The sequence below is a fragment of the Candidatus Photobacterium acropomis genome (assembly GCF_030685555.1).
Classification (GTDB): Bacteria; Pseudomonadota; Gammaproteobacteria; order Enterobacterales; family Vibrionaceae; genus Photobacterium; species Photobacterium lucens.
Window position 1 is genome coordinate 692,058 of sequence record NZ_CP131609.1, and the last position, 55,169, is coordinate 747,226.

Consider the following 55,169-nt stretch of genomic DNA (forward strand, 5'->3'; position numbering starts at 1 on the left):
TGGAATTGCGGTGAGCTGCTTGGGTCATTGCCATCCAATCATGGTGAACGCATTAAAAGCGCAAGCCGATAAGTTATGGCATTTAAGTAATGTATTAACCAATGAACCCGCGTTGCGTTTAGCAAAAAAATTAACGGATTTATGTTTTGCGGAAAAAGTCTTCTTTGCCAACTCAGGTGCTGAAGCTAACGAGGCAGCACTTAAGCTTGCACGTCGTTATGCAGTCGATAAATTTGGTGCTGAAAAAGATCAAATTATCGCTTTTCATCAAGGCTTTCATGGCCGTACTTTCTTCACCGTTACCGTTGGGGGACAAGAAGCCTATTCCGATGGTTTCGGCCCAAAACCTCAAGCGGTCACCCATATTCCTTATAACGACTTATCCGCTTTAGCTGAGATCATGTCGGAGAAAACCTGTGCGGTGATGATGGAGCCATTGCAAGGTGAAGGTGGCTTAGTCAGCCCAAGCGTTGAGTTTGTCCAAGGTGTGCGTGAGTTGTGTGATAAACACCAAGCACTGCTGATTTTTGATGAAGTCCAAACAGGTAATGGCCGTACAGGGGATTTTTACGCTTACCAAGGTTTAGGTGTTACGCCTGATATCTTAACCACGGCTAAGTCGCTCGGTGGCGGCTTTCCTATCGGTGCTATGCTGACAACAACTGAGCTTGCTGCGCATTTGAAAGTGGGTACTCATGGCTCGACGTATGGTGGTAATCCATTGGCATGTGCCGTTGCAGAAGCAGTGATTGACGAAGTGAGTAAACCTGAAGTGCTAGCTGGGGTTAAACAACGCGAGCAGTGGTTCCGTGAAGGGCTGACAGCTATCAATGCTAAATACCCAATCTTTGCTGAGCTCCGTGGTAAAGGGTTATTACTTGGCGCTTCTCTAACTGACGAGTGGCAAGGTCGTGCTCGTGACATTCTTGTTGAAGCCGGAAAAGAAGGCTTAATGATGTTAGTGGCAGGCACCAACGTGGTACGTTTTACTCCATCACTGGTGATTGAAAAAGCAGACATCGATGAAGGGATGGTGCGTTTAGAACGTGCTATTGCCACGCTTTACAACGCAGAGTAAGTCTGCCGTTTCTCTTTACTGGCAGTCATTGGATTGACTGCCATTTCCTCTTAGGAACACATTGTTATCCATCTCGTGAGTTGTCGATATCACGAATAACATCAGGAGGGAATTTGATGCTAGTTATTCGTCCTATTATGGCTCGTGATTATTCTGCGCTGATGCAGTGCGCTGAAGAGTCTGGTCATGGTTTTACCTCACTTCCTGTTAACGAAGAAATGCTCCGTAATCGGATTTCACATTCAGAAAAAAGCTTTGCCAAAGATGTTACTAGTCCTGGTGATGAAGGCTATCTCATGGTGGCGGAAGATACCGAAACGGGTGAGATCGCAGGTACAACAGCTATAGAAGCTGCTATTGGTTTAGATGCGCCTTTCTATAATTATCATTTAAGTACAGTGGTCCATGCTTCACGTCGTTTAGGGGTGCATAACACGGTGCAAATTCTAACGCTGGGTAATCACTATACGGGTGATACTGAGCTCTGTACTCTTTTCTTACGTCCACCTTGGCGTGAAGGGCTAAATGGTCGCTTGTTGTCAAAAGCTCGCTTCTTAATGATGGCTGAGCACCGTCATCGTTTTTCTGATGTAGTGTTTGCAGAAATGCGTGGCGTATCAGATGAAGAGGGTAATTCACCATTTTGGCACTGGCTTAAAAAGAACTTTTTCTCGATTGATTTCATTCACGCCGATTACTTAACGGGCATTGGTGCTAAAGGTTTTATTGCCGATTTGATGCCTAAATTACCTATCTACGTCAACTTACTCAGCGAAGAAGCGCAAGCTGTGATAGGGAAAGTGCATGACAATACGCGCCCTGCGTTACGTTTATTGGAGAATGAAGGTTTCTCATGCCGAGGCTATGTCGATATTTTTGATGCAGGTCCGACAGTGGAATGTGATGTCCGTAATGTTGAGACAGTGCGTCATTCCAAGCGTTATCAAGTCGAAGTAGGCGAGCATGAGAGTGAGCAACAATGCTTAGTGGCTAATACATCATTTAGTGATTTTAGAGCTGTGGCAGCACCGCTAGATATTGATGATAAAGCGCAGCGTGTGGTGTTAAGTCAACAAGTGGCAGATGCATTAGCAGTAACAGACGGTGACTTTGTTCGTTTTATCGAGCAATAACAAATGTATTAATCGATGTGTAGGAGACGAGTATGAGCCAATGGATTGCAGGTCAATGGATAGCAGGTGCTGGTGAAGCCATGTCATCACTTAACCCGTTTACGGATGAAGTCATTTGGCAAGGTAAAGCCGCAACGGATGAGCAAGTTACCGATGCTGTTGATGCTGCACGTCACGCATTACTCCAATGGCGAAATGCGACCTTGGTAGAGCGTCAAGCCGTTGTTGAACAATTTGCAGAGCTCGTAAAAGCTAATAGTGAAACTATCGCCGTAACCATTGCTGAAGAAACTGGAAAGCCGCTATGGGAAACCCGCACTGAAGCGGCGGCAATGGTCGGCAAAGTGGCTATCTCGTTAAGGGCTTATCATGAGCGAACGGGGCAGCGAGAAAAAGATATTTCTGGCACAACAGCGGTAGTGCGTCACAGGCCGCTTGGGGTAATGGCGGTATTTGGTCCTTACAATTTCCCCGGTCATCTACCTAATGGTCATATCGTCCCTGCACTGCTGGCAGGTAATACGGTGGTGTTTAAACCGTCTGAATTAACGCCAAAGACGGCAGAAGTGGTGATGAAACTGTGGCAACAAGCAGGGCTGCCTGATGGGGTAATTAATCTAGTGCAAGGTGGGCGTGCAACAGGAGAAGCTTTAGCATCTTCACCACAAATAGATGGTTTGTTATTTACGGGTAGTGCCAATACTGGGCATTTATTGCATCGTCAATTTGCAGGTCAGCCAGGCAAGATGCTAGCCCTTGAAATGGGTGGTAATAACCCGATGGTCATTTCCAAAGCTTATGGCGATCTTGATGCAACGGTCTACACTATTTTGCAATCAGCCTTTATTAGTGCAGGGCAACGTTGTACTTGTGCTCGACGTCTATACTTACCTCTGGGTAGTAAAGGGGATGCATTGCTGGCAGCGTTAGTTGAAGCAACAAAAGCGATTGTCGTCGATGGACCATTTGCCGAGCCAGCGCCGTTTATGGGGCCGCAGATCTCCCGTCAAGCCGCCGATAATATTGTGCAAACGCAACAGCAATTAGCGTCGCTCGGTGGGGTAATATTGGTTGAAGCCAAGCGTTGTCAAGGGGCGGTGGTAACCCCTGCGATTATCGATGTCACTAAGATCGAAAAATTACCTGACGAAGAATACTTTGGTCCATTATTACAGGTGATCCGCTATCAAGATCTTGCGCAAGCTGTCACGTTGGCGAATAACACCCGCTATGGTTTATCCGCTGGATTAGTTTCTACCGATGATAATGAATGGCAATATTTTATCGATCATATTCGAGCAGGTATTGTTAATCGAAATCGTCAGTTAACGGGAGCCAGTGGTGATGCGCCATTTGGTGGTCCGGGAGCGTCAGGTAATTTACGTCCAAGTGCTTACTATGCAGCGGATTATTGTGCCTATCCAATGGCATCAATGGAAGGTGAATCAACAGTGTTACCTGAGCAATTATCACCGGGTATTCGTTTGAGATAGCTTCATCATTAACTGTAAGGATTGTCTAGCATGGAACAATTATTTACTGAGTTATGGAAAGATTATACCCAGCGTTTATGTCCTTCTGCGTCGAGTGTTAGGCAGTTACTCACAGAAGATGAGCCACTAATCAATGATCATATTGCGTTACGCACCTTTGGTTTACCTAAGTGTGGCCTGGCAAGGTTAGCTGCACCTTTTATTGCGGTAGGCTATAAGCCAAAAGGACGCTACCATTTTAAAGAGAAAAAGCTCTACGCTGAGCATTTTGAGCATCCTGATCCGAATGCGCCTAAGGTTTTCATTAGTGAGTTGCAATTGGGCTTGTGCTCAACAGAATTGCAAACCGAAGTTCGCAAACTGGTTGATCAAGTTGATGATGGCTACTTTGCTGATCCAGCTTTTTTGTATCAAGGTAAACCATGGCAACTGAGTAGTGAGGTGTATCATTTTCTTAATGCAGAAAGTGAATATGCAGGTTGGGTGGCAGCTCACGGTTATGGAGCGAATCACTTCACCATTGATATTAACCAGCTAGAACAATTTGTCGAAATTGCCGAAGTGAATCATTTTCTCGAATGCAGTGGTTTCGCCATTAACCAAGCTGGAGGGGCGGTAAAAGGCAATCCTAAAGTGATGTTAGAGCAATCAGCGACCATGGCAGATAAAGTGTCTGTTACCTTTAGTGATGGTGATATGCAGGTACCTGGTGGCTTCTATGAGTTTGCTAAACGCTACTTACAACCGGATGGGGAGATCTATACCGGTTTTGTTGAGGCTTCAGCAGATAAGATCTTTGAAAGTACCTATAACTCCTAACCACAACGACGTATTAATAAAAAAGCAGCCATTTGGCTGCTTTTTTTGAATCTGTTAATTATCGAGGGGGGATCCCCAAATACCACTGTCTTCAACAGGGCAGCGACGTAAACCTGTTTGCTGCTCTAAGTAACAGCGACGGTCACTAAAGCCTGTCATCTCAATCGTTGTAGGTTGAGGAGCGATAGCGCCAGGTACTGTGGTATAGCTATTCGGGGCAAAACGTTCGATATCCATATTCCATTACCGCGAGAAAAAGAAAGTCCATTAATACGCAGAATGTAGCACTTAATTTAGACAATACAAATTAATTGTTCTCATAAAAGACACAAAGTTTGAATGGGATTGATGAAATATTTATGGCTGCCCTTGCTATTCCTTTTGGGTATTTTATTTTGCGTCTAATTGCCAATTTGTGATCTTATCGGCACGTTAAAAATGTCACATTGCTTTATTATCTAATGTTTTATTTTAGTTAGAAAGTTATCAATAAGTATTTCTTTCTTCAGTGCTTTTTTGTTAGGTGGAAGTAATATGACTCTTAGAAAGAACACAATAATAGGGCTGTTATTATCATTATTGACTGGATGTAGCTCTTTATCTTCAGTGGATAACAATATACCCAAGGTGACGATTTCAGAAGCTGGTGTGATCAGCCAAATTGGGGCTGTTTATACAGTAAAGGCGAGCAATAAATTAGTGATCCCGAAACTTGGGCAATATATCGGGTTTCGTTATGCAGTAGAGATCCCTGATGGTGCCAGTGATGAGCTGAAAGGAAAAACGGCATTTCCTATTACAGCGCGTATGACGCATCCTAAATTGGTCAACCCTGCAACGGAGCAAGCAACGACGGTATCAACATGGTCCGATACCATGTATAAACACGATAAAAACTTGGCGCTTTGGCAGTTTTCAGAACCTTATGAGTTAGTCAGTGGTTCTTGGGTATTTGAATTGCTTTATAAAGATCGCGTTGTTGCTAAGCGTGAGTTTACACTAGCTAATAATGAGCAGTTAAATCAATCTTTTAAAAACACTTTTGAAACTGCATTTATGCTCAATAGTACTCGTTCATGGTTAACTCAAAATGGTGATGCACTGGTTTGTGATAAAGCGAAGTCGAAGCGTTGCTTGCAGTTTAGCTCTACCGAGGAATGTAACCAAACCTTGAGTCGTTACAACAGCATGTGTCAGCAGATAGCACTTAAACAAATGGGGCGTGGTGATGAAATTACCTCTGCGAAAGAAGAGATGAAAAAGTATGTTAGCTACTTTTTTTACTGCATGCATAGTGCCAGAATTAACGAAGCAAAGCTTGATAAAAAACAGGTTCATGCTTGTTTGAAAAGTTAAAAAGACATTAAAAAAGCCGCAACAGTGTGCGGCTTTTTTCATACGATGACAGCGTTAAATTAACGTGTACCGTAAACAACGATAGTCTTACCGTGAGCAGAGATAAGGTTCTGCTCTTCAAGCATCTTCAGAATACGACCTACTGTCTCACGAGAACAGCCAACGATTTGACCGATTTCTTGACGAGTGATCTTGATCTGCATGCCGTCTGGGTGCGTCATTGCATCTGGCTGTTTAGCTAGGTTTAGCAATGTTTGTGCGATACGACCAGTAACGTCTAGGAATGCTAAATCACCTACTTTTTGGCTCGTCACTTGTAGACGACTAGCCATTTGAGCAGATAGACGCATTAGAATGTCAGGGTTAACTTGGATTAACTGACGGAATTTTTTAAACGAAATTTCTGCTACTTCACAAGGAGTCTTAGCGCGAACCCAAGCAGTACGCTCTTGATCTTCTTCGAATAAGCCAAGCTCACCAATAAAGTCACCTTGGTTTAGGTAAGAAAGGATCATTTCCTTACCTTCTTCATCCTTGATTAGTACAGCAACAGAACCCTTCACAATGTAGTACAAAGTTTCCGCTTTCTCACCTGCGTGGATCAGCGTACTTTTTGATGGGTACTTGTGAATATGACAATGGGAAAGAAACCACTCTAAAGTTGGATCTGTTTGCGGTTTACCTGGAACCATATTACTAACTTCCTCTGCATTTGTTGCCCAACAGCATTCATTTTCTCTTCGAGCACCATGCTGGAAAAAAAACTGTCTGCTGACAGGGTATCCATTCAGCCGCTGGGCTGCAAGCTAACTTGAATAAGTTAGAGTGTATCCTTTTTCTACGCCTTTTTCTTGATATTGATCTAGTAGAATCGCTCATTTGATATGGATAACTGTGCACAGGATCACAACGTGGTGAGATAGTTGCTATTAGTGGTATTTGACCACGAATAACAGGTCAGCTTTTGCAAGTAAAAATGAGTCTGTAGCACGAAGAGGACGGGATACCAAAATCGATTTACATTATTAGATTTATCAATAAGACTAGTCGTTATCTTTGGGCATCTAAATAAGGATTAAGCGATGCAATCCCGAGTCAAATGGGTAGAAGATATGACTTTCTTAGGTCAATCAAACTCAGGTCATAGTGTGGTAATGGATGGCAACGGTGGCGATAAAGCCCCAAGTCCAATGGAGCTCGTATTGATGGCTGCTGGTGGCTGTAGTTCAGTCGATGTTGTCAGTGGATTGAAAGCACAAGCGCAAAATATTGTCGGTTGTGAAGTGCAAATTTCAGCCCAGCGCCGAGATCAAGCTCCACGCTTATTTACACAAGCAAATCTGCATTTTGTGGTGTCTGGTTTTGATTTAGATGAATCTGCGGTGGCGAATGTTGTTGCCGATTCATTAGAGAAATATTGTTCGGTATGTTTGATGCTGGGTAAAGGGGTAGAGCTTACGCATTCTTATGAAGTGATCAGCGCTTAAGCCGTTAATATTTGTTTGATTAGAGAAAGGTTGGCATTACGCCAACCTTTTTTATTGGTTTTAATGTTAGCTAATTTTACCTGTATTGATGAGCTGCTCGATCAGCGGTCTCATGATCAGTTCCATCGCAAAACTCATCTTCCCACCAGGGACAACAAGGGTGTTATGACGCGACATAAATGAGCCTTGGATCATTGCAAGTAGGTAAGGGAAGTCGACATTTTTTAAGCCACGAAAACGGATCACCACAAAGCTTTCATCAAGGCTTGGAATACCTTTCGCACTGACAGGGTTTGAGGTATCAACCGTAGGAACACGTTGGAAGTTAATATGAGTGCGTGAGAACTGAGGTGTTAAGTAATTTAAGTAGTCGTCCATCGAGCGAACGATAGACTCCATTACCGCTTCACGTGAATGGCCACGATCGCGGGTATCACGGACGATCTTCTGGATCCACTCAAGGTTAACGATCGGTACCATGCCGATCAGTAAATCAACATGTTGCGCGACGTTAATATCCCCATCAACGACGCCACCATGTAAACCTTCATAGAAAAGTAAATCGGTATTTTCTGCCAGCTTTTGCCATGGCGTAAACGTACCGGGCATTTGGTTATAGGGAACGGCTTCATCAAAGGTGTGAAGATAACGACGAAAACGGCCTGTACCATCTTCACCATATTGCTTGAAAAATTGCTCTAATTGGCCGAAGTCATTAGCTTCTGCACCAAAGTAACTGATATGGCGACCTTGCTCTTTGGCTTTACGAATTTCCGCATCCATTTCTGGGCGGGTAAAGCGGTGAAAGCTATCACCTTCTAGCCATGCAGCATTGATGTTCATCATATTGAACATTTTACGGAAAGCTTCAGAAGTAGTGGTGGTTCCTGCTCCTGATGAACCGGTTACTGCAATGATAGGATGTTTTGCAGACATGACTAACCTTGTCGTTGTTAATTATCGGAAGATAATGAGATGTCAGGGAATAAGGAGATCACCTGATTTACGATAATGTTACTACAAGTTAACAAGGATGTGGGGGTTGAAAAGTGAAACTGCTAACAAAGGCAAGTTTTGAGTCGTAACTCTCGGATCACGACTCAGATCAGGAAAAACTATTGCAATTGGTTGCGTAATTTTATGTCGACAGATTCATGTAATTCAGAAAAGACAATAACGGCTTCACCGGACTTTAATTGGTTGAGAACCACGTTCACTTTACTTTCTAAACTCATCTCTGTTTCACCATAATCTGTTCCTTCACGAAGAACAAATTGCTCGATGAGATTTGTGAGTGTTTCAGGCGCAATATCTTGCCAAGGGATGATCATCCAAAGCCTCGTTTACAGTGTGACATCAGTGTTCTGTATATTATCAAAAATATTATTAGCAGATCATTAGGTTGCCACTTCATGAAGTGTTATCGGCAGTGGTTGCTTTACTTGGGATGTCTTTAACTGCTTGGCAAACCACTGCGGCACTGTGTGTTCGAGCCAAAATTGCGGTTTAAAGAGAGTGCCTCCTACAAAGCCGACATGGCCACCTTTTTCTAATAAGTCATACTCAATATTATTCGGTAATGTCTGCTTGGGGATCACCGCTTCAGTCATAAAAGGATCGTCTTTGGCATGGATGATCCTAAGAGGTGTGGTTATTTTCTCAAGTTGGTTGATCCCACTACAGCGTTGATAGTAATCATTGGCATTAAGAAAACCGTGTAATGGTGCGGTAATAAGATTATCGAACTGCCAGACGGTTTTGATCTCATCTAACGCTTGCTGTGATAAGGGCATCTTATCTGGGTGATGGTCGATACGCTTTGCCATCGTGCGTTTCATCGAGCTTAGTAAATACTGCTGATAAACTTTAGAAAAGCCTTGCTGAATACGCTCAGAGCAAGAAGCTAAGTTCAGTGGCGGAGAGATGGCTTGAGCCGCTACAAGCTCACTCTTATTACCATAGTGAGCAAGGTAGTTAACTAACACATTACCACCTAGGGATACGCCTACCGCGACAAAAGGACGATAGGGAAATTGCTGTCGTAACCAAGTAATGAAAAAGCGCGCATCTTCAATTTCACCTGAATGGTAGCCTCGAGGTTGCTTATTTAACGCTTCACTACAGCCACGAAAATGCATCATTACTGCTAACCAACCTTGCTGTTTCGCTGCATGTAATAAGCCATTGGCGTAAGGACTATGGAAACTACCTTCTAAACCATGAAATAAAATCATTAAAGGCTCGGTGCTGTTGCTTGGCTCAGGTTGCGCTGTCCATGCGAGATCAAGAAAGTCGTCATCTGGTGTGGCGATGCGTTGAGTGATCGGGGTAAATAAAGGTGCTCGACGAACAAACCGTGGTAATAGGGTTTGAATATGTGGGTTTTGAAGCCCAAATGCGGGAGTAAATGAAGACATAATCATCCTTTCTATTACAACGGGAATGGACTTGTCATCGGTGGCTGTCGCAGTAAATCAGCCAAGATTTCAAGTCCAAATATCAGTGTTTGTTGACTTGCTGGTGAGCTTATCGCAAGCCGTACAGCGGGCATAATCGTACCACCTGGTGGGGTAAAGTGCTCTGCAGATTTTACGATGACATTATGTTGTTCTGCTGCGGTAATGAAATCTGTTAGTCGCCAATAGTCGGGCAGTTTAAGCCAAACATGAAAGCTGTATTTTTGGGTAGTAATAGCAAACTCACCAAGATAATGCTGAACAAGATTTTGTCTTTGCTCTATTTCATTACGTATGGTGTCGAGCACTCGATCGGCGTGCCCCTGAGTAATTAACTCACACGCAATTGCCGATAGCAGAGGACTTATCATCAAGCTGTGATTATACAATGCTGCACTTAAGTGGGGGTGCCACTGTTTTGGCGCTTGGATATAACCCAAACGTAGCCCTGGTGCTAAACATTTCGACAAGCCACCAATGTGGATCACTTGCTCAGGTGCAAGGTTGATCAATGGCGGTGGTGACGACAGTGGGAGTAATCCATTGATGTCATCTTCTGCAATTAACACGTTATGCTGTTTGCAAACGCTAATGACGGCTTCACGGCGAGAGAGTGGCATTGTAATGGATGTTGGATTTTGCTGGGTGGGCGTTAAGTAAATTAAACGTGGTTGGTACAACTGACAAGCAGAAGCGAGTGCTCTAGGGCAAACACCGCTTTCATCCATTTCAACACCTTTAACGGTGATCCCATGTTGTTTAGCCAGAGTTAGAAAGCCCGGATAACAGACATGCTCGACTAAAACCGTATCGCCTGCGCGACAGAAAGTGCTGAGTAACAGCTCTGCGGCATGTTGAGCGCCTGAGGTGAAATACATTAGCTCGGGTGAGACAGCAATACCTTGTTGGTTAAGCCACTGGCATACGATCTTGCGGTGTTTCTCAATACCTTCAGGGGGCTGATATAGCATCATCTCGTTGAGCTCGGCAGGTTTAGCACTGATATTTGTCATCGCTTGACTAAGCATGTCACTGCGATCAAACCGAGGTGGAATGTTATAGCCAAAGTTACACTCGCTCGGTGCAACTTCTTCAATTTGATAAACCCAACTATTGGATTGGCGGCTATCACAGACATAAGTCCCTGCGCCAATTCTTGCTTCAACCAAATGACGTCGCTCAGCTTCAGCATAGGCTCGTGTTACTGTACCAACCGTCACTTGCAATTGTTCTGCAAGGGCTCGATGAGTGGGTAATTTACTTCCTACACCGATCTCACCTTGTTCAATCGCTGCGGCAATGTTGTCAGCGATTTGGCGATAAAGTGGGGTTTTATTCTCGCTTGAAAGCGTCATGTTTAAGATTGTCATGGTGACAATAAATCCTTTGATCTTAATAACTTCCCTTGTTAGGTTAAATTGTGCGCACAAATTAACCGTATTTCCAGATGTTTTTATCGTTGTCGCTAAATTTAAATAATTGTATCGATACAATTTGGTGTGAGAGGGATCTGGAGCATGTATAACTCGTGTTGATAAAGGATACAGCGTGGAAGGAACAACTATTCTCTCTTTGATTTTATTTGCCGTACTGATGACAGGAACACCAGGGCCAAACAATATGATGGTCACGGCATCTGGGGCTAACTTTGGCTATTGGCGAAGTGTGCCGCATTTACTGGGAATTAGTTTGGGTATGGCGAGTCTGCTAACGGTTATTGCCGCAGGGCTTGGGGTGATATTTGAACGTTACCCCATGATGCACGATGTGTTGAAAGTGATAGGTTGTAGCTATCTGCTATATCTGGCATGGAAAATAGCGACGGCAGTGGCTGTAACAGATACGCAGTTTCAACCTGATACGAACCCGATGGGGATCCTTGCGGCGGCGTTATTTCAATACGTAAACCCTAAAGCGTGGATGATGGCGGCTACTGCGATCAGTACCTTTGCTGTCAATGGAGAGCAATATTGGTCATCAGTATTGATGATTGTGGCTGTGTTTGTAGTAGTGAGCTTTTTCTGTGTTTCATTGTGGGCAATCATGGGAGTGGTGATCCGCCGTTGGTTAACGTCAGTCAAACGAACCGTTAGGTTTAATCAGGTGATGGGGGGATTAACCGCTGCTTGTGTCACCATGATTTGGTAGTGATTGTGATTTCAACTGTCGTATTCATCCGTTAGAAATAAAAACGCCAACGAGCAGATCGTTGGCGTTGATTGTTTTGGTGAGATTTATTCGGCGTTAAATTCGCTTTCCATCTCTTCAAGTTGCTCTTGCAGCTCCATCCAAGCGACTTCCACTTCTTCAAGATCGGATTTCGCATCGCCTTGCAGTTTGAGTTGCTCGTTCATACGGGCTTTGTTTTCTGCTTCGTAAATGCTGCTATCACTTAATGCTGTTTCTGCATCGGCAATAATGCTGTTGAGCTTGTCCATTTGCTTTTCAAGCTTAGTGATCTCTTTACGAATAGGCGCAGTTTGTTTACGAAACTCTGCTTCTAAACGTTTTTGCTCTTTACGAGAGGCTGCGCTGTTGTCTTTATTGGTTTCTGGCTTAGCTGCTTGTTGATCACGACGCTCATTACGCTGTTGCTCAGTTAGCCACTTATGGTAGTCATTTAAATCACCATCAAAGGGTACAACTTGGCGATCGTGAACCAGATATAAATCATCCGTTGTCGCACGCAGTAGATAACGGTCGTGACTGACGATAACCATAGCACCTTCATAAGATTGCAGCGCAAGGGTTAATGCTTGGCGCATATCTAAATCAAGGTGGTTGGTTGGCTCATCGAGTAGCAAGAGGTTAGGGCGTTGCCATACAATCAGCGCTAACACTAAACGGGCTTTTTCACCGCCAGAGAACGGACCGACTTTCTCTAATGCTTTATCACCGTTAAAGCCAAAACTACCTAAGTAATCTCGCAGTTGTTGCTCAGTCGCTTGTGGCGCAATACGTGCCATGTGTTGTACTGGAGTATCATCAAGGTAGAGTGTTTCTAATTGGTGCTGAGCAAAGTAACCAATCTTCACTCCTTGCGAGTACGCCATATCACCAGCTTTTGCTGGCAGTTCACCAGCTAGCATTTTGATCAGCGTCGACTTACCTGCACCGTTTCGACCGAGTAGACCAATACGGCTACCTGGTACGAGGTTTAGACGAATTTTCTCTAAGATCAGTAAATCGTCATAACCTGCCGCCACTTGATCCATCATTAAAATAGGATTGGGCAGGGCGCTTGGTTCACGAAACTCAAAGCTAAATGGGTTATCAAACTGTGCTGGTAGCACTTTTTCCATACGTTCAAGGGCTTTAATACGGCTTTGTGCTTGGCGTGCTTTACTGGCTTTGTAACGGAAACGCTCAATGTATGACTGCATGTGAGCCATTTGCTTTTGCTGTTTCTGGAACATAGCTTGTTGCAAGATCAGTTTTTCTGAACGCTGCACTTCAAACGATGAGTAGTTACCTGTGTAACTGTGCATGGTTTGGTTTTCGATGTGAATGATGCGGTTAACCACAGGATCGAGGAAGTCACGGTCATGAGAGATCAGCACCAGTGTGCCACGGTAGCTTTGGAGCCATTTTTCTAGCCACATTACCGCATCTAAATCTAAGTGGTTGGTTGGCTCATCGAGTAGCAATAGATCAGAGCGGCATAATAAAGCTTGCGCCAAGTTTAAGCGCATACGCCAACCACCCGAGAACTGGGTAAGATTCCAATGCATTTGGTGTTGTGAGAAGCCTAAACCGTCAAGCAATTCTGCAGCACGGGCATTAATGCTGTAACCACCGATAGCATCGAGTTTGCCGTGCAGCTCGGCCACTAATGTACCGTTGTCTGCCGCTTCTGCTGCTTGTAGTTGACGTTCAAGCTCACGGTATTCACGATCGCCATCAATCACATATTCAATGGCAGCACGCTCAAGCGCTGGGGTTTCCTGAGCCACCCACGCCATTTCCCAGTTATTCGGGAATTGGCAGTTACCTGCATCTAAGCTGAGTTCATTTTTCAGTAAAGCGAACAGGGTGGATTTACCACAACCATTTTTACCGACAAGACCGACTTTGTCGCCAGGGTGAATTGTTGAAGTGGCGTTTTCGAGTAAAACTTTACCGCCACGAAGAAGTTGCATATCTGAAAAGACAATCATCAATATTGCCGGGGTCGTGCCCGCTCCACAAAATAAACTGGACTTATGAGCGGAAGTCTAACTCAAACCGTAGAGACTGGCTAACTTCTCTCATGCCGATAAAGGGAAGTCATTGAAGGATAAATGCTAACTAAAAGATCATGTTTGTTAACAATTAGGTATGATGGAATAATATCGAGAGAAGTATTACTTGTTGAACATGATGAATGTTAACTATGTCAAAGGATGTTATGACACGACAAAACTTGCCTTCAGTCCTGATTATTTTTGCTCATCCAGATCCGGATGAGTCCATCGCTAATCGCACCATGTTGCAAGACATCGAGCTATTAGGGAACGTGACTGTGCATGATTTATATGCCACTTACCCCGATTTCTTTATTGATGTTGTTGCTGAGCATGAATTGATCGCCAGCCATGATGTGATTGTTTTCCAGCATCCCATCTATATGTATTCCTGCCCGTCGCTATTAAAAGAGTGGTTTGATCGCGTTCTGAGTAAAGGCTTTGCTCATGGTGATGGTAATGAAACCGCTGGCAAGTATTGGCGGACTGTTGTCACCACAGGTGGTGGCGCAGAGGCTTATAGTCCTGATGGTTACAACCGTTATGGCATTGATACGATATTAAGGCCGTTTGAGATATGCGCTGATCTTTGCCAGATGCATTGGTTGCCACCGTTAGTTTTACACTGGGCAAGAAAAGTTTCAGCAGAAGAGCTAAAACAACATGCTCGTGCGTATCAATCATGGTTAGCGAATCCCCTTATTATTGAGCCTCGATTAGATCGAAAGAAAGGAGGACATCATGACCAATGATTTTTTAGTGCTAAGTGTGGTCTTTCTTTCTGCTGCCATTATTGCTGTGCCGTTAGCGCAAAAACTCGGATTAGGCTCTGTTTTGGGGTATCTGATCGCCGGGATCATTATTGGCCCTTGGGGGCTCGCTTTAATTTCCGACGTTGATGCCATTTTGCATTTCTCAGAATTTGGTGTGGTGCTATTACTGTTTTTAATTGGTTTAGAGCTAAACCCCAAAAAGCTATGGCAGATGCGAAAGCCCATTCTCGGTTTAGGTGGCAGCCAAGTGGTGATCACCAGCATTGTGATTGCAGGTATTGTCATGAGCTTTGCTGGATTATTGCCGACGATCACGTGGCGAGATGCGGCTGTTATCGGTATGGGGTTAGCACTATCTTCTACTGCAATTGCACTGCGAGTAATTGAAGAGCAACAATTATCGGGCAGTGATACGGGTCAATCAGGGTTTGCCGTCTTATTGTTTCAAGATATCGCGGTGATCCCAATGTTGGCGTTATTGCCAGCGCTCGCTGGTGGTGAAGGTGGTAGTTGGAATGATGTCGTATGGATGCTAGGCGGCATTGCATTGCTATTAGTAGGTGGACATTTCTTACTGCGCCCACTGTTTCGCTATGTGGTAATGAGTGGCGTACGTGAACTATTTAATGTCGCCGCTCTTTTGCTGGTGTTAGGTATTGCACTGATTATGCAAGCGTTCGGACTCTCAATGGCATTAGGGGCATTCTTAGCCGGGGTGTTATTGGCTGAGAGTGAATACCGCCACGAACTAGAAATAGCGATTGAGCCATTTAAAGGTCTATTACTGGGCTTGTTCTTTATTTCTGTAGGGATGGTTGTAAATCTTGGTTTGCTATGGCAATACCCATTGCAAATTCTTGCGGCAGTGCTTGCGTTAGTGGCAGTGAAAGGAGGCGTATTATACCTACTGGCTCGTATTTTCGGTGTTCGCGCAAAATCGCGTAGTCAAATGGCCGCGATATTAAGTCAAGGTGGTGAATTTGCGTTTGTATTGTTTACCGCTGCACGTACTGAAGGGCTATTAGATGCTCAGCTGCTTGCGTTCTTGCTAGTGGTGGTGAGTTTGTCGATGATGACAACACCGCTCGTATTAACGCTACAAAACCGTTGGTATATTCGTGGTTTCCAAGCTGAAGTCGAGCCAGAGCCTGAAACCGATGTGGTTGATCGCTCTCCTCGGGTCATTATTACGGGATTTGGTCGTTTTGGTCAGGTGATCGGGCGATTACTGTTCTCTAATAAAATCAAAGTGACGGTGCTAGAACGAGATCCGAGCCAAATTCAGTTTCTACGTAAGTTTGGTTATAAAGTGTTTTATGGCGATGCTACTCAACTTGATCTGTTACGTTCGGCAGGCGCTGATAAAGCAGAAGCTATTATTATATGTACCGATGCACCCACTGAAGTGATGGAAGTGGTCGCGCTTTGTCAGCAGCATTTCCCACACTTAAAAATCTTAGCCAGAGCGAGAAGTCGAGTAGAAGCACATCAACTACTAAGCCAAGGCGTTGAGTGTTTTTCCCGTGAAACTTTCGCTGGTGCTCTTGATTTAGGCCGACAAGCCCTCATATCACTGGGTATGCATCCGTATAAAGCAAAACGTGCTGAAGCGCACTTTCGCAAAATAGATACACAAGCATTACGCGATTTATTGCCGCAGCATAGCGAAGAAGTCAACTTAGCTTCACGGCAAAAAGAAGCGCGTAAAGAGTTAGAAGAAATCTTCGACCGAGAAATGCGTGGCGAACAAGAACGTCACCATGGTTGGGATTAACATCGCTTGATGCAAGTATCTGATCAAGGATAGAACCGGATGATAAAAAAACGATTTATAGCGGGTGCCAAGTGCCCGAGCTGCCAAGCCATCGATACCTTACGCTGGTGGCAGCAAGATGATGTTGAACATGTTGAGTGCGTTGCGTGTGATCATAGTGATACCCGAGCACCACAATCTGTAAACGAAAGTGAACAGCTTTCTTCAACGACCAAACAACAAGTGATAGGTGTTTTTAAACCTGACTAAATGCGATATTGGCATCATAGCCATATTATCCTGTATGATGTCGCTCAAAACTTATCACCCCAAGCTCAAATTTTGGAGTAAACATGAAAGTCGCTAAAGACACAGTAGTAAGCCTTGCTTACCAAGTGAAAACTGAAGATGGTGTAGTTGTAGATCAATCAACAGTTGAAGCTCCACTTGATTACCTTCACGGTCATAACAACCTAATTCCTGGCCTTGAAAAAGCGCTTGAAGGCCATGTAGCTGGCGACAAGTTCGAAGTTACTGTTGCTCCTGCTGAAGCTTACGGTGAGCACATGGAAGAAATGGTTCAACGTGTTCCTGCAAACGTATTCCAAGGCGTTGACGAGATCACTGTTGGCATGCGTTTCTTAGCAGATACTGACCAAGGTCCAATCCCAGTAGAAGTAACAGAAGTTGATGGTGATTTCGTTGTTGTTGACGGTAACCACATGCTTGCTGGTCAAACGCTAGGTTTTGACGTGGAAGTTGTTGCTGTACGTGCTGCAACTGAAGAAGAAATCGCTCACGGTCACCTACACCAAGGTGGCGGCTGTTGTGGCGGCGAAGGCGGTTGTGGCGATCACGACCACGGTGACGAAGGTTGCTGCGGTGGTGAAGAGAAGGGCGGTTGCTGCTCTCACTAATATCGCTTAACGATATAAGAAAAAAGGAAGCTAAGGCTTCCTTTTTTTGTTTTCGATATATGTAGATTAGTAATGTGGCGGTGGTGTTTCTTCGGATTCTGTTGCCATATTGGATGTTTGCATCCCTTTGACTTTACCCACTAAAAATCGCAATTGAACTTCCATTTTATCAATCATGAACTGCTGTTTAGTGAGCGCTTCATTAAGATCATCAATAGTTTGCTCTTGGAACGCTTGTTTCATCTCAAGCTCATCAATACGGTGTTGTAATTGTTCAATCTCAGTCATGGTCGTTTTCAATTGGTTGACCAGGCTTGGGCAAATCCGGAAGACGAGCCAGATATCACCTCACCTGTTGGGCTAATAGCCACATCATACACTACCGCAGTAGCAGGTCGAGCATCTTGCAGGCGTTCTGCTTTCCAACTACCAAGGTTTTCTCCTGTTTGCGTTTGCCATAGCTCAACTCTACGCGCTGGAGTCCCCGTCGCCACCATTTCGCCATTATCAGAAAAACGCGCACTTGAAAGGTTCTGCTGACGCAAGCTGATGTCTAATTCTGAAACTTTTTTGCCGTTGGTTAAATCCCAGATAAAAACTTCATTTGTCCCATCTGCTGTTAGGGCAAATTTGCCATCACGCTGTAAGGCAACACGAGTAATTCGGCTTTGATGAGGAAAGTGGTACAAGATTTGCCCTGAACGTGTATCCCATAAATAAGCATTATGATCGTTACCGCCTGAAAGTGCATAGTGACCATTTGGGGATAACGCAACGCTGTTTACTTTCTCGTGGTGGGCGAGAAACTCAAGTCTGCGTCCTGTGCTAATATTGATAAACAAGGCCTTACCATTACTTAGCGCTAATAAAACGTCGTCGCCATTATTAGCAATAGCGACGTCTCTAATGGTACCGTCAGAAATAGACCACAACCCTTGCGCTTGTGACCAACCAAGATCCCAAGTCGCAAAGTTTTGTGCAGTTGCCGTAATGGCAAAGCGTTTATTGTCTGATATTTGGCTAGTTATCACAGTATTGTGATGTTGATCTTGAGAACCGAAATCCGCTAACTTTTTGTTTTGCTGTAAGTCCCATAGCACGATACCTTGTTCGATTGCGCTAACAAGTGCAAAACGACCGTCGCGGCTAAGGCTGAAACTGGTACTGCCTTGCGGGGCTAATTGCCAACGTTGGACTTCGGAACCGGAAAAAAAGCAGCCGCTTAGGGTCAAAGTAAATAAAAACAAACTAAATGAAAAAATAGTTTTATACATTAAGCTGCGGTTCCGCTTGCATAGGGTAACTAGTAGAGTAAATTAGTCCGATTAAATAACTGAACTGACAAATCTTTTACAGTTACTTAATCAGATGCTAGTAGTATATTGATATAACTTTATTTTCATACTCATACTAAAAAGTACAGTTAAAAAATGAGGCATTGCCTCAATGACTGATGGAGAAATACATGAAACCTGTTCTAAAGATGTCTGTATTGGCAGCAACAATTTTTCTAGCTGTTGGTTGTCAGGATGATAATAAAGCAGACACTAACAAGCCTGCAGAACCTGCGAAAGTAGAGCAGGTTGCTGCTAAAGCTCCAGCTGCTGAAGATGCAAAAGTTGAATTCAAAACTGAAGATCAGAAAGCAGCATACGCAATCGGTGCGTCACTTGCTCAATACCTATCAGCTAACCTTGATCAACAAAAAGAGCTTGGCTTAGATCTAAACCGTCAAGACGTACTTCAAGGTGTTGAAGATGTATTTGCAGGTAAGAGCCGTCTAACACCTGAGCAAACTCAGCAAGCACTTCAAGAGCTAGATCAACGTGTTGCGAAGATCGTTGAAGAGAAAGCAAAAGAAGAAGCGGCTAAAAATGTAAAAGCAGGTGAAGAGTTCCGTGCTAAATTTGCGAAAGAAGCAGGTGTAGTAACGACGAAATCTGGCCTAATGTACAAGATTGAAAAAGAAGGTACAGGTCCTAAGCCAACGGCAACTGACACAGTTGAAGTACACTACAAGGGTATGCTAACTGACGGTACAGTATTTGATAGCTCATACCAACGTAACCAACCAGCAACTTTCCCACTAAATCAAGTGATCCCTGGTTGGACTGAAGGTGTTCAGCTAATGCCTGTTGGTTCTAAGTTTGAATTTGTTATTCCGCCACAACTAGCTTACGGCGCACAGGCGAATCCAAGCATTCCTGCTAACTCAACACTAGTATTTGAAGTTGAGCTACTAGGTATTAAAGGTGACAAGACTGCAAAACCTGCAGCGGCACCAGCTGAAAAGCCAGCAGCGGCTGAGACAAAAACGCAATAATTGAGCATTATTTGCCAATAAAAACGTTGATAAATACCAAGACCCGACATATGTCGGGTCTTTTCTTTTTAATTATCTGATAAACTTACTAGCAATATTTTAATTTTTATTGATTCTATTTAATACTTATGCTGGATGCATAAATTGTATAAATAGTCTTGATTGCAGCATGGAAGATTGAATAGTGGTTTCTACTGATAACTTTGGTTCAGAGGTGATGGTCGACAGTGATATCGTCGATAGCCGAATCTTCTCTGAGCATGATTATATTATTCTTCGTTCTTACGAAGCTGTCGTTGATGGTTTAGCTGCACTGATTGGTCCGTTTTGTGAAATCGTGCTGCACTCATTAGCCGATCTCAACACTTCAGCAATTAAAATCGCTAATGGTGAGAATACAGGTCGTAAAGTTGGCTCGCCAATTACTGATCTTGCATTGCGCATGTTACGTGATATTGAAGGCTCTGAACGCAACTTCTCTCGCGCTTATTTTACCCGTGCTAAAGGTGGTGATTTAATGAAATCGATCACCATTGCAATCCGAAACGGTGACAACAACATCATTGGTCTATTGTGCATTAACGTTAACTTAGATGCGCCATTTTCACAGATCCTACAATCGTTTATGCCAACAGATGAAGCTAAACAAGCGGCATCTAGCGTTAACTTTGCTAGTGACGTTGATGAACTTGTTGATCAAACTGTTGAGCGTACTATCGAAGAGATTAATGCCGATAAGAACGTATCGAACAACGCTAAGAACCGTCAAATTGTGATGGAGCTGTTTGATAAAGGCATCTTCGATATTAAAGATGCCATCAACCGTGTTGCAGATCGTTTAAATATTTCAAAGCACACTGTGTACTTGTATATCCGTCAGCGTAAAACAGAGGACGGTGAGAAGTGAGTTTAACTTACGCTATCGTGGTAAATGGCCCTGTTTATGGTAGTCAAACGTCGCGTTCTGCATACCAATTTGCACAAGCGCTGATAGAGGAAGGGCACAAACTGCAACGTGTTTTCTTCTATCAAGATGGTGTGCAAAATGGTTCAGCGTTAACAGCACCAGCTTCAGATGAATTTGACTTAGTTGCAGCATGGCAGCAATTGGGTAAAGCGCATCAAGTTGAATTACAAACGTGTGTTGCAGCAGCACTTCGTCGTGGCATTGTTGGTGAGCAAGAAGCAGAGCAAAATCAATTGGGTTCAGCAAACCTTGCTGAAGGATTTGAGCAAGCCGGTCTCGGTGGGTTAGCAGAAGTAATGTTAACCGCCGATCGTGTTATTCAATTTTAGTGGTAATGCTATGAATTCACTTGGATTTGTTTTTAGAACGTCACCGCATGGAAGTAACAGTGGGCGAGAAGGGCTAGATGCTGTATTGGCAAGCTCGGCTTATACTGAAGAACTAGAGCTGTTTTTTATTGATGATGGTGTGTTTCAGTTACTGAAACAGCAACAGCCACAAGCGATCTTAAGCCGTGATTATATCGCGACCTTTAAAATGCTTGAGCTTTACGACATTGAGAACGTGTATGTTAGCGCTGAATCACTTGAAGCCCGTGGTTTAACCGTTGATGATTTGCTGATAGATGTTACTGCATTAGAAAAACAAGCACTTGTAGAAAAAATGCATCAATGTCGTCAACTTCTTACCTTTTGAGGTCGTCATGCTTCATACCGTTACTCGTTCACCGTTTCAAAGTCATTCTTTAACGCAATGTCTCGCATGTGTAACTGCGGGCGATGAAATATTGCTGTTAGAAGATGCAGTTGTCGCAGGATTGGTAAAAAATAAAGATTTAGCGGCAATAAAAAACACCGGAATAAAAATTTATTTATTAGAAGCTGATGTCATTGCGCGAGGCTTGCAAGATAAGTGTGATAAAGATCTTAATCTTATTGATTATAAAGGCTTTGTTGCACTAACTGTTAAGCACGATAAGCATATGAAATGGGCTTAATTTACTAAGACACCCACCCTAAAAGCGGCAAAAAAGCGATTGTTTAAGAAATGATCACTTGATTGATCGTTGGTTAGATCTTGACACCTTTGGGTGCGATGCCTAAAATTTCGCGTCCTCCTGTTGTTGGGAGGCAGATTTTTCACCATTTACGAAAGTAATATTCAGGAGCTATTTAATGGCAACTATTAACCAGTTGGTACGTAAGCCACGTGCTAAGCAAGTTGTAAAAAGCAACGTGCCTGCACTAGAAGCGTGCCCACAAAAGCGTGGTGTATGTACTCGCGTATATACTACTACTCCTAAGAAACCAAACTCAGCACTACGTAAAGTATGTCGTGTTCGTTTAACTAACGGTTTCGAAGTAACTTCATACATCGGCGGTGAAGGCCACAACCTTCAAGAGCACTCAGTTGTTCTTATCCGTGGTGGTCGTGTTAAAGACCTTCCAGGTGTACGTTACCACACAGTTCGCGGCGCACTAGACTGTGCTGGCGTAAATGACCGTAAACAAGGTCGTTCTAAGTACGGTGTGAAGCGTCCTAAGTCTTAATGGATTCCGTTAAGTAAGGCCAAACACTAAAATTATTTAATTTTGAAGAAACTGAAAAGTTTTGGATAACCTGAAGAAGACAACGGAGAATTTCCATGCCACGTCGTCGCGTAATCGGTCAGCGTAAGATCCTTCCAGATCCTAAATTCAAATCAGAATTGCTGGCAAAATTCGTTAACATCCTAATGGTTGACGGTAAGAAATCTACTGCAGAAAAAATCGTTTACTCTGCACTAGACACTATGGCTGAGCGTTCTGGTGAAGAACACCTAGCTGTATTCGAAAAAGCTCTTGAAAATGTACGTCCAGCGGTAGAAGTTAAGTCTCGCCGTGTGGGTGGTTCAACTTACCAGGTGCCTGTAGAAGTACGTCCAGTACGTCGTAACGCACTAGCTATGCGTTGGTTGGTTGAAGCTGCGCGTAAGCGTGGTGAAAAATCTATGGCTCAGCGTCTTGCAGGCGAAATGCTAGATGCAGCTGACAACAAAGGTTCTGCTGTTAAGAAACGTGAAGACGTTCACCGTATGGCAGACGCGAACAAAGCGTTCGCACATTACCGTTGGTAATCATACCTACTCGGTAATTAAAAATTGGGCACAGCAGGTTTACCTGCTGTGCCTAAACCATACTCTAAGGTTCACCTTAGTAAGAGGATACAACCGTGGCTCGCAAAACGCCTATCGAGCGCTACCGTAACATCGGTATCTGTGCTCACGTTGACGCCGGTAAAACAACTACTACCGAGCGTATCCTGTTTTACACAGGCATATCTCATAAGATTGGTGAAGTACACGACGGCGCTGCTACTATGGACTGGATGGAGCAGGAGCAAGAACGTGGCATCACGATCACCTCTGCTGCAACTACCACTTTTTGGCGTGGTATGGATAGCCAGTTCGACGAGCACCGAATCAATATCATCGATACCCCTGGACACGTAGACTTTACTATTGAAGTTGAACGTTCACTGCGCGTACTTGATGGTGCTGTTGTTGTGTTCTGTGGTTCTTCAGGTGTAGAGCCTCAGTCTGAGACTGTATGGCGTCAAGCTGATAGATACGAAGTTCCACGTATGGTTTTCGTTAACAAGATGGACCGTACAGGTGCCGATTTCCTACGCGTAATCGAGCAAATTAAAAACCGTCTTGGCGCAAACCCAGTGCCTATTCAATTGAATATTGGCTCTGAAGATGAATTTAAAGGTGTAATTGACCTGATCAAAATGAAGGCCATTAACTGGTCAGATGCTGATCAAGGTACTAGTTTTACCTATGAAGACATTCCTGCTGATTTGTTAGAAGAAGCAGAAGAGTGGCGCATGAACTTAGTTGAGTCAGCTGCAGAAGCAAATGACGAACTAATGGATAAATACCTTGAAGAAGGTGAGCTGTCTGAAGAAGAAATTAAGGCAGGTCTTCGTCAACGTACATTAAACAACGAAATCGTAGTTGCTACCTGTGGTTCTGCATTTAAGAACAAAGGTGTACAAGCAGTACTTGATGCCGTTGTTGACTACCTTCCTTCGCCTACAGAAGTAAAAGCAATTACTGGTGAAGATGAAAACGGTAACGCTGTTGAGCGTCATTCTGATGACAAAGAACCATTTGCAGCACTAGCATTCAAAATTGCAACAGACCCGTTTGTAGGTACGTTAACTTTCATGCGTGTTTACTCTGGTGTCGTAAATTCAGGTGATACTGTTTACAACACCATCAAAGAAAAACGCGAACGTTTAGGTCGTATTGTACAAATGCATGCGAATAAACGAGAAGAGATCAAAGAAGTGCGTGCGGGCGATATCGCTGCTGCCATTGGTCTTAAATTTGCGACAACAGGTGATACCCTGTGTGATCAGAATCATAAAGTGATCCTGGAGCGCATGGATTTCCCTGAGCCAGTTATTCAGATCGTTGTTGAACCACGTTCAACAGCAGATCAGGACAAGATGGCAATCGCGCTAGAAAAACTAGCAGCAGAAGATCCATCTTTCCGTGTCGAAATTGATGATGAATCAGGCCAGACGTTAATCTCTGGTATGGGTGAGCTTCACCTTGATATCATCGTTGATCGTATGAAGCGTGAATTTAGCGTCGACTGTAATGTGGGTAACCCACAAGTTGCTTACCGTGAAAGTATTCGTGGTACAACTGAAGTTGAAGGCAAATTTATTCGTCAAGCTGGTGAAACTGGCGGTCGTAACCAATATGGTCACGTATGGTTACGTTTAGAGCCAACTGAGCCAGGCGAAGGCTTTGTATTTGTAGATGAAATCGTGAACGGTAGTGTGCCAAAAGAATTTATTACGGCGGCAGCTACAGGTATCGAAGAGCAAATGAAGAGTGGCGTGCTTGCAGGCTACCCAATGGTTGACGTTAAAGCGACCTTGTTCGACGGTTCGTTCCACGACGTGGATTCTAACGAAATCGCATTTAAAATCGCAGGTTCAATGGCATTAAGACAAGGTGCGCTTCAAGCTAACCCTGTTCTTCTTGAACCTATGATGAAAGTTGAAGTTACTACTCCTGAAGAATGGATGGGTGATGTTGTTGGTGACCTTAACCGTCGTCGCGGCATGATCGAAGGTATGGACGAAGGTAATGCGGGTGTGAAGATCATTCGTGCACAAGTTCCTCTATCTGCCATGTTCGGGTATGCAACAGATTTACGCTCAGCAACACAAGGCCGTGCGTCTTATTCTATGGAATTTAGCGAATATGCTGAAATGCCAAAGAATGCTACTGACAAAATTATTGCAGAACGTACTTAATTTCATTATTGCGTCAATGGCTATTGGCGCATAAAATACAAACTTCAGAGCCGTCCCCGACCTAGTAGGGGACGTATCTTAACTAGGAAGGAACACGATTGTGTCTAAAGAAAAATTTGAACGCGTAAAACCGCACGTAAACGTTGGTACTATCGGCCACGTTGACCACGGTAAAACTACTCTAACTGCTGCTATCTGTACTACACTTGCTAAAGTGTACGGTGGTGCTGCTCGTGACTTCGCATCTATCGATAACGCTCCAGAAGAGCGTGAGCGCGGTATCACAATCTCTACTTCTCACGTAGAGTACGATACTCCAACTCGTCACTACGCACACGTTGACTGTCCTGGACACGCCGATTACGTTAAAAACATGATCACTGGTGCTGCTCAAATGGACGGTGGTATCCTAGTTGTTGCTGCAACTGACGGTCCAATGCCACAAACTCGTGAGCACATCCTACTTGGTCGCCAGGTTGGTATCCCTTACATCATCGTGTTCATGAACAAGTGTGACATGGTTGATGACGAAGAACTACTAGAACTAGTAGAAATGGAAGTTCGTGAACTTCTATCTGAGTACGAATTCCCAGGCGACGACTGCCCAGTAATCATGGGTTCTGCACTTGGCGCACTAAACGGCGAAGAGCAGTGGGAAGCTAAGATCATCGAACTAGCTGAAGCTCTAGATTCTTACATCCCAGAGCCAGAGCGTGCGATCGATCGTCCGTTCATCCTTCCAATCGAAGACGTATTCTCAATCCAAGGCCGTGGTACAGTAGTAACAGGTCGTGTTGAGCAAGGTATCATCACTGTAGGTGACGAAGTAGAAATCGTTGGTATTAAGCCAACTACAAAGACTACTTGTACTGGTGTTGAGATGTTCCGTAAGCTTCTTGACGAAGGCCGTGCTGGTGAGAACGTTGGTGTTCTACTACGTGGTACTAAGCGTGACGAAGTTGAGCGTGGTCAAGTACTAGCTAAGCCTGGTTCAATCACTCCACACACAACTTTCACTTCAGAAATCTACGTTCTGTCTAAAGATGAAGGTGGTCGTCACACTCCATTCTTCAAAGGTTACCGTCCACAGTTCTACTTCCGTACAACTGACGTAACTGGTACTATCGAGCTACCAGAAGGCGTAGAAATGGTAATGCCTGGTGATAACATCTCTATGACTGTTACTCTAATCGCGCCAATCGCGATGGACGAAGGTCTACGTTTTGCTATCCGTGAAGGTGGCCGTACAGTTGGTGCTGGTGTTGTTGCAACTATCATTGCTTAATAACACTTAGTACTTACGTACAGAGAAAGGGAGCTTCGGCTCCCTTTTTCGTATCTGAAAGATCACAATAGTTATAACGACATTAGCCAAAATCTGATATTAGGCTCTATGCTAATGAGTATGACTGACAAAGATTTAACGATTAGTTATGTATGTTTGCTTATGCCATGCAATATCTGATAAGAAAATCGTTAAACTCGCTAATGAGTTTAATGTGACCGACATTCGTGTGCTTAGGCAATTAACGCCTTTGGGCTCTCAATGTGGTAAATGTATTAGGCAAGCTAAACATATTCTTCAAACAATCACTCCTCTACCAAGTAAGATTCATGATTGAATCTTCCATTTCAGACACACTTGCTTTTGACACAAGCTCTAGCACTTCTATTCTTTAAAAATGAATAGGGGAGAGTCTATGAAAGCAGATCCAAAAATTATTCAATATCTAAATACCATTCTTGGTAACGAGCTTATCGCTATTAACCAATATTTCTTACATGCAAGGATGTATAAAGATTGGGGACTAAAGCATTTAGCGGATAAGGAATATCATGAATCTATTGATGAAATGAAACACGCTGATTTATTGATAGAGCGAATTTTGTTTTTGGAAGGACTTCCTAATCTGCAAGATCTTGGCAAATTGAATATAGGTGAAGATACAAAAGAAATGTTGGAATGCGATTTAGCACTGGAAATGGATGCGATTCCAGATCTGCGAGATGCTATCGCTTATGCAGAAAATATTCGTGATTATGTGTCACGAGATCTGTTTTTGACTATTCTCGATGATGAGGAAGAACATGTTGATTGGTTAGAAACCCAGTTGGGTCTGATCAAGATGATGGGGATCGAAAACTATAATCAGGCTCAGATTGTTGATGAACAGTGATACTCGTCATTAGATTGAATTGTTTTCAAAATATAATTATCTGATATTAAAGGATTATAGAATTATTTCTGCCTAAGGATTAAACAAGGCTTGTATTCAATAATGTGATCTGTATAATGCTCGCCACTGCCCGAGAGTAAGTCTCGTAAGTGCAGTTGTGAACCAATAAGCGTTGAGGAGAGATGTACTGCAGGTTTAACCGGGTATGTTTCATAATGAATACTCTGACTTATGTTCGCAGTCATTAAATTGACTGACAATGCATCCGATAGGGATGCTACGTTCACATAAATCAATCGACATTCCCTCGTCCTTACGAGCGTGAGTGGCGATATTGTTTGTGTAATTTTTATTTGGAGCTCTGTCTAATGCAGAACCAACGTATTCGTATCCGCCTAAAGGCGTTCGATCACCGTCTGATCGATCAGTCAACTGCGGAAATCGTTGAAACAGCTAAGCGTACTGGCGCACAGGTTAAGGGTCCAATCCCTCTACCAACTCGCAAAGAGCGTTTCACTGTTCTTATTTCTCCACACGTTAATAAGGACGCACGTGACCAGTACGAAATCCGTACTCACAAGCGCCTTATCGACATCGTTGAGCCTACAGACAAAACTGTTGATGCTCTTATGCGTCTAGATCTAGCTGCTGGCGTTGACGTACAGATCAGCCTAGGTTAAGGGAGAATAAGAGAATGATTGGTCTAATCGGTCGTAAAGTGGGCATGACCCGCATCTTTACCGAAGATGGCGTTTCTATTCCAGTTACTGTTGTTGAAGTTGAAGCTAACCGCGTTACTCAGGTTAAATCTGTAGAAACTGACGGCTACAACGCTATTCAAGTAACAACTGGTTCTAAGAAAGCTAACCGCGTATCTAAGCCAGAAGCTGGTCACTTTGCGAAAGCAGGTGTAGAAGCTGGTCGCGGTCTTTGGGAATTCCGTCTAGAAAACAGTGAAGAGTTTGCAGTTGGCGCTGAGCTAAATGTTGAACTATTCAACGATATCAAAAAAGTAGACGTTACTGGTACATCTAAGGGTAAAGGTTTCCAAGGTGCTGTTAAGCGCTGGAACTTCCGTACTCAAGATATGACACATGGTAACTCCTTGTCTCACCGTGCTCCGGGTTCAATTGGCCAATGTCAAACTCCAGGTCGCGTATTTAAAGGCAAGAAAATGGCTGGTCACATGGGTGCTGAGCGTGTAACGACTCAAAACCTAGAGATCGTACGTGTTGACGCTGAGCGCAATCTGCTTCTTATCAAAGGTGCAGTCCCTGGCGCAACTGGCGGCAACGTGATCGTTAAACCAGCTGTTAAAGCGTAACGTCGAGGAGTTAGTAATGGAATTGGTAGTCAAAGGCGCTGACGCGCTAACTGTCTCCGAAACTACTTTTGGGCGTGATTTCAATGAAGCGCTTGTACACCAAGTAGTTGTTGCTTTTGCAGCAGGTGCTCGTCAGGGTACTCGTGCTCAGAAGACTCGTTCAGACGTTTCTGGCGGTGGCGCTAAGCCATGGCGTCAGAAAGGTACTGGCCGCGCTCGTGCAGGTACAATCCGCAGTCCGCTATGGCGTACTGGTGGTGTTACTTTCGCTGCTCGTCCTCAGGATCACAGCCAAAAAGTAAACAAGAAAATGTACCGCGGTGCTATGAAGAGCATTCTTTCTGAGCTAGTTCGTCAAGAGCGTCTAATCGTTGTTGATAACTTTGCTCTAGAAGCACCAAAGACAAAAGCACTAGTAGCTAAGCTTAAAGAGCTTGAGCTAACTGATGCACTAATCGTAACTGGTGAGCTAGAAGAAAATCTATTCCTAGCAGCACGTAACCTATACAAAGTAGACGTACGTGATGCGAAGGCAATCGATCCAGTTAGCTTAATCGCTTTCGATAAAGTTGTTATGACTGCAGCAGCAGTTAAAGCAGTTGAGGAGATGCTAGCATGATCACTGAAGAGCGTATTTTAAAAGTTCTACGTGCTCCGCACATCTCTGAAAAAGCATCAATGGCTGCAGAAAACGCTAACACTATCGTTTTCAAAGTAGCATTGACAGCAACTAAGAAAGAGATCAAAGCAGCAGTTGAGAAACTGTTCGAGGTTGAAGTTAAGTCTGTAAATACTCTTATCACTAAGGGTAAGACCAAGCGTCAAGGTATGCGCCAAGGCCGTCGTTCAGACGTGAAGAAAGCGTACGTTATCTTGAAAGAAGGTCAAGACATCGACTTCGCTGGTAGTGCAGAGTAAGGCTAGGAGCAAAGAAGAATGGCTATTGTAAAATGTAAGCCGACTTCCCCAGGTCGTCGCCACGTAGTTAAAGTGGTTAACTCTGACCTGCATAAGGGTAAGCCGTACGCACCACTACTAGAGAAAAACTCTAAGACTGGTGGTCGTAACAATAACGGTCGTATCACAGTACGTCACATCGGTGGTGGTAACAAACAACATTACCGTCTAATCGACTTCAAACGTACTAAAGATGGCATCCCAGCGAAAGTTGAGCGTCTAGAATACGATCCAAACCGTAGCGCAAACATTGCTCTAGTTCTTTACAAAGACGGTGAGCGCCGCTACATCATTGCACCTAAAGGTCTACAAGCTGGTGATATGATCCAGTCTGGCGAAGATGCTGCAATCAAAGTTGGTAACACTCTACCAATGCGCAACATCCCAGTAGGTTCAACAGTACACTGTGTTGAACTTAAGCCTGGTAAAGGTGCTCAGCTGGCTCGTTCAGCTGGTGCATACGCTCAGATCATTGCACGTGCAGGCACATATGTGACTCTACGTCTACGTTCTGGTGAAATGCGTAAAGTTCTTGCTGAAGGTCGTGCGACTCTAGGTGAAGTTGGTAATGCTGAACACATGCTACGCGAGCTAGGTAAAGCTGGTGCTAACCGCTGGCGCGGTGTTCGTCCAACTGTACGTGGTGTTGTAATGAACCCAGTAGATCACCCACACGGTGGTGGTGAAGGTCGTACATCAGGCGGTCGTCACCCAGTTACACCTTGGGGTGTTCCAACTAAGGGTTACAAGACTCGTAAGAACAAGCGTACCGACAAGTACATCGTACGTCGTCGTAACAAGTAATTATAAAGAGGATACGCCATGCCACGTTCTCTCAAGAAAGGTCCATTTATTGACCTACACTTGCTGAAGAAGGTAGAGAAAGCGTTGGAAAGCGGTGACAAGAAGCCTGTTAAGACTTGGTCCCGTCGCTCAATGATCATCCCTCAGATGATCGGTTTGACCATCGCTGTCCATAATGGTCGTCAGCACGTACCTGTTTTCGTTTCTGAAGAAATGATCGGTCACAAGCTAGGCGAATTTGCACCAACACGCACTTACCGTGGCCACGCTGCGGATAAGAAAGCTAAAAAGCGCTAAGGAGTAGGTAATGGAAGCTATCGCTAAACATCGCTTTGCTCGCATTTCGCCGCAAAAAGCTCGTTTGGTTGCAGATCAACTGCGCGGTAAGCCAGTTGCTCAAGCTCTAGAAATTCTAAACTTCAGCAACAAAAAAGCTGCTGATTTAATCAAGAAAGTTCTAGAGTCAGCTATCGCTAACGCAGAACACAACGAAGGCGCAGACATTGATGATCTTAATGTTGCTAAAATCTTCGTTGACGAAGGTCCTACCATGAAGCGTATTATGCCTCGTGCAAAAGGCCGTGCCGATCGCATCTTGAAGCGTTCTAGCCACATCACTGTTGTTGTAGCAGACCGCTAAGAGACTAGGAGAGAAAGCAATGGGTCAGAAAGTACATCCTAATGGTATTCGTTTAGGCATCGTTAAGCCTTGGAATACCACTTGGTTTGCTAACAGCCAAGAGTTCGCTGACAACCTAGACGGCGATTTCAAGGTACGCCAGTTCCTTACTAAGGAACTAGCAAAAGCATCTCTATCACGCATCGTTATCGAGCGTCCTGCTAAGAGCATCCGTGTGACTATTCACACTGCTCGTCCAGGCGTAGTAATCGGTAAGAAAGGTGAAGACGTAGAGAAACTACGTGCAGCAGTTGCGAAGATCGCGGGCGTTCCAGCTCAGATCAACATCGCTGAAGTACGTAAGCCAGAACTAGACGGTCAACTAGTAGCAGACAGCATCGCGTCTCAGCTAGAGCGTCGTGTTATGTTCCGTCGCGCTATGAAGCGTGCAGTTCAGAACGCTATGCGTCTTGGCGCTAAAGGTATCAAAGTTGAAGTAAGCGGTCGTCTAGGCGGCGCTGAAATCGCACGTACTGAGTGGTACCGTGAAGGCCGTGTGCCTCTACACACTCTACGTGCTGACATTGATTACGCAACTTCTTCGGCTCACACCCAATACGGTGTTATCGGCGTTAAAGTTTGGATCTTCAAAGGTGAAGTTCTAGGCGGTATGCCAGCTGCTAACGCAGTAGAGCCAAAGGCTGACAAGCCTAAGAAGCAGCGCAAAAGCCGTAAATAAGGAGTTTATTGATGCTGCAACCAAAACGCACTAAATTCCGCAAGGCCTTTAAAGGTCGTAACCGCGGTCTAGCGAACGGTACTGAAGTAAGCTTTGGTCAATTTGGTCTTAAAGCTGTAGGCCGTGGTCGCCTAACAGCTCGTCAAATCGAAGCTGCACGTCGTGCTATGACTCGTCATATCAAACGTCAGGGCCAAATCTGGATTCGTGTATTCCCAGACAAACCAATCACATCTAAGCCTCTTGAAGTTCGTCAAGGTAAAGGTAAGGGTAGTGTGGCATACTGGGTTGCTCAAGTTCAACCAGGTAAAGTTCTATACGAAATGAATGGTGTTTCTGAATCTCTAGCACGTGAAGCATTTAACCTTGCTGCACGTAAGCTACCAATCAAAACAACATTCGTAATTAAGGCGGTGATGTGATGAATGCACAAGATCTACGCGCGAAAAGCGTTGAAGAACTGAATGCAGAGCTTGTGAATCTACTTCGCGAACAGTTCAACTTGCGTATGCAAGCTGCAACTGGTCAGCTACAGCAGACTCACAACCTAAAAACTGTACGTCGTGATATCGCACGTGTTAAAACCGTTCTGACTGAGAAGGCTGGCGCATAATGAGCGAGAAAATCCGTACTCAGCTTGGTCGTGTAGTTAGCGACAAGGGCGATAAGTCTATTGTTGTTGCTATTGAGCGTATGGTGAAACACCCAATCTACGGTAAGTTCATCAAGCGTACAACTAAGCTTCACGCACATGACGAAAACAACGAGTGTGGCCTAGGCGACACTGTTGAGGTTCGCGAGTGTCGTCCACTATCTAAGACTAAGTCTTGGACACTGGTACGAGTAGTTGAAAAAGCACGTATCTAATACGTACTTAACAGCTATATAAGTTAGCGGCCCCGAAAAAATTTGGGGCCGTTCATTTTTTTATCTACCCATCGGTCGAAAATGGTGTTATTATTCGCCGCCTTTGAAGAAAAGGCATATCGACTCGTATTGGGTCTAGATGTTTTAAAAATTAGCGGAGCACTAACATGATCCAAATGCAAAGTATGCTTGATGCAGCGGATAACTCCGGCGCACGTAGCGTAATGTGTATTAAGGTTCTGGGTGGTTCTCACCGTCGCTATGCACATATCGGTGACATCATCAAGGTTACTGTTAAGGAAGCAATTCCTCGCGGTAAAGTTAAGAAAGGTGATGTACTGAAAGCGGTGGTTGTACGCACCCGTAAAGGCGTTCGTCGTCAAGATGGCTCTGTCATTCGCTTTGACCGTAATGCTTGCGTATTGTTGAACAACACTACTGAGCAACCTATCGGTACTCGTATCTTCGGCCCAGTGACTCGTGAACTTCGTACAGCGAAATTCATGAAGATTGTTTCACTAGCGCCAGAAGTACTTTAAGGAGCGACTATAATGGCAGCTAAAATCCGTCAAAACGACGAAGTTATCATTCTTGCTGGTAAAGACAAAGGCAAGACTGGTAAAGTAACTAAGGTTCTAGCAACCGGTAAAGTTATCGTTGAAGGTATCAACATGGTTAAGAAACACCAGAAGCCAGTTCCGGCAATGGGTGTTCAGGGCGGTATCGTTGAGCAGGAAGCTGCTATCGATGCGTCTAATGTTGCTATCGTTAACGGTCAAGGTAAAGCGGACCGTGTAGGCTTCCGATTTGAAGACGGCAAAAAAGTTCGTTTCTTCAAGTCGACTGGCGAAACTATTAAGTAAGTTTGGAGTAGTACTATGGCGAAACTGCATGATTACTACAAAGAGACTGTTGTAAAAGAGCTTTCTGAAAAGTTTGAATACAAGAGTATCATGCAAGTCCCAAGGATCGAAAAGATCACACTTAACATGGGTGTGGGCGAAGCTATCAACGACAAGAAGCTGCTAGAGAATGCTGCTGCTGACATGACTGCAATTTCAGGTCAGAAGCCGCTAATCACTGTAGCACGTAAGTCAGTTGCAGGCTTTAAGATCCGTGAGGGCTACCCTATTGGCTGTAAAGTAACCTTACGTGGCGAGCGTATGTGGGACTTTTTCGACCGTCTAATTTCAATTGCTGTTCCACGTATTCGTGACTTCCGTGGTTTAAACCCTAAGTCATTCGATGGTCGTGGTAACTACAGCATGGGCGTTCGTGAGCAGATCATCTTCCCAGAAATCGATTTCGATAAAGTAGATCGTGTACGTGGTTTAGACATCACTGTTACAACTTCTGCTAAGTCTGACGAAGAAGCTCTAGCTCTGCTGTCTGCTTTTAACTTCCCATTCCGTAAGTAAAAGTAAGGGTTACTAATGGCTAAAGAATCTATGAAGGCACGCGAAGCTAAACGTGCCAAGCTAGTAGCTAAGTTCGCTGAAAAGCGTGCAGCGCTAAAAGCTCTAATTAGCGACGTGAATGCGTCTGAAGAAGATCGCTGGAATGCAGTGCTTAAGCTTCAGTCACTACCACGTGATTCTGCGAAGTCTCGTCAGCGTAATCGCTGTAACCAGACTGGACGTCCACACGGCTACCTACGTAAGTTCGGTCTTAGCCGTATCAAGGTTCGTGAAGCTTGCATGAAAGGCGAGATTCCGGGTCTACGTAAAGCAAGCTGGTAATCCAGTAAGCAATTCAGAATCACGGAGTATTAACTTATGAGCATGCAAGATCCGATTTCGGATATGCTGACCCGTCTTCGTAACGGTCAGGCAGCGAAAAAAGTTGCTGTTAAAATGCCATCTTCTAAGCTTAAAGTAGCAATCGCTGCTCTATTAAAAGAAGAAGGTTATGTGGCTGACTACACTGTAACAGGTGAAGTTAAGCCTGAGCTAGAAGTTACACTTAAGTACTTCGAAGCTAACCCAGTTATTGAGCAAATCCAACGTGTATCACGTCCTGGTCTACGCATCTACAAGAAAAAAGATGCGCTACCATCAGTGATGGGTGGCCTTGGTATTGCTGTTGTTTCCACTTCCAAGGGTCTAATGACCGACCGCGCTGCACGCAAAGCGGGTCTTGGCGGTGAGATTATCTGCTACGTAGCATAATAGGAGTAGGATATGTCTCGTGTTGCAAAAGCACCTGTAGTTATTCCTGCCGGCGTAGAAGTTAAACTTAACGGTCAGGAAATTACTGTTAAAGGTAGTAAGGGCGAAGCAGTTCGTTCTATCCACGAAGCAGTAGTTCTAACTTTGGAAGAGAACAAAGTTACTTTCGGTCCTCGTGAAGGATTCGAAAAAGCTTGGGCACAAGCAGGTACTGCACGTGCACTAGTTAACAACATGGTTGTTGGTGTTACTGAAGGCTTCACTAAGAAGCTGACTCTTAAGGGTGTAGGTTACCGTGCTGCTATCAAAGGCAATGCAGTAGCTCTAACTCTAGGTTTCTCTCATCCAGTTGAGCACGAACTTCCAGCAGGTATCAAAGCTGAATGTCCATCACAAACTGAAATCGTACTTACTGGTACTGATAAGCAGGTTGTAGGTCAAGTAGCTGCTGATATTCGCGCTTACCGTAGCCCTGAACCTTACAAAGGTAAAGGTGTTCGTTACGCCGACGAAGTTGTGCGTACTAAAGAAGCTAAGAAGAAGTAAGGTAACACTATGGATAAGAAAGCATCTCGTATCCGTCGTGCGACCCGAGCACGTCGTAAGATTGCTGAACTGGGCGCAACTCGCCTAGTTGTACACCGTACTCCACGTCACGTGTACGCTCAGGTAATCGCACCAAACGGCTCTGAGGTTATCGCAGCCGCTTCTACCGTAGAAAAAGCGATCCGTGAGCAAGTTAAGAGCACTGGTAACAAAGACGCTGCTACAGCTGTAGGTAAAGCTATTGCTGAGCGCGCGATTGAAAAAGGCATCCTTAACGTTGCATTCGATCGTTCTGGTTTCCAATACCACGGCCGTATCGCTGCACTAGCAGAAGCTGCTCGTGAAGCTGGTCTGAAATTCTAAGGTAGGCGGAAGATGGCTAACGAAAAAACACAATCAGATTTGCATGAAAAACTGATCGCTGTTAACCGTGTTTCAAAAACGGTTAAAGGTGGTCGTATTTTCAGCTTTACTGCACTAACTGTAGTTGGTGACGGTAACGGTCGCATCGGTTTTGGTTACGGTAAGGCACGTGAAGTTCCTGCTGCAATCCAGAAAGCGATGGAAAAAGCACGCCGTAACATGGTTACAGTTGCAATCAACGAAGGTACTCTATACCACCCTGTTAAGGGCGTTCACACTGGTTCTAAAGTTTACATGCAACCAGCGTCTGAAGGTACAGGTATCATCGCGGGTGGTGCAATGCGTGCAGTACTAGAAGTTGCGGGTATCCGTAACGTTCTAGCTAAAGCATACGGTTCTACTAACCCAATCAACGTTGTTCGCGCAACAATTGACGGTCTAAGTGGAATGAACTCTCCAGAAATGATCGCAGCTAAGCGTGGTCTTTCTGTTAAAGAAATTCTGGAGTAATCGACATGGCTAAAACTATTAAAGTAACCCAAACAAAGAGCTCTATCGGTCGTCTACCGAAGCATAAAGCTACTTTGCGTGGCCTAGGCCTTCGTCGCATCAACCACACTGTTGAACTTGAAGATACTGCTTGCGTACGCGGCATGATCAACAAAGTTTACTACATGGTTAAAGTTGAGGAGTAATCAGAATGCGTTTGAATACTCTATCACCGGCTGCGGGTTCTAAGCCTTCTGCGAAGCGCGTAGGTCGTGGTATCGGTTCAGGTCTGGGTAAAACTTGTGGCCGTGGTCACAAAGGTCAGAAATCACGTTCAGGTGGTTCAGTACGTCCAGGCTTCGAAGGCGGTCAAATGCCTTTGAAACAGCGTCTACCAAAATTCGGTTTTACATCACGTAAGAGCCTTGTAACAGCTGAAGTTCGTCTAGCAGAGCTAGCGAAAGTTGAAGGTGACGTAGTAAGCCTAGAAACACTAAAAGCTGCGAATGTTATCACTAAGGACGTTAAGTTCGTGAAAGTTGTACTTTCTGGTGAGATCGCTCGTTCAGTAACAGTGAAAGGCCTACGCGTTACTAAAGGCGCTAAAGCTGCTATCGAAGCTGCTGGCGGTAAAATCGAGGAATAATTAACTCGAGGATGAGGTACAGATGGCTAAACAACCAGGACAAGATTTTCGTAGCGCACAAGGTGGCCTAGCAGAGCTTAAGTCACGCCTTTTATTCGTATTAGGTGCGATCTTAATATTTAGAGCGGGTTCCTTTGTTCCTATTCCTGGTATTGACGCTGCTGTACTTGCCAGTCTGTTCGAACAGCAAAAGGGTACCATCATTGAAATGTTTAACATGTTCTCTGGTGGTGCACTCTCGCGTGCTTCTATTCTAGCGCTGGGCATTATGCCGTATATTTCGGCATCGATTATTGTCCAGTTGCTAACAGTAGTTCATCCAGCATTAGCTGAGTTGAAGAAAGAAGGTGAGGCTGGCCGTCGTAAGATTAGTCAGTACACCCGATACGGTACGCTTGTTTTGGCAACCTTCCAAGCAATTGGTATTGCAACGGGGTTACCAAGTATGATTCCAGGGCTTGTACATAATCCAGGCCCTAGTTTCTACTTTGTTGCAGTGGTTAGTTTGGTTACTGGTACCATGTTCTTAATGTGGTTAGGTGAGCAAATTACCGAGCGTGGTATTGGTAACGGTATTTCATTGATTATTTTCACTGGTATCGTTGCAGGTTTACCGCCAGCGATTGGACAGACCGTAGAGCAAGCGCGTCAAGGTGAATTGCACGTACTTCTTCTACTGTTAATTGCGGTTATATCATTTGCTGTTATTTACTTTGTTGTGTTTATGGAACGTGGTCAGCGTCGTATCGTCGTTAACTACGCTAAACGCCAACAAGGTCGACGTGTTTTTGCTGCGCAAAGCACACACCTACCGTTGAAAATCAACATGGCAGGTGTTATTCCAGCAATTTTTGCATCGAGTATTATTCTTTTTCCAGGAACGCTGGCTCAGTGGTTTGGTCAAAGTGAAGGTCTAGGTTGGTTAAGTGATATCTCACTTGCTCTAAGTCCTGGTCAACCTTTATATGTAATGCTTTATGCTGCTGCAATTATATTCTTCTGTTTCTTCTATACTGCGTTGGTTTTCAACCCTCGCGAGACAGCTGATAACTTGAAGAAGTCTGGGGCATTCATACCTGGTATACGCCCGGGTGAACAGACCGCAAAATATATAGATAAAGTAATGACACGTTTAACTCTTGCGGGTGCGTTGTATATTACGTTTATCTGTCTGATCCCCGAGTTCATGATGATAGCATGGAATGTTCGCTTCTATTTTGGCGGTACTTCCCTACTTATCGTAGTCGTTGTTATTATGGATTTCATGGCTCAAGTTCAGACACATTTGATGTCTCAACAATATGAGTCAGTTTTGAAAAAGGCTAACCTTAAAGGCTATGGCCGCTAAGTTAGTTTTCCATTTTACGGAGTTTAGCAATGAAAGTTCGTGCTTCCGTTAAGAAAATCTGCCGTAACTGTAAAGTTATCAAGCGCAACGGTGTTGTGCGTGTGATTTGCAGTGAGCCAAAGCATAAACAACGCCAAGGCTAATTAGCAGAAATATTTCTTGCAAATTGAAGATAGGTTGGCTACATTAGCCAACCATCTTTTGTTATGTGCAAAAGAATTGTTCACCGCTGCGTATCCTAAACGGGCTCTGCAGCGGTTATTCTTGTAAAGTACTAGGAGTGAATAGTGGCCCGTATTGCAGGCATTAACATTCCTGATCAGAAACATGCTGTTATCGCACTTACTGCGATCTACGGCATTGGTAAGACTCGTTCAAAAGCTATCCTAGCTGAAACGGGTATTGCTGAAGATGTTAAGATCAGTGAACTAACTGAAGAGCAGATCGATCTACTGCGTGATGGTGTAGCTAAGTACACTGTAGAAGGTGATCTTCGTCGTGAAATTTCCATGAACATCAAGCGCCTAATGGATCTTGGTTGTTACCGTGGTCTTCGTCACCGTCGCAGTCTACCTCTACGTGGACAGCGTACTAAAACCAACGCTCGCACTCGTAAGGGTCCGCGCAAGCCGATCAAAAAATAATCGGATAAGGTAGAGTACAATGGCAAAACAACCTACACGCGCTCGTAAGCGCGTACGCAAGCAAGTAGCTGATGGCGTTGCGCACATCCACGCTTCTTTCAACAACACAATCGTAACCATTACAGACCGTCAAGGTAATGCTCTATCTTGGGCTACTGCAGGTGGTTCAGGTTTCCGTGGTTCTCGTAAATCTACTCCGTTCGCTGCACAGGTTGCTGCAGAGCGTTGTGGTGAAATGGCTAAAGAATACGGCGTTAAGAACCTAGAAGTTATGGTTAAGGGCCCTGGTCCAGGTCGTGAGTCTACAATCCGTGCTCTAAACGCAGCGGGTTTCCGTATCACTAACATTGTTGATGCGACTCCGATCCCTCACAACGGTTGTCGTCCACCTAAGAAACGTCGCGTATAACGTTTCGTTTCTAGGAATTTGGAGAAAGAAAAATGGCAAGATATTTGGGTCCTAAGCTGAAGCTTAGCCGTCGCGAAGGCACTGACTTATTCCTTAAGTCTGGTGTACGCGCGATTGATACCAAGTGTAAAATTGATAACGCGCCGGGCCAACATGGTGCTCGTCGTGGTCGTCTATCTGATTACGGCGTTCAGCTTCGTGAGAAGCAGAAAGTTCGTCGTACGTATGGCGTACTAGAAAAACAATTCCGTAACTACTACAAGACAGCTGCCCGCATCAAGGGTAACACAGGTGAGAACCTGCTTCAGCTTCTTGAAGGTCGTCTAGATAACGTAGTTTACCGCATGGGCTTTGGCGCAACTCGCGCAGAAGCACGTCAGTTGGTAAGCCACAAAGCGATCCTAGTAAACGGTCAAGTCGTAAACGTTCCTTCTTTCAAGGTAGCGGCAAACGACGTTGTTAGCATTCGTGAGAAAGCTAAGAACCAAGCACGCATCAAAGCAGCTCTAGAAGTTGCTACACAGCGTGAACTACCGACTTGGGTCGAAGTAGACAGCAGCAAGATGGAAGGTACGTTCAAGCGTCTTCCAGAACGTTCTGATTTGTCTGCCGACATCAACGAACACCTGATCGTCGAGCTTTACTCTAAGTAAGGCTACAGTTAAGAGAGGACACAATGCAGGGTTCTGTAACAGAATTTCTTAAGCCGCGTCTTGTTGACATCGAACAAGTTAGCACGACACACGCAAAAGTAACTCTAGAGCCATTAGAGCGTGGTTTTGGCCACACTTTAGGAAACGCTCTTCGTCGTATTTTACTATCTTCTATGCCAGGTTGTGCTGTAACAGAAGTTGAAATCGACGGTGTGTTACATGAGTACAGCACCAAAGAAGGCGTTCAGGAGGATATCCTTGAAATTCTTCTAAACCTTAAAGGTCTAGCCGTTAAGGTTGAGGGTAAAGATGAAGTTATTCTTACTCTGAACAAATCTGGTGCAGGCCCTGTTGTTGCAGGTGACATCACCCATGATGGTGATGTTGAGATTGCGAACCCAGAACACGTAATCTGCCACATTACTGATGACAATGCTGAATTAAGCATGCGCATCAAGGTAGAACGTGGTCGTGGCTATGTACCAGCATCTGCTCGTATTCACACTGAAGAAGATGAGCGTCCAATTGGCCGTCTGTTAGTAGACGCTACTTACAGCCCAGTTGACCGTATTGCTTACGCTGTTGAAGCAGCTCGCGTTGAACAACGCACTGACTTAGACAAGCTAGTAATCGATATGGAGACTAACGGTACACTTGATCCTGAGGAAGCTATCCGTCGTGCAGCAACTATTCTTGCTGAGCAATTGGATGCATTCGTAGATCTTCGCGATGTACGAGTTCCAGAAGAGAAAGAAGAGAAGCCGGAGTTCGATCCGATCCTACTGCGTCCTGTAGACGATCTTGAACTAACTGTTCGCTCTGCTAACTGTCTGAAAGCAGAAGCGATCCACTACATCGGTGATCTTGTTCAGCGTACTGAGGTTGAGCTTCTTAAAACGCCAAACCTTGGTAAGAAGTCTTTAACAGAAATTAAAGATGTATTGGCTTCTCGTGGTCTATCTCTAGGTATGCGCCTAGAAAATTGGCCGCCAGCGTCAATCGCTGAAGATTAATAGTTTACTGATATCTAGTTAGAAGGATTAGGTCATGCGCCATCGTAAGAGTGGTCGTCAACTCAACCGCAACAGCAGTCATCGTAAAGCGATGTTCAGCAACATGGCTAGCTCTCTGGTACGTCACGAATTAATTAAGACTACCCTGCCTAAAGCAAAAGAGCTACGTCGCGTAATTGAGCCTTTGATTACCCTAGCTAAGACTGACAGTGTTGCTAACCGTCGTCTTGCATTCGCTCGTACTCGTGACAACGAAGTTGTTGCGAAACTATTTAACGAACTAGGTCCACGCTTTGCTAAGCGTCCTGGTGGTTACACTCGTATCATGAAGTGCGGTTTCCGTGCTGGTGATAAAGCTCCTATGGCTTACATCGAGTTAGTTGACCGTCCTGAAGCTCAGGAAGAAGCTGCTGCTGAATAAGCAATAGCCGTTAAATAAAAAAAGAAGCCGAGTCTTTAGACTCGGCTTTTTTTTTGCATCCTTTTTCAGTGTGTTGATGTCACACTGAGGAGAATATGCTTTATTTAATGTTAGATAGTTCTGGTTTTGGTGGTATTGAAAGCCATGTCTTGCAACTGTCTTTATTAATTCGAGAGAAAAAAGTTCCTTTCAAAGTTATTTTCCTTTCTCATGTTGATCATCACCCGCTTTATCGTCTCCTTGATAATAATCAGGTTGATTACATCGTAGCACCCGGTTTCTTTTCTTTATTATTCTTGTTTAAATCTGATGATGTGATCCACGCCCATGGCTATAAATCTTCTCTTTGGGCCAGATGTTTAAAACTTTTCCGTCGATGTAAGGTGCTAACTACTTTTCATGCTGGGGAATTTTTAATCGGTCGCCTTGCTTTTTATGAGCAGTTAAATCGCTATACCAGTTTTCTTTCCGTTAATTTTGCGGTGAGTGACGACATTAAGTCTAAAGTTCCTTTTCCATGTTCTGTATTAAATAATTTTATTCATGCGATCCCCCCTTTTCTTTTTCGTAGTCGACATAAAATTTTGCAAGTGGGGTTTGTTGGACGTTTATGTCACGTTAAAGGGATAGATCGTTATCTACAGCTATCTAATCAGTGCCCGACCATTCAATTTCATGTTTTTGGTGATGGCGAAGAAGCGAATTTATTGGCGAGTTATTCCAATGTTAAATGGCATGGTGCAGTTGAAGATATGTCGGGTAATTGGAATCAATTGGATTTGTTGTTGATCCCGTCCCGTGCTGAAGGCTTACCTATGGCTGCGTTAGAAGCGATGGCGAATGGTATCCCTGTTATTGGTACTCAGGTTGGTGATTTATCTCGACTTGTTGATTCACGTTGGTTAGTTGAGACTTATGAGTGGCCAAAATTGGTGTGGTATATTCTTTGTTTTGATTCTATGACCAATAAAGAATGGCAAGCATGTTCTAAATATAGCTATATTCAAGTTACGAACAACTTTAGTGGTATACAGCGGTGGTCGATTTTAGCGTCTGCTTATGGCGTTAATCGCGAGACTACCGATAAATGCTGATCAGTGTTTTATCATCGATAGTTGATTGTTGTGGGTTTGCCCATATTTTTTCATGACGCTGTATTGTTGTCTTATGACTTAGTCGTTCAAGAAAATGGGTTGTTATTGGCTTAGTAAATAACCCATCGCTATAGCAATGAACACTAATATTTGATGTGAGAGTAATACTTTTAGGTTTGATGAGAAGTTGTGGGTTAATACCTAATAAACCGATATTTTCTTCAAGATAGCATGTGTCTTTATGGCTTATTTTCAATGCTGAGGGCATGCCTGCATTATATATTTTTAAGTTATTTTCGTTATCTATTGTGATGATCATTAGGCAGATCATGTGGCGATTTTTTCTTGCTGATATGAGCTGATGATTGAGAATATGACAGATCTCTTCGGGTGTTTCGATTCCTGCATCCAGTAACCCTGCAATATAACCAAACCAACCTATCCCGTTTGCTCTCGCTAATGGCCCATGTCCCATGTTATCACCGAGTATGATCATTGCTGGAGCGGTACTTTTGGGTTTTCGATAAAGTAGAAAATCACCTTGGTTTACAGGGTATTGCTCAATATTGATTGTAATGTCTCGAACCGTAATTTTTTTTGGTAGCTCTGCTTGATATGGGGTCATTTGATCAAGTAATTGCTTTTCAAAAACTGAAGCAAGAATACTGTGACGTTTAAATACCCGTTTTAATATAGTGAGCAGTTTTTCTTTCTCTAAGGGTTTTGTTAGGTAATCGTCTATGCCAGCTCTGGCAGCTTCGAGTAATGTGGTGTCTTTGTTGTCACCAGAAATGAAGATAAAAGGCAGTGATTGGCAGTCTTGGAGCTGAGTGACTTTATCTCTAAAGGTAAAGCCGTCAATATCTGGCATATGTAAGTCGGTGATCACCATATCACAGCGACTGTGTGTTAACCATTCTAGTGCTTCACAGGGCTTACTAAATAAAATTAGCTGGTAGTGATGACGCAGAAATGTGGCGAATAAGGCTAATTGGCTCGGGCTGTCATCAACAATTAAGAGCTGGGGTTTAGCTTTTAAGCGCGGAATACTAAATCGGATAATATTTCTATTATTTGAAATAAAGTATTTAAAATCAGGAAAATAGGTGTTTATTAATGCTAGTCCTAATTTATTGCACGTTGGCTCTTCTGGTAATGTAGCTGACTGTATTTTATCTTCCATCTCATTCCAATATGAACCATTGTCGATGATTTCAAACCTTGCTTGATTGTTACGTAATCCATATTTTAATTCGACATGGCTAGCTGTGTTGTTTTGATGTACGAGTAAGTTTACGCAATATTCATTGCAAACGAGGATGATGTGTTGGCTGAGCTCATAGCTTAAATTGAGTTTGTAACTTTGTATTCTTAACCACTGACGCATGGTTTTTAGATTGTCGTAATTTAAGCTAAATGTTTGTTTGAAAAGGATCTGATGGATCATTGGTACTTTCCTTGTAACAGCTGACTTTTATTAAGTATTGTGGTGATCTTGTTTCTTATTTTTTCAGGTAACCACCACGCTTTTGAGTTCATGCTTTTTAATAATCGTTGGGCTAGCGTTGGATTAAATTGATCATTAATAATGATCCCTATGATGTTGCAGTTACTCTTTTCAAGTTTGGCAATGCTTGTCAGTAACTGACTTTCTGTTGTTTTGGCTGCTGACAAGCAAAGTAGGATCCCATCACTGGCATTGGCGATATTTACCGCAGGGAGGTTGCGCCAGTTAGCGGTATTAATATTGCCAGTATCACAAATAATATAGTGGTATTGCTGCTGCCAATATTGCAGTAGATAACGGAGTTTATGAGGTTGGCGTAAGGTCAGGACGGTTGATTGATCTTCTGGTTGAGGCAATATATCTAAATATTGATGCTTGACGATCAAAGATTGCTCTTTATTTTTGTTATCGGTTTCCCAGTGGATAGGATCGTACCCCTGACCAGATCCGGAAAGATCTAAATCGATCAATAAGACCTTGGTTTGGTTTTCAGAGCAGCGCTCAGCGAGCCAATAACTCATAGTTGAGCTACCGCATTTTTGATTGCAATTAGCGATACAGATGATCCTTAGCTGCAATTGATGGATCTGCTGGAATAGGTGTTCCATTTCCTCGCTTAGCCAGGGTTTCATAATGCCGCTCCTATTACGAGTAATGTTGTGACAAGGCTAAAGGCATCTTGCAATCCCTGACGCAAAAGTGCGGTTGTTGAATCTTCTTCATTTGGCACATATACCGTATCTCCTGGGCGAAGCATTGGGATCGGAGTATCTGCTGGATGTTTGATGTAATCACGCAAACTGAAAGTCTGGCTTTTATCGCCACAGCACGACGCATTGACGATCATGATTTTGTCGATATACGCTTTATCGGTTGGCCCTCCAGCCTCTGCGAGTAGATCTAATAATGACATCTGGCTATTAAATGAGTAGCGACCGGGTTTTTTGACTTCTCCCATTAATCTGACGACACGATCGGCTGGTTTATCGAGCCAGTCTCCATCTCGCTGTGGGATGTAAATAACGTCACCGGGTACAACTTTAGGGATCAGGCTTTCGTCACCGGTTTCAAAATAAAGGGTGAGATTTAAAGTGGTGACATCGGCATGTGTACCATTACGGTGACTGATTTTTATTTGTTGTAGATTGGCATCTTTATCGGGGCCATCAGCGGCGGCGAGAATATCTAAAAAGCTTAACTCCTCATTGAATGCATATCTTCCAGGGGCGTTAACTGCACCAAAGACATAAATGGATTCTTCAGCGTTTTGTCTGATCCAAGTGGATTTGTTATCAGTCGGATCATGAGGCAGTTCATCGACCATGATGGTGTCACCGGGCCTGATAATCGGCAGTCCAGCAAAGTTACCGCCTCTATCTATGAACTTTTCTAAATCGAAATAAATAATACTGTTAGGATCATTTTTATTTTTTTTGATGATCCGAATACTACTGAGGTTTGCCGTTTCTAGAGGGCCTCCCGCTAAGGCGAAGATCTCTAAAAAGGTTAGTTTTTTATTCCATTTAAAGCGTCCAGGTCCCTTTACGGAGCCGATCACCATCACTGTTTTATCATCTTTGGCTTTTAGCGTCTGTGGAACATAAATGACATCGCCTGGCAGAACCTTGGGGAGTAGTTTTTCATTGCCAGTTTCAAAATATTTAGCAAGATCAAGGTGGGTAACTCGGGTTTTTTGGCCGTTACGATGGGTGATCAATAACTCTTGTAAATCCGCATCCCCAATCGGCCCATCGGCCGCAGAAAGAATATCAAGAAAGCCCTGCTCTTTATTAAAAGCGTAGCGCCCCGGGGCACCTACGGCACCAAAAATATAAATGGAATCTTTAGCTGATTGACGTAGCCAGCTGGACTTATTGTCACTGGGATCATGTGGCTGCTCATCAACAATGATGGTATCGCCCGCCTTTATCTTTGGCAGCTTTTTATCTGGGTGACCTTCTTTAATAAAGTTTTCTAGATCAAAGAAGATCACTTGGTGCCCGATATCGCTAGGCTGTTTGGGATCAGGAAGCCGAACAATTCGGATGTTTGACATATTGGCTTTTTCTTTAGGGCCGCCAGCCATAGAGAGGAGATCAAGAAAAGTCAGTTTGTGATTGAAGTTAAACCGTCCTGGCTCGTATACGGCACCTATAATTTTGATTGCACTGTGATCTGATGGCTTTTTCGTTTTAGGGATGTAAATAACGTCTCCAGGTACCACTTTAGGTAATGCAGACTCATCACCTGTTTTAAAATACTCCGCGAGATCTAATTGGCTTACTTGGCTTGTGGTTCCATTACGATGGGTGATCAAGATCTCTTGTAGATCGGCTTCATTATTGGGTCCATCAGCAGCGGCAAGAATATCTAAAAATCCTTGTTCATCATTAAAAGCATAACGACCGGGAGCACCAATCGAGCCGAAAACATAGATAGAATCTTTAGGTGATTGGCGCAGCCAACTGGCTTTGTTATCACTGGGATCATCTGGTAATTCATCGACAATAATGGTCATGCCGGCAGAAAGTGGCGGCAATAGCCGTTTCGGACTGCCCTGTTTGATGAAAGTTTGTAGATTGAAAAAGGAAACATCATGGCCGTTGGTGATGTCTTCATCTTCGACAATTAACCGGATATTGCTCAGATTGGCTCGTTTTGTCGGCCCTTCTGCGTGAGCGAGTAGATCCATAAAATCCATCGCAGGGCTCCATTCATAACGCCCCGGAACGTTGACTGCGCCAATGATCTTTATGGAGCGGTCTTCCGTAATTTTGAGCCAAGATTTTTCATTGACGGTGGTTTTTTCAGGAACAAAGATGACATCACCCGTCTTCATGAGTGGAACATGGTAGTTTTGCGGATTTTTTGTAAACTCGACGAGATTGATAATAATAGGCGCTTCCGTTTCACTGAGGATTTTGATTTGTGTGGTATCGGCAAAACGGGTTGGTCCACCGGCATTGGCTAAAACATCAATAAACTTGGTTTCTTTTCCGATCTCATAAGGGCCAGCAGCCTTTACTTCTCCCATTACAAAAACGGTTCTTGCCGTGGTACTGATATCGTCGACTTCAATTGGGGCAAAAATTGTTGTTCCGGGCTGTACTGGTGGCAACATGGTTTCATCACCAGTATCGAGGTAGGTTTTTAAATCAAATTGATAGGGTTTGTTATCGGTTACAACACGGATTTTTGTGACATCGGCATAACGGGTTACTCCATCAGCTCGCATTAAGGCATCGACAACATTCATTTCAGGTTTATAGCTAAATGTTCCCGGATTTCTTACCTCACCAAATAAAGTTAATCCGTTTCGCTCATTTGCATCCCCTGCGTTTTGAATGGCAGCAGCATCAAAGTCTACTTCAATATTGCCAAGTAGTGGAGAGACTGGCACAAACACGGTGTCGCCATTAGAGAGGATTGGCAGCGATGATATATCACCTGTATCTAAGTATTTTTTATAGTTGAAACTACGTTGTACTTCATTTTGTGTAATCACAAATTTATCTAGCTGTGCACCTGGCCTTGCTCCTCCTGCCGCCGCTATTGCCAGCTGGACATTGCTATTGGGTTTTAGAGAAACCGTACCAGGCTCTTCGACGTAACCGAGGACATGAATACGGATGAGCTGCTCTTTGAGGGTAAGTTTAAAATCATCGAGGTTTCGGAAAACCACTGATAAGCTTTGTTTAATTTTACGCTCAGCGTCTGCAATAGTGAGATCGGCAATGGTCACGGCTCCTACTTCTGGTAGTTGAATTTTGCCGTGATCATCAATAATAAAGTCTTCAGTAAAGGTTTTTTCTCCCGGTACAAAAATGAAAATGCGATCACCGGCTGTTAGAGTCGTTGTACTCTCTGCAGCTATTGCAACGTTGGTTAAGAAAAGAAGAAGACAGAGAATACGGATCATAGGCCGTCTCGAATTGCATGCCAGTCCTTAATATCAAAAACACGATGAATAGACTGGGCGTGATGTTCAACCAAGACTCTTGCTTCTACTTTACGGTTACTTAATTGTTTCGTGAGCGTGTTATCACCGATGGCTTGGCTTTCTCCCATGCTTGTGACACTGATTTGATTGGTATTGACGCCATTTTCGACGAGGAAGTCTTTAACGGTATTCGCTCTGGCTAAACCTAGGTAATAATTACTCTGTGTACCGCCTTGGCTATCGGTATAACCAATGAGTTGAAGTAGCCAGTGTTCTTGGCGTTTGATAATTTCAGCTGCGTAAAGTAATGATTTTTTATATTCAGGCAGCAGTTCTGTTTTATTTAACGCAAATTGATTATCAACGGCCATATAAAGTAAGAAGCGTTCTTTAAGTTCCACTTCTGAGTAATGTGGATCAAGACATAAGGTGTGATATTCCAACCAATCCATTTGTTCTTGAATCACTGCATTTTGCGTTTGATATTTGAGTAAGGTGATTTCTGCATCTTTAACAAACCCCGATAAGGCTTCTTCTCGTGCTTTGCGGTAGAGGTTTTCAAGTGTGATGTATTGACCTGGTAAACAATGCTTTGCACCACGTACTGCCAATAATTGCATTTCAAAACGGTGATGTTCGAGTAGACGTAGTTGAGCTTGTTGTGCGGGTGGCAATGGGACTTCACCAGGTGCAGGCCAAAATGAGTTGCTACAGCCAGCAAGTAGTGCGATAAGAAAAAGGAAAATACACCGATGGTTACTATTCATCATGTTAATTCAGCTGATGTGATCAGCGGAATGACTTTATCAATCCGTAGCATTTGCATCAGCTCCCTTGGTTGTCCATTCACATTAAGTAGGCGTAAACGACGTCCACGGCTTTTTAAACGTTTATATAAAAAGACAATGGCACCAATGCCGCATGAGTCAATGAATTGCACTTTTGTCATATCGATCACTAATTCCATGCGTTCGGTTTGGCTAAGAGCATCAAACTCTTTTTCAAGCTCTTTAGCTCGCTGAGCATCAAACTCATCTTGTAACGTTATCGCAATCACCGAATTAGAAGAAGCGAACATAAGGTGTTCCTTATTGTCTATTTTAATAAATGTAATTCAAAGGTTGTGCCAATTATTGTCCACGTCTTGTAACCATAATGTATGCCGTTTTGAGCAAAATATAGCAGTCCATTCTAAGCCATTGTAATGGCGAGGCTAATGCCACTGAGTAAGCATAATCCCATGCTATCTTTGCTTTTACGTCTTCAATACAACTGTCGTACCCCTGATTGACTTGGGCAAGACCTGTGATCCCCGGGCGTAAACCTCGAGTTCGCTCAAGGTAGAATGGCAATGCATTTTGCAAACTACCACATAGCTCAGGACGTTCAGGACGAGGACCTATCAGTGACATGTCGCCTTTTATCACATTGATAAACTGGGGAAGTTCATCAAGTCGGGTATCACGTAAAAAGCACCCTATTCGGGTGATTCTGGGATCATTTTTACGTGACCATACGGCACCACTTTCAGCTTCTGCATTGGGCTGCATGGTGCGAAATTTCAACATCGAGAACAGCATAATATGTTCATCATTGATCTGTCCGACCCGTACTTGACGATAGAAAATATCGCCTTTTGAGTCCAAACGTATGAGTAGAGCAATAAAAGGCCATAAAGGCAGTGTTAATAACAGACCTATACAGCTTAGAACAATATCAAAAAAGCGTTTGAGGATGAGTGTGCTGGTATTTTGGTAATGATGAATTGGCGGCTTATTTTTCCAGCCATGCTTAAATTGACCAAAGAGATAACGCACCATACCAATAAAAGATGAGAGGTAACCTCCGATCAGGTAATGCAGTTTATCTAAAAAGGTGTGTTTTACGCCTATCAATGGCAATGCGGCTAAACCGTATCCGACACATTGGATACCGGTTAGCCATAGTGCGAAAGATGAACCTTGGCTAGCAAGATAAAGTGTTAAACCTAAATAAATGATCAGGATAAAAGGCATGAGTGTTCTCAACCCCTTACCTGAAGCAAATAGCCATTTGACCCCTGGCTGGTGGAGGTTAAATACAAATCGACAGCGGATCAGTTGCTGTAAGTTACCAGCGCCAATGCGTTGTCGTCGTTGATGTGTTTCTTCATCACTGCTGATATCGAGTTCAATACTGTTAATGCACTCGTTATAAATCACGGTGTAGCCTTGCTTGAGTACCTGCATCGGTAACATGAAATCATCGTTAATGGTGTCATGAGGTAACGGCTGAAATAATCGCGTTCGCATAATATAAAACGCCCCATTACCACCGATAACGCTACCTAAATGTGACTCAGCAAAGCGCATATTATTCTGCCAAGACCAATACTGTTGCTCACCGGTATTGCCATTATAAATAAGGTAATTGCCGGTGATGGCACCAACTTTCGGATCGTTAAAACTATGAATAGCTTGCTTGAGGGCATCAATGGAAATGAGTGCTGATACATCACTTAAAGCGACTAACTCGGCATAAGGTTGCGCCATGGTCATTAATTGATTGAGGCGAGCTAATTTCCCTTTATTACTGGTACTGATTTGTAGTTGAAAATGAATATTGGCTCGTTGGAACTGACTTTGCCATTGTTGGCAAATCTTGGCGGTATCATCACAGCAGCCATCACAGCAAATAAAAATAAACAGTTTATCTGCGGGATAATCGAGCATTAATAAATTTGCTAACTTATCGTTGATGTGGGCGGCCTCATTATAAGCTGGAATGATGATGGCAATAGCGGGAAAACTGTTGGGTTCAATCGTGACAATTTTTCTTTTTAAATGACGTCCATACCACACCATGACAGCACTATAGATGATGTGGTGATAGATAATGATCAGAGTAAGAATAAGAAGGAGCAGCCAACTTATTGCCATAATTATCTCCCTAGCGCTTCGTAAGCGGCTGTCATGGTTCTTACATCGGCAAACTGTTGTATAAATTGGGCAATTTTATGTTCGCAGATGTTTTGAGTGATGACGTGCTGAAGTGCTTGTGAAAGCTGTTTGGGATCATCGGGTAACACAAGCTGGCTGCTATCTGGGTAAGTAAAATCAGGGATGGCACCAATACGGGTAGCGACAATCGGTTTACCACTGGCTTGGGCTTCAAGTAATGCTAGCGGTAGTCCTTCATGACGAGATGGCATACAAAATACGTTAATTGCTCGATAGAAATATCGCATATCCTCACAATAACCGAGCCACTGGATCCGTGTTGCTACTCCAAGCTGCCTTGCAAGCTGTTTTAGATTCAGTGATTCATAACCATCACCTGCAACCACTAATTGATATTGTGCAGGAAGTGAAGAAAGAGCATGGATCATGGTATCGATGCCTTTTTCACTGACTAAGCGCCCAGCACAGCCAATGAAAGTGCCGTCTTGAGGTAAATTGAGATAGTGTCGAGCTTGGGTTTGATCGCCAATACAAAAAAAGTGGCAGTCGATACCATTATAAATAATGTGATTTGCGGCTCGTCCAAGGAGTTGTTGCAGATCTTTAGCTACACTAGGGGCATCGGCCACTAGAGCGATGTTTTTACTTTTGAGTAGCCAACGCGTCATGTTTTTTTGTTTTGGATCTTGTAAATGCCAGCTGTCATGTTCGGTGTGGATATGAGCGCGATTTAGCCCAATGAGTGCTAGCCGACTGTAAAGTAAAGGACCTAGGTGATGACTATGAATGGTCGTGATATTGAACTCTTGGATCACTTTGCGTAGTTGATAGGCTGTTTTGAGATGCACGCCTTGTGGCTTATTTAAAAAGATGAGCTTATCTTTAAACATGGCTAATTCGGGCCATGCTTTTATGGAGGCCAAGAGGTTGCCTTCGAGTGATGCAATGTAGACATGATGATGAGGCGAAGCAAAGCGTACAAGATTTAGTACGAGTTTTTCTAGCCCGCCGGGACGAAGATGTTGGACGATTTGTAGCGTTCTAACCATCCTCTAGCTCCTTTGAAAAATAAGGAATACGCACCAAAATCGGGTAAGAGATTAATTGGTGAATATGATTGGATTGATATAACCGCGTATCAAAAAGAATGGTTACTCCAACCAGAAATAGTGAAACCACAGTGCCAAGTACAATACCGAAAGCGAAATTCATCCACCAAGGCCAGTTCTGCGGTGATTTCGGTACTGTCGGTTTATCTATAATTTTTAATTTATCAGGCTCTTCAAAACGACCGAGATGACCTGTGACTCGTGCCATTTCATAACGTTCGAGTAACTGGTTATAAATAGTCGATTTCACTTTATAGTTTCGCTCCAAGCTGGTGAGCTTTTTCTCTAGCTCTGCAAATTCAACCCGTTTACTAATAATGGTTGCTGCTTGTTCTTTGAGGAGTAATAGCTCTTGATTAATGGCATCAATTTCAGATTCTGCTTGCTGTAGGGCTTCGAACTGGCTGAGTAATATAGGCTGTGTTTTATTTTCAGGATCTTGAGAGCTATTAGCGAGACGTTGCCAGAGGCTATCGATTTGAGCGGGTGTCAGTGATTGTTGTAATTCGACCTGACGAGTGCGCTCTTGCTTTAAACGATCTAAGCGTCGAAGCACGTTTTTGATGGATGAGTGTTTGTCTGTATAGCTGGCACGTAATACCACTAACTCAGCTTCAGCAATGACAATTTCTTGCTCTAGCTTACCTATTACTGGATTGGTGTTGATGAGTGTTTTATACATGCTGTCACGCTTACTTTTGGCGTGGAGTAAGGCCAATTCTGATTCGTTTATCTGCCTCGTTAATTTAATACTAGTATCAACATTCACACCTTGCAGTAGTGGAAGATTATCTGCGTTTTTAGCTTTAAAGCTTGCCAATGCACTTTCGGCTAATTCCAAATCTTTTTGGGTGGTAGTGAGTTGTTTTTGAAGAAAGACTTCGGAGTTATCAATAGAGGCGCGCCCCGGAGCCCGTAGTTTCTCTAGAAAGATCCGTGATAGTACCGTGAGTATTTGCGGTATTTCTTCAGGGTTACGCCAAATCAAACTCATCTGAACCAGATCATTGCCTGTTAACTCTAAATTGATGCCTTGTTCTAGCTGCGCTGCGATAGCTTTGACCTGCTTTGGGCTATTGTTGGGTACCATGTTTAATTCTTCGATCACGGTTGCTAGTGTTGATTGACTTTGGATCACTACTTGTAGTGCTTTGATCCTTTGTTGAATATTCATTGAAATAGAAAGATCTTCTAAAAAGGGATTCAGTAACGCTGCTTCTTGGACCAAAATTGTTGTTTCAGAGTAGTAATATTTGGTTTTGAGAAAACCACCAATGGTCATCAAAAAAGGCATGATAAGGATCGGTAATATTAATAAATAGCGATGTAGCCATAACCCATACAGTAATGGATAGAGCCGAGTAATGAGTAGGTGACGCATGTAACTAGTTACTCCGAAGGAGCAGTGTATTAGCGGTTATGTTTGGGGAGTACTCCAAGGTTAAGGGAATTTGGCGTTCATGAGCAATCGACTCAATGTTTTGCATGCGTTTCTGACTATGAAGCAATGCTTCAAATTTATTATTAAGCTTGGCTGGGCCTACGATAACCGTGATGTTGTTATAAGAGTAGGTGTCAAAAAACTGGATGATTTTTCGCCGTTGCTCTGCGGTTAATGTGATTTGTTCCGCGCTAAAAAATAGTTCTAATTGATTATTTGATTGAGGAGAATTGGCACACCCAACCAACCCTATCACTATGATTAGATAAAGCATTCGCATCATCACAAATTCTCTTTTTGCTGTGTGTATAAAAAAGGGTGCAAAAAGAGTGCCTGATGTAAGGATTTTACCTATTTGTGATGTTGGCAGCGGATCGTTTGGATTTGATTGAGGATCTGCTCTACACGTTGTTGCCAACTCTCCCCCTGTACACGCTGATGAGCAGATTGTTTATAGAGAGCCCGTTGCTCTGAGCTAAATTGCAAAATGTGATCAATCGCATCAAGCCACTGTTGGGGGGTCTTGGCAATGATCACCGGCGGAGCATAGTCGTTTGCAGCTTGATAGTGGCTACTGATCACCGGACACCCTGCGGCTAAATATTCTCGTAATTTTAGCGGATTGCATGCTTGGATTTGGCGGTTATCAACGAAAGGTAGAATCGCAATACTCCAGTGCTGGAGATAATTAACAAGTTGATGGTGAGGTACTGCCGGTAGGATCTGGATATTTTTATTTTGCAAGAGCTCTGCTTGGCGACATTCTTTGTGACCAATGAAATAGAACTGGATATCAGGACGTTGCTTGGCAAGATACTCTAACAACGCATAATCGAGCCAAGTGTTTAAGCTACCATAAAAGCCAATACTAGGACGATCTTGTTGGATCGCTGGTGGACAATGTGTTGGAGATTGAAATAAGTTGAGATCAACGCCGTGAGGAAGATAAACGGTTTTAGTGGCTGGAAAGTGCGGCATTAGCTGTTGATTGGCAAGATAGATAAGATCGGCTTGATCAATTAATGTCAGTTCAGCTTGTGTCGTTTTGTTATGATCGACCCCTGAGAGAGCTGAGAAATCATCACCACAGTAATAAATGATCATATCGGCTTGGCACAGATCAAGATAATCAACCGCACTAGGGAGCGCGATCCAAATAATCCGAAAATGTTTTTTAGCGGGGATCTGTCTGGTCAATAGGCAGTGGTTGAATCGCTTGATAATTGGATTGGTTGCCAATGGCCAAACGAGAGGTTTGATCACCTTTTTTATTGCGGCAGCTGAAAGCGTATTTGGTCGGATGTTCGTTGAAAATAAAAATGCGCCGATCTTTTCACTTATGCGTTTGAGATCTGTGATGTTTATTTGTGGTTGCCGTAAGCCAATCGAGTTTATCCAATACACTGGGTATTGCTTAGCGATGAGTGACAGTAAATGTTGGCTACTCGATGGATGACGTCCCCAATCCTCGCCAAAAACCAGAAATTCCATATCAAGAACCTGTATGTTGTGGATGTCGGTAAAGTTGGGTGGTGTCTTGTGACAATCGATCTGTTGCGATTAACAAACTGAGTAAAATGTAGAATGGCCAGGTTGTGCCTTGGGTAAGAAAAGTCCCACTGACAGAAAAGGAAATCATACCTAGCCATAAACCTTCAGCGAGTGGTTGATAGTTGCTGTGTTTTAACCGATGAAGAAGGCGGTAACTGAGCTGAAATGTTTTAACGACTAAAATGGCAAAGAATAATAAGCCGACGAAGCCATTTTCTGACAAAATTTCAAACCATGAGCTATGGACAGCGTGATTTTTTTTATCCCAATGTAAGGTGTAAAAGAAATAATTATTATAGAAATTAC

At 43.7% G+C, this 55,169-nt stretch carries 70 protein-coding genes (2 of these 70 cut by a window edge); 51 read left to right on the plus strand and 19 right to left on the minus strand.

From position 1 onward, the window contains the following. The 4 genes from Q7657_RS09870 to Q7657_RS09885 form a co-directional block, all read left to right on the plus strand. Positions 1-1,078: the 3' portion of an aspartate aminotransferase family protein gene (locus Q7657_RS09870; RefSeq protein WP_053987506.1), read on the plus strand. The gene continues 143 nt to the left of window position 1, outside the view; 1,078 of the gene's 1,221 nt are visible here — the last part of the coding sequence; its start codon lies off the left edge, out of view; the stop codon is at positions 1,076-1,078. 116 nt (positions 1,079-1,194) lie between these two features. Then, positions 1,195-2,211 (plus strand): arginine N-succinyltransferase, encoded by a 1,017-nt coding sequence (astA, locus tag Q7657_RS09875; protein WP_107166671.1) that lies wholly within the window; start codon positions 1,195-1,197, stop codon positions 2,209-2,211. Positions 2,212-2,243: 32 nt separating this feature from the next. Continuing rightward, a complete protein-coding gene (astD, locus tag Q7657_RS09880) occupies positions 2,244-3,704 on the plus strand; it encodes a succinylglutamate-semialdehyde dehydrogenase (protein WP_107166670.1) in 1,461 nt (486 codons plus the stop codon). A gap of 30 nt (positions 3,705-3,734) precedes the next feature. After that, the gene (locus Q7657_RS09885; protein WP_107166669.1) at positions 3,735-4,523 is read left to right on the plus strand and encodes a DUF1338 domain-containing protein; all 789 of its coding nucleotides are present in this window, start codon (positions 3,735-3,737) and stop codon (positions 4,521-4,523) included. Between the two features lie 54 nt (positions 4,524-4,577). Here Q7657_RS09885 and Q7657_RS09890 read toward each other — a convergent pair whose 3' ends face one another. Continuing rightward, a complete protein-coding gene (locus tag Q7657_RS09890) occupies positions 4,578-4,760 on the minus strand; it encodes a hypothetical protein (protein ID WP_008988108.1) in 183 nt (60 codons plus the stop codon). Between the two features lie 297 nt (positions 4,761-5,057). On the opposite strand from Q7657_RS09890, the gene Q7657_RS09895 reads away from it, so the two are divergent. Next, positions 5,058-5,879 (plus strand): DUF3859 domain-containing protein, encoded by an 822-nt coding sequence (locus Q7657_RS09895; protein WP_107166668.1) that lies wholly within the window; start codon positions 5,058-5,060, stop codon positions 5,877-5,879. 59 nt (positions 5,880-5,938) lie between these two features. Here the strand turns inward: Q7657_RS09895 and crp are convergent, their stop codons facing one another. Next, entirely contained in the window at positions 5,939-6,571 is a 633-nt protein-coding gene (crp, locus tag Q7657_RS09900; RefSeq protein ID WP_008988106.1) for a cAMP-activated global transcriptional regulator CRP, read from the minus strand. Between the two features lie 390 nt (positions 6,572-6,961). Between crp and Q7657_RS09905 the strand changes: the two genes are divergently transcribed. After that, complete coding sequence (locus Q7657_RS09905; RefSeq protein ID WP_107166667.1) at positions 6,962-7,366, plus strand: OsmC family protein; 405 nt, start codon at positions 6,962-6,964, stop codon at positions 7,364-7,366. Positions 7,367-7,432: 66 nt separating this feature from the next. Here Q7657_RS09905 and Q7657_RS09910 read toward each other — a convergent pair whose 3' ends face one another. The 4 genes from Q7657_RS09910 to Q7657_RS09925 form a co-directional block, all read right to left on the minus strand. Continuing rightward, the gene (locus Q7657_RS09910; protein ID WP_053987512.1) at positions 7,433-8,302 is read right to left on the minus strand and encodes a phosphoribulokinase; all 870 of its coding nucleotides are present in this window, start codon (positions 8,300-8,302) and stop codon (positions 7,433-7,435) included. Positions 8,303-8,481: 179 nt separating this feature from the next. After that, complete coding sequence (locus tag Q7657_RS09915) at positions 8,482-8,697, minus strand: YheU family protein (RefSeq protein ID WP_008988103.1); 216 nt, start codon at positions 8,695-8,697, stop codon at positions 8,482-8,484. A gap of 66 nt (positions 8,698-8,763) precedes the next feature. After that, positions 8,764-9,783: a hydrolase gene (locus Q7657_RS09920; protein WP_107166666.1), complete on the minus strand. Its 1,020-nt coding sequence runs from the start codon at positions 9,781-9,783 to the stop codon at positions 8,764-8,766. 14 nt (positions 9,784-9,797) lie between these two features. Further along, complete coding sequence (locus Q7657_RS09925; RefSeq protein WP_107166665.1) at positions 9,798-11,192, minus strand: aminotransferase-like domain-containing protein; 1,395 nt, start codon at positions 11,190-11,192, stop codon at positions 9,798-9,800. Between the two features lie 178 nt (positions 11,193-11,370). On the opposite strand from Q7657_RS09925, the gene Q7657_RS09930 reads away from it, so the two are divergent. After that, complete coding sequence (locus Q7657_RS09930; protein ID WP_107166664.1) at positions 11,371-11,970, plus strand: LysE family translocator; 600 nt, start codon at positions 11,371-11,373, stop codon at positions 11,968-11,970. A gap of 86 nt (positions 11,971-12,056) precedes the next feature. Here the strand turns inward: Q7657_RS09930 and Q7657_RS09935 are convergent, their stop codons facing one another. Continuing rightward, positions 12,057-13,979 carry an ABC transporter ATP-binding protein gene (locus Q7657_RS09935; RefSeq protein ID WP_053987515.1) on the minus strand — a complete coding sequence of 641 codons (1,923 nt, stop codon included), beginning with the start codon at positions 13,977-13,979 and terminating at the stop codon, positions 12,057-12,059. Positions 13,980-14,209: 230 nt separating this feature from the next. On the opposite strand from Q7657_RS09935, the gene kefG reads away from it, so the two are divergent. From kefG to slyD, 4 genes are all read left to right on the plus strand, one after another. Further along, positions 14,210-14,797: a glutathione-regulated potassium-efflux system ancillary protein KefG gene (gene kefG / locus Q7657_RS09940; protein WP_107166663.1), complete on the plus strand. Its 588-nt coding sequence runs from the start codon at positions 14,210-14,212 to the stop codon at positions 14,795-14,797. Then, positions 14,787-16,592, plus strand: coding sequence for a glutathione-regulated potassium-efflux system protein KefB (gene kefB / locus Q7657_RS09945; RefSeq protein WP_107166662.1), 1,806 nt, complete (start codon positions 14,787-14,789; stop codon positions 16,590-16,592). The genes kefG and kefB overlap by 11 nt, the downstream gene beginning before the upstream one ends. Before the next feature lie 39 nt (positions 16,593-16,631). Continuing rightward, positions 16,632-16,841 carry a YheV family putative zinc ribbon protein gene (locus tag Q7657_RS09950; RefSeq protein ID WP_008988096.1) on the plus strand — a complete coding sequence of 70 codons (210 nt, stop codon included), beginning with the start codon at positions 16,632-16,634 and terminating at the stop codon, positions 16,839-16,841. Positions 16,842-16,924: 83 nt separating this feature from the next. After that, positions 16,925-17,488 carry a peptidylprolyl isomerase gene (gene slyD / locus Q7657_RS09955; RefSeq protein WP_008988095.1) on the plus strand — a complete coding sequence of 188 codons (564 nt, stop codon included), beginning with the start codon at positions 16,925-16,927 and terminating at the stop codon, positions 17,486-17,488. A gap of 66 nt (positions 17,489-17,554) precedes the next feature. On the opposite strand, the gene Q7657_RS09960 is transcribed toward slyD, so the two are convergent. Further along, positions 17,555-17,776: a SlyX family protein gene (locus tag Q7657_RS09960; RefSeq protein ID WP_008988094.1), complete on the minus strand. Its 222-nt coding sequence runs from the start codon at positions 17,774-17,776 to the stop codon at positions 17,555-17,557. A gap of 8 nt (positions 17,777-17,784) precedes the next feature. After that, positions 17,785-18,762, minus strand: coding sequence for a WD40 repeat domain-containing protein (locus Q7657_RS09965; protein WP_053987519.1), 978 nt, complete (start codon positions 18,760-18,762; stop codon positions 17,785-17,787). A 191-nt stretch (positions 18,763-18,953) separates the two neighbouring features. Between Q7657_RS09965 and fkpA the strand changes: the two genes are divergently transcribed. From fkpA to Q7657_RS10165, 40 genes are all read left to right on the plus strand, one after another. Next, positions 18,954-19,811 (plus strand): FKBP-type peptidyl-prolyl cis-trans isomerase, encoded by an 858-nt coding sequence (gene fkpA / locus Q7657_RS09970; RefSeq protein ID WP_053987520.1) that lies wholly within the window; start codon positions 18,954-18,956, stop codon positions 19,809-19,811. Between the two features lie 184 nt (positions 19,812-19,995). Then, a complete protein-coding gene (locus Q7657_RS09975; RefSeq protein ID WP_008988091.1) occupies positions 19,996-20,718 on the plus strand; it encodes a helix-turn-helix transcriptional regulator in 723 nt (240 codons plus the stop codon). Continuing rightward, positions 20,715-21,107: a sulfurtransferase complex subunit TusD gene (gene tusD / locus Q7657_RS09980; RefSeq protein ID WP_107166661.1), complete on the plus strand. Its 393-nt coding sequence runs from the start codon at positions 20,715-20,717 to the stop codon at positions 21,105-21,107. The genes Q7657_RS09975 and tusD overlap by 4 nt, the downstream gene beginning before the upstream one ends. A 10-nt stretch (positions 21,108-21,117) precedes the next feature. Next, on the plus strand, positions 21,118-21,474 hold the full coding sequence (tusC, locus tag Q7657_RS09985) for a sulfurtransferase complex subunit TusC (protein ID WP_053987531.1): 357 nt from the start codon (positions 21,118-21,120) through the stop codon (positions 21,472-21,474). 7 nt (positions 21,475-21,481) lie between these two features. Then, entirely contained in the window at positions 21,482-21,775 is a 294-nt protein-coding gene (tusB, locus tag Q7657_RS09990) for a sulfurtransferase complex subunit TusB (RefSeq protein WP_107166660.1), read from the plus strand. Between the two features lie 178 nt (positions 21,776-21,953). Then, positions 21,954-22,328 carry a 30S ribosomal protein S12 gene (gene rpsL, locus Q7657_RS09995; RefSeq protein ID WP_004399892.1) on the plus strand — a complete coding sequence of 125 codons (375 nt, stop codon included), beginning with the start codon at positions 21,954-21,956 and terminating at the stop codon, positions 22,326-22,328. Between the two features lie 95 nt (positions 22,329-22,423). Further along, positions 22,424-22,894, plus strand: a complete 471-nt coding sequence (gene rpsG, locus Q7657_RS10000) for a 30S ribosomal protein S7 (RefSeq protein WP_008988087.1) — start codon at positions 22,424-22,426, stop codon at positions 22,892-22,894. A gap of 95 nt (positions 22,895-22,989) precedes the next feature. Next, positions 22,990-25,095, plus strand: coding sequence for an elongation factor G (fusA, locus tag Q7657_RS10005; protein ID WP_498827388.1), 2,106 nt, complete (start codon positions 22,990-22,992; stop codon positions 25,093-25,095). A 100-nt stretch (positions 25,096-25,195) separates the two neighbouring features. Beyond that, positions 25,196-26,380, plus strand: a complete 1,185-nt coding sequence (gene tuf / locus Q7657_RS10010) for an elongation factor Tu (RefSeq protein WP_161117955.1) — start codon at positions 25,196-25,198, stop codon at positions 26,378-26,380. A 148-nt stretch (positions 26,381-26,528) separates the two neighbouring features. Then, complete coding sequence (locus Q7657_RS10015; RefSeq protein WP_081001643.1) at positions 26,529-26,717, plus strand: (2Fe-2S)-binding protein; 189 nt, start codon at positions 26,529-26,531, stop codon at positions 26,715-26,717. Positions 26,718-26,795: 78 nt separating this feature from the next. Next, positions 26,796-27,272 (plus strand): bacterioferritin, encoded by a 477-nt coding sequence (gene bfr / locus Q7657_RS10020; RefSeq protein WP_107167441.1) that lies wholly within the window; start codon positions 26,796-26,798, stop codon positions 27,270-27,272. 368 nt (positions 27,273-27,640) lie between these two features. Next, on the plus strand, positions 27,641-27,952 hold the full coding sequence (rpsJ, locus tag Q7657_RS10025) for a 30S ribosomal protein S10 (protein WP_002541412.1): 312 nt from the start codon (positions 27,641-27,643) through the stop codon (positions 27,950-27,952). Positions 27,953-27,966: 14 nt separating this feature from the next. Next, entirely contained in the window at positions 27,967-28,596 is a 630-nt protein-coding gene (rplC, locus tag Q7657_RS10030) for a 50S ribosomal protein L3 (protein ID WP_008988085.1), read from the plus strand. A 16-nt stretch (positions 28,597-28,612) separates the two neighbouring features. Further along, entirely contained in the window at positions 28,613-29,215 is a 603-nt protein-coding gene (gene rplD, locus Q7657_RS10035; RefSeq protein WP_053987235.1) for a 50S ribosomal protein L4, read from the plus strand. Then, a complete protein-coding gene (gene rplW, locus Q7657_RS10040) occupies positions 29,212-29,514 on the plus strand; it encodes a 50S ribosomal protein L23 (protein ID WP_005370910.1) in 303 nt (100 codons plus the stop codon). Before rplD ends, rplW begins: the two co-directional genes overlap by 4 nt. A gap of 18 nt (positions 29,515-29,532) precedes the next feature. Next, entirely contained in the window at positions 29,533-30,357 is an 825-nt protein-coding gene (rplB, locus tag Q7657_RS10045; RefSeq protein WP_053987236.1) for a 50S ribosomal protein L2, read from the plus strand. An 18-nt stretch (positions 30,358-30,375) separates the two neighbouring features. After that, positions 30,376-30,654 (plus strand): 30S ribosomal protein S19, encoded by a 279-nt coding sequence (rpsS, locus tag Q7657_RS10050; RefSeq protein WP_005302795.1) that lies wholly within the window; start codon positions 30,376-30,378, stop codon positions 30,652-30,654. Positions 30,655-30,664: 10 nt separating this feature from the next. Continuing rightward, entirely contained in the window at positions 30,665-30,997 is a 333-nt protein-coding gene (gene rplV / locus Q7657_RS10055; protein ID WP_005302797.1) for a 50S ribosomal protein L22, read from the plus strand. A gap of 19 nt (positions 30,998-31,016) precedes the next feature. Continuing rightward, positions 31,017-31,715, plus strand: a complete 699-nt coding sequence (rpsC, locus tag Q7657_RS10060; RefSeq protein ID WP_053987237.1) for a 30S ribosomal protein S3 — start codon at positions 31,017-31,019, stop codon at positions 31,713-31,715. Between the two features lie 11 nt (positions 31,716-31,726). Next, positions 31,727-32,137, plus strand: a complete 411-nt coding sequence (gene rplP, locus Q7657_RS10065) for a 50S ribosomal protein L16 (RefSeq protein WP_005371000.1) — start codon at positions 31,727-31,729, stop codon at positions 32,135-32,137. Beyond that, positions 32,137-32,328 carry a 50S ribosomal protein L29 gene (gene rpmC / locus Q7657_RS10070; RefSeq protein WP_008988082.1) on the plus strand — a complete coding sequence of 64 codons (192 nt, stop codon included), beginning with the start codon at positions 32,137-32,139 and terminating at the stop codon, positions 32,326-32,328. The genes rplP and rpmC overlap by 1 nt, the downstream gene beginning before the upstream one ends. After that, a complete protein-coding gene (rpsQ, locus tag Q7657_RS10075) occupies positions 32,328-32,582 on the plus strand; it encodes a 30S ribosomal protein S17 (RefSeq protein ID WP_053987238.1) in 255 nt (84 codons plus the stop codon). The genes rpmC and rpsQ overlap by 1 nt, the downstream gene beginning before the upstream one ends. Positions 32,583-32,749: 167 nt before the next feature. Beyond that, positions 32,750-33,121: a 50S ribosomal protein L14 gene (gene rplN, locus Q7657_RS10080; protein ID WP_053987239.1), complete on the plus strand. Its 372-nt coding sequence runs from the start codon at positions 32,750-32,752 to the stop codon at positions 33,119-33,121. A 12-nt stretch (positions 33,122-33,133) separates the two neighbouring features. After that, positions 33,134-33,445: a 50S ribosomal protein L24 gene (gene rplX / locus Q7657_RS10085; protein ID WP_045084935.1), complete on the plus strand. Its 312-nt coding sequence runs from the start codon at positions 33,134-33,136 to the stop codon at positions 33,443-33,445. Between the two features lie 15 nt (positions 33,446-33,460). Further along, a complete protein-coding gene (gene rplE, locus Q7657_RS10090; RefSeq protein WP_005370989.1) occupies positions 33,461-34,000 on the plus strand; it encodes a 50S ribosomal protein L5 in 540 nt (179 codons plus the stop codon). A 15-nt stretch (positions 34,001-34,015) separates the two neighbouring features. Further along, the gene (gene rpsN / locus Q7657_RS10095) at positions 34,016-34,321 is read left to right on the plus strand and encodes a 30S ribosomal protein S14 (protein ID WP_005370985.1); all 306 of its coding nucleotides are present in this window, start codon (positions 34,016-34,018) and stop codon (positions 34,319-34,321) included. A 36-nt stretch (positions 34,322-34,357) separates the two neighbouring features. Then, positions 34,358-34,750, plus strand: a complete 393-nt coding sequence (gene rpsH, locus Q7657_RS10100) for a 30S ribosomal protein S8 (RefSeq protein WP_008988079.1) — start codon at positions 34,358-34,360, stop codon at positions 34,748-34,750. A gap of 12 nt (positions 34,751-34,762) precedes the next feature. Continuing rightward, positions 34,763-35,296 carry a 50S ribosomal protein L6 gene (rplF, locus tag Q7657_RS10105; protein WP_053987240.1) on the plus strand — a complete coding sequence of 178 codons (534 nt, stop codon included), beginning with the start codon at positions 34,763-34,765 and terminating at the stop codon, positions 35,294-35,296. Between the two features lie 9 nt (positions 35,297-35,305). Then, a complete protein-coding gene (gene rplR / locus Q7657_RS10110; protein WP_008988077.1) occupies positions 35,306-35,659 on the plus strand; it encodes a 50S ribosomal protein L18 in 354 nt (117 codons plus the stop codon). 12 nt (positions 35,660-35,671) lie between these two features. Further along, the gene (rpsE, locus tag Q7657_RS10115) at positions 35,672-36,169 is read left to right on the plus strand and encodes a 30S ribosomal protein S5 (RefSeq protein WP_008988076.1); all 498 of its coding nucleotides are present in this window, start codon (positions 35,672-35,674) and stop codon (positions 36,167-36,169) included. Between the two features lie 5 nt (positions 36,170-36,174). Next, entirely contained in the window at positions 36,175-36,354 is a 180-nt protein-coding gene (gene rpmD / locus Q7657_RS10120) for a 50S ribosomal protein L30 (RefSeq protein ID WP_005302823.1), read from the plus strand. 5 nt (positions 36,355-36,359) lie between these two features. Beyond that, on the plus strand, positions 36,360-36,794 hold the full coding sequence (rplO, locus tag Q7657_RS10125) for a 50S ribosomal protein L15 (protein ID WP_008988075.1): 435 nt from the start codon (positions 36,360-36,362) through the stop codon (positions 36,792-36,794). 22 nt (positions 36,795-36,816) lie between these two features. Continuing rightward, on the plus strand, positions 36,817-38,142 hold the full coding sequence (gene secY / locus Q7657_RS10130) for a preprotein translocase subunit SecY (protein ID WP_005370968.1): 1,326 nt from the start codon (positions 36,817-36,819) through the stop codon (positions 38,140-38,142). A 29-nt stretch (positions 38,143-38,171) separates the two neighbouring features. Then, complete coding sequence (gene rpmJ / locus Q7657_RS10135) at positions 38,172-38,285, plus strand: 50S ribosomal protein L36 (protein ID WP_000868186.1); 114 nt, start codon at positions 38,172-38,174, stop codon at positions 38,283-38,285. Positions 38,286-38,429: 144 nt separating this feature from the next. After that, complete coding sequence (gene rpsM, locus Q7657_RS10140; RefSeq protein WP_008988074.1) at positions 38,430-38,786, plus strand: 30S ribosomal protein S13; 357 nt, start codon at positions 38,430-38,432, stop codon at positions 38,784-38,786. A 19-nt stretch (positions 38,787-38,805) separates the two neighbouring features. Continuing rightward, the gene (rpsK, locus tag Q7657_RS10145) at positions 38,806-39,195 is read left to right on the plus strand and encodes a 30S ribosomal protein S11 (protein WP_005370963.1); all 390 of its coding nucleotides are present in this window, start codon (positions 38,806-38,808) and stop codon (positions 39,193-39,195) included. Between the two features lie 32 nt (positions 39,196-39,227). Then, positions 39,228-39,848, plus strand: coding sequence for a 30S ribosomal protein S4 (rpsD, locus tag Q7657_RS10150; protein WP_005370959.1), 621 nt, complete (start codon positions 39,228-39,230; stop codon positions 39,846-39,848). A gap of 23 nt (positions 39,849-39,871) precedes the next feature. Further along, entirely contained in the window at positions 39,872-40,861 is a 990-nt protein-coding gene (locus tag Q7657_RS10155; RefSeq protein WP_005370957.1) for a DNA-directed RNA polymerase subunit alpha, read from the plus strand. 34 nt (positions 40,862-40,895) lie between these two features. Beyond that, entirely contained in the window at positions 40,896-41,282 is a 387-nt protein-coding gene (gene rplQ, locus Q7657_RS10160; RefSeq protein ID WP_008988073.1) for a 50S ribosomal protein L17, read from the plus strand. A 95-nt stretch (positions 41,283-41,377) separates the two neighbouring features. After that, positions 41,378-42,376, plus strand: coding sequence for a glycosyltransferase family 4 protein (locus Q7657_RS10165; RefSeq protein WP_107167442.1), 999 nt, complete (start codon positions 41,378-41,380; stop codon positions 42,374-42,376). Here the strand turns inward: Q7657_RS10165 and Q7657_RS10170 are convergent. The 10 genes from Q7657_RS10170 to Q7657_RS10215 all read right to left on the minus strand — a co-directional run. Continuing rightward, on the minus strand, positions 42,360-43,823 hold the full coding sequence (locus tag Q7657_RS10170) for a response regulator (protein ID WP_107167443.1): 1,464 nt from the start codon (positions 43,821-43,823) through the stop codon (positions 42,360-42,362). The genes Q7657_RS10165 and Q7657_RS10170 overlap by 17 nt on opposite strands. Further along, the gene (locus tag Q7657_RS10175; RefSeq protein ID WP_053987243.1) at positions 43,820-44,515 is read right to left on the minus strand and encodes a P-loop NTPase family protein; all 696 of its coding nucleotides are present in this window, start codon (positions 44,513-44,515) and stop codon (positions 43,820-43,822) included. The genes Q7657_RS10170 and Q7657_RS10175 overlap by 4 nt, the downstream gene beginning before the upstream one ends. Then, positions 44,512-47,802, minus strand: coding sequence for an SLBB domain-containing protein (locus Q7657_RS10180; RefSeq protein ID WP_107167444.1), 3,291 nt, complete (start codon positions 47,800-47,802; stop codon positions 44,512-44,514). Before Q7657_RS10180 ends, Q7657_RS10175 begins: the two co-directional genes overlap by 4 nt. Next, the gene (locus tag Q7657_RS10185; RefSeq protein WP_498827400.1) at positions 47,799-48,590 is read right to left on the minus strand and encodes an OmpA family protein; all 792 of its coding nucleotides are present in this window, start codon (positions 48,588-48,590) and stop codon (positions 47,799-47,801) included. Before Q7657_RS10185 ends, Q7657_RS10180 begins: the two co-directional genes overlap by 4 nt. Next, on the minus strand, positions 48,590-48,901 hold the full coding sequence (locus Q7657_RS10190; protein ID WP_053987246.1) for an STAS domain-containing protein: 312 nt from the start codon (positions 48,899-48,901) through the stop codon (positions 48,590-48,592). The genes Q7657_RS10185 and Q7657_RS10190 overlap by 1 nt, the downstream gene beginning before the upstream one ends. A 52-nt stretch (positions 48,902-48,953) precedes the next feature. Continuing rightward, complete coding sequence (locus tag Q7657_RS10195; protein WP_107167446.1) at positions 48,954-50,741, minus strand: sugar transferase; 1,788 nt, start codon at positions 50,739-50,741, stop codon at positions 48,954-48,956. A gap of 2 nt (positions 50,742-50,743) precedes the next feature. Beyond that, positions 50,744-51,811: a glycosyltransferase gene (locus tag Q7657_RS10200; RefSeq protein ID WP_107167447.1), complete on the minus strand. Its 1,068-nt coding sequence runs from the start codon at positions 51,809-51,811 to the stop codon at positions 50,744-50,746. After that, positions 51,804-53,252, minus strand: coding sequence for a sugar transporter (locus Q7657_RS10205; protein WP_107167448.1), 1,449 nt, complete (start codon positions 53,250-53,252; stop codon positions 51,804-51,806). The genes Q7657_RS10200 and Q7657_RS10205 overlap by 8 nt, the downstream gene beginning before the upstream one ends. A gap of 411 nt (positions 53,253-53,663) precedes the next feature. Then, positions 53,664-54,803: a glycosyltransferase family protein gene (locus Q7657_RS10210; protein WP_107167450.1), complete on the minus strand. Its 1,140-nt coding sequence runs from the start codon at positions 54,801-54,803 to the stop codon at positions 53,664-53,666. Position 54,804: 1 nt separating this feature from the next. Next, a protein-coding gene (locus tag Q7657_RS10215) for an O-antigen ligase family protein (protein WP_107167451.1) crosses the window boundary here: on the minus strand, positions 54,805-55,169 show its 3' end. It continues 979 nt past the right edge of the window; 365 of the gene's 1,344 nt are visible here — the last part of the coding sequence; its start codon lies off the right edge, out of view; the stop codon is at positions 54,805-54,807.

Excerpts from the sequence above, each read along its gene's own strand:
- astA (WP_107166671.1), top strand. The coding sequence starts at position 1,195 with ATGCTAGTTATTCGTCCTATTATGGCTCGTGATTATTCTGCGCTGATG.
- astD (WP_107166670.1), top strand. The coding sequence starts at position 2,244 with ATGAGCCAATGGATTGCAGGTCAATGGATAGCAGGTGCTGGTGAAGCC.
- Q7657_RS09885 (WP_107166669.1), top strand. The coding sequence starts at position 3,735 with ATGGAACAATTATTTACTGAGTTATGGAAAGATTATACCCAGCGTTTA.
- Q7657_RS09890 (WP_008988108.1), bottom strand. The coding sequence starts at position 4,760 with ATGGATATCGAACGTTTTGCCCCGAATAGCTATACCACAGTACCTGGC.
- Q7657_RS09895 (WP_107166668.1), top strand. The coding sequence starts at position 5,058 with ATGACTCTTAGAAAGAACACAATAATAGGGCTGTTATTATCATTATTG.
- crp (WP_008988106.1), bottom strand. The coding sequence starts at position 6,571 with ATGGTTCCAGGTAAACCGCAAACAGATCCAACTTTAGAGTGGTTTCTT.
- Q7657_RS09905 (WP_107166667.1), top strand. The coding sequence starts at position 6,962 with ATGCAATCCCGAGTCAAATGGGTAGAAGATATGACTTTCTTAGGTCAA.
- Q7657_RS09910 (WP_053987512.1), bottom strand. The coding sequence starts at position 8,302 with ATGTCTGCAAAACATCCTATCATTGCAGTAACCGGTTCATCAGGAGCA.
- Q7657_RS09915 (WP_008988103.1), bottom strand. The coding sequence starts at position 8,697 with ATGATCATCCCTTGGCAAGATATTGCGCCTGAAACACTCACAAATCTC.
- Q7657_RS09920 (WP_107166666.1), bottom strand. The coding sequence starts at position 9,783 with ATGTCTTCATTTACTCCCGCATTTGGGCTTCAAAACCCACATATTCAA.
- Q7657_RS09925 (WP_107166665.1), bottom strand. The coding sequence starts at position 11,192 with ATGACAATCTTAAACATGACGCTTTCAAGCGAGAATAAAACCCCACTT.
- Q7657_RS09935 (WP_053987515.1), bottom strand. The coding sequence starts at position 13,979 with ATGATTGTCTTTTCAGATATGCAACTTCTTCGTGGCGGTAAAGTTTTA.
- kefG (WP_107166663.1), top strand. The coding sequence starts at position 14,210 with ATGACACGACAAAACTTGCCTTCAGTCCTGATTATTTTTGCTCATCCA.
- kefB (WP_107166662.1), top strand. The coding sequence starts at position 14,787 with ATGACCAATGATTTTTTAGTGCTAAGTGTGGTCTTTCTTTCTGCTGCC.
- Q7657_RS09950 (WP_008988096.1), top strand. The coding sequence starts at position 16,632 with ATGATAAAAAAACGATTTATAGCGGGTGCCAAGTGCCCGAGCTGCCAA.
- slyD (WP_008988095.1), top strand. The coding sequence starts at position 16,925 with ATGAAAGTCGCTAAAGACACAGTAGTAAGCCTTGCTTACCAAGTGAAA.
- Q7657_RS09960 (WP_008988094.1), bottom strand. The coding sequence starts at position 17,776 with ATGACTGAGATTGAACAATTACAACACCGTATTGATGAGCTTGAGATG.
- Q7657_RS09965 (WP_053987519.1), bottom strand. The coding sequence starts at position 18,762 with ATGTATAAAACTATTTTTTCATTTAGTTTGTTTTTATTTACTTTGACC.
- fkpA (WP_053987520.1), top strand. The coding sequence starts at position 18,954 with ATGAAACCTGTTCTAAAGATGTCTGTATTGGCAGCAACAATTTTTCTA.
- tusC (WP_053987531.1), top strand. The coding sequence starts at position 21,118 with ATGAATTCACTTGGATTTGTTTTTAGAACGTCACCGCATGGAAGTAAC.
- tusB (WP_107166660.1), top strand. The coding sequence starts at position 21,482 with ATGCTTCATACCGTTACTCGTTCACCGTTTCAAAGTCATTCTTTAACG.
- rpsL (WP_004399892.1), top strand. The coding sequence starts at position 21,954 with ATGGCAACTATTAACCAGTTGGTACGTAAGCCACGTGCTAAGCAAGTT.
- rpsG (WP_008988087.1), top strand. The coding sequence starts at position 22,424 with ATGCCACGTCGTCGCGTAATCGGTCAGCGTAAGATCCTTCCAGATCCT.
- Q7657_RS10015 (WP_081001643.1), top strand. The coding sequence starts at position 26,529 with ATGTATGTTTGCTTATGCCATGCAATATCTGATAAGAAAATCGTTAAA.
- bfr (WP_107167441.1), top strand. The coding sequence starts at position 26,796 with ATGAAAGCAGATCCAAAAATTATTCAATATCTAAATACCATTCTTGGT.
- rpsJ (WP_002541412.1), top strand. The coding sequence starts at position 27,641 with ATGCAGAACCAACGTATTCGTATCCGCCTAAAGGCGTTCGATCACCGT.
- rplC (WP_008988085.1), top strand. The coding sequence starts at position 27,967 with ATGATTGGTCTAATCGGTCGTAAAGTGGGCATGACCCGCATCTTTACC.
- rplD (WP_053987235.1), top strand. The coding sequence starts at position 28,613 with ATGGAATTGGTAGTCAAAGGCGCTGACGCGCTAACTGTCTCCGAAACT.
- rplW (WP_005370910.1), top strand. The coding sequence starts at position 29,212 with ATGATCACTGAAGAGCGTATTTTAAAAGTTCTACGTGCTCCGCACATC.
- rplB (WP_053987236.1), top strand. The coding sequence starts at position 29,533 with ATGGCTATTGTAAAATGTAAGCCGACTTCCCCAGGTCGTCGCCACGTA.
- rpsS (WP_005302795.1), top strand. The coding sequence starts at position 30,376 with ATGCCACGTTCTCTCAAGAAAGGTCCATTTATTGACCTACACTTGCTG.
- rplV (WP_005302797.1), top strand. The coding sequence starts at position 30,665 with ATGGAAGCTATCGCTAAACATCGCTTTGCTCGCATTTCGCCGCAAAAA.
- rpsC (WP_053987237.1), top strand. The coding sequence starts at position 31,017 with ATGGGTCAGAAAGTACATCCTAATGGTATTCGTTTAGGCATCGTTAAG.
- rplP (WP_005371000.1), top strand. The coding sequence starts at position 31,727 with ATGCTGCAACCAAAACGCACTAAATTCCGCAAGGCCTTTAAAGGTCGT.
- rpmC (WP_008988082.1), top strand. The coding sequence starts at position 32,137 with ATGAATGCACAAGATCTACGCGCGAAAAGCGTTGAAGAACTGAATGCA.
- rpsQ (WP_053987238.1), top strand. The coding sequence starts at position 32,328 with ATGAGCGAGAAAATCCGTACTCAGCTTGGTCGTGTAGTTAGCGACAAG.
- rplN (WP_053987239.1), top strand. The coding sequence starts at position 32,750 with ATGATCCAAATGCAAAGTATGCTTGATGCAGCGGATAACTCCGGCGCA.
- rplX (WP_045084935.1), top strand. The coding sequence starts at position 33,134 with ATGGCAGCTAAAATCCGTCAAAACGACGAAGTTATCATTCTTGCTGGT.
- rplE (WP_005370989.1), top strand. The coding sequence starts at position 33,461 with ATGGCGAAACTGCATGATTACTACAAAGAGACTGTTGTAAAAGAGCTT.
- rpsN (WP_005370985.1), top strand. The coding sequence starts at position 34,016 with ATGGCTAAAGAATCTATGAAGGCACGCGAAGCTAAACGTGCCAAGCTA.
- rpsH (WP_008988079.1), top strand. The coding sequence starts at position 34,358 with ATGAGCATGCAAGATCCGATTTCGGATATGCTGACCCGTCTTCGTAAC.
- rplF (WP_053987240.1), top strand. The coding sequence starts at position 34,763 with ATGTCTCGTGTTGCAAAAGCACCTGTAGTTATTCCTGCCGGCGTAGAA.
- rplR (WP_008988077.1), top strand. The coding sequence starts at position 35,306 with ATGGATAAGAAAGCATCTCGTATCCGTCGTGCGACCCGAGCACGTCGT.
- rpsE (WP_008988076.1), top strand. The coding sequence starts at position 35,672 with ATGGCTAACGAAAAAACACAATCAGATTTGCATGAAAAACTGATCGCT.
- rpmD (WP_005302823.1), top strand. The coding sequence starts at position 36,175 with ATGGCTAAAACTATTAAAGTAACCCAAACAAAGAGCTCTATCGGTCGT.
- rplO (WP_008988075.1), top strand. The coding sequence starts at position 36,360 with ATGCGTTTGAATACTCTATCACCGGCTGCGGGTTCTAAGCCTTCTGCG.
- secY (WP_005370968.1), top strand. The coding sequence starts at position 36,817 with ATGGCTAAACAACCAGGACAAGATTTTCGTAGCGCACAAGGTGGCCTA.
- rpmJ (WP_000868186.1), top strand. The coding sequence starts at position 38,172 with ATGAAAGTTCGTGCTTCCGTTAAGAAAATCTGCCGTAACTGTAAAGTT.
- rpsK (WP_005370963.1), top strand. The coding sequence starts at position 38,806 with ATGGCAAAACAACCTACACGCGCTCGTAAGCGCGTACGCAAGCAAGTA.
- rpsD (WP_005370959.1), top strand. The coding sequence starts at position 39,228 with ATGGCAAGATATTTGGGTCCTAAGCTGAAGCTTAGCCGTCGCGAAGGC.
- Q7657_RS10155 (WP_005370957.1), top strand. The coding sequence starts at position 39,872 with ATGCAGGGTTCTGTAACAGAATTTCTTAAGCCGCGTCTTGTTGACATC.
- rplQ (WP_008988073.1), top strand. The coding sequence starts at position 40,896 with ATGCGCCATCGTAAGAGTGGTCGTCAACTCAACCGCAACAGCAGTCAT.
- Q7657_RS10165 (WP_107167442.1), top strand. The coding sequence starts at position 41,378 with ATGCTTTATTTAATGTTAGATAGTTCTGGTTTTGGTGGTATTGAAAGC.
- Q7657_RS10170 (WP_107167443.1), bottom strand. The coding sequence starts at position 43,823 with ATGATCCATCAGATCCTTTTCAAACAAACATTTAGCTTAAATTACGAC.
- Q7657_RS10175 (WP_053987243.1), bottom strand. The coding sequence starts at position 44,515 with ATGAAACCCTGGCTAAGCGAGGAAATGGAACACCTATTCCAGCAGATC.
- Q7657_RS10180 (WP_107167444.1), bottom strand. The coding sequence starts at position 47,802 with ATGATCCGTATTCTCTGTCTTCTTCTTTTCTTAACCAACGTTGCAATA.
- Q7657_RS10185 (WP_498827400.1), bottom strand. The coding sequence starts at position 48,590 with ATGAATAGTAACCATCGGTGTATTTTCCTTTTTCTTATCGCACTACTT.
- Q7657_RS10190 (WP_053987246.1), bottom strand. The coding sequence starts at position 48,901 with ATGTTCGCTTCTTCTAATTCGGTGATTGCGATAACGTTACAAGATGAG.
- Q7657_RS10195 (WP_107167446.1), bottom strand. The coding sequence starts at position 50,741 with ATGGCAATAAGTTGGCTGCTCCTTCTTATTCTTACTCTGATCATTATC.
- Q7657_RS10200 (WP_107167447.1), bottom strand. The coding sequence starts at position 51,811 with ATGGTTAGAACGCTACAAATCGTCCAACATCTTCGTCCCGGCGGGCTA.
- Q7657_RS10205 (WP_107167448.1), bottom strand. The coding sequence starts at position 53,252 with ATGCGTCACCTACTCATTACTCGGCTCTATCCATTACTGTATGGGTTA.
- Q7657_RS10210 (WP_107167450.1), bottom strand. The coding sequence starts at position 54,803 with ATGGAATTTCTGGTTTTTGGCGAGGATTGGGGACGTCATCCATCGAGT.